At 57.1% G+C, this 56,607-nt stretch carries 53 protein-coding genes, 1 pseudogene and 1 riboswitch; of the genes and pseudogenes, 27 read left to right on the forward strand and 27 right to left on the reverse strand.

Annotated elements, in window-relative coordinates; translation table 11 throughout:
- Positions 1-46: 46 nt before the first annotated feature.
- The 3 genes from ACMWLG_RS21400 to ACMWLG_RS21410 are packed head-to-tail and all read right to left on the reverse strand — an operon-like array spanning position 47 to position 4,495.
- Complete coding sequence (locus ACMWLG_RS21400) at positions 47-1,507, reverse strand: hypothetical protein (RefSeq protein WP_414763028.1); 1,461 nt, start codon at positions 1,505-1,507, stop codon at positions 47-49.
- Positions 1,495-3,261 (reverse strand): hypothetical protein, encoded by a 1,767-nt coding sequence (locus tag ACMWLG_RS21405; protein ID WP_007897920.1) that lies wholly within the window; start codon positions 3,259-3,261, stop codon positions 1,495-1,497. The genes ACMWLG_RS21400 and ACMWLG_RS21405 overlap by 13 nt, the downstream gene beginning before the upstream one ends.
- Positions 3,248-4,495, reverse strand: a complete 1,248-nt coding sequence (locus tag ACMWLG_RS21410) for a tyrosine-type recombinase/integrase (protein WP_007897923.1) — start codon at positions 4,493-4,495, stop codon at positions 3,248-3,250. The genes ACMWLG_RS21405 and ACMWLG_RS21410 overlap by 14 nt, the downstream gene beginning before the upstream one ends.
- 613 nt (positions 4,496-5,108) lie before the next feature.
- Between ACMWLG_RS21410 and ACMWLG_RS21415 the strand changes: the two genes are divergently transcribed.
- Positions 5,109-5,744: a hypothetical protein gene (locus ACMWLG_RS21415; RefSeq protein WP_012477419.1), complete on the forward strand. Its 636-nt coding sequence runs from the start codon at positions 5,109-5,111 to the stop codon at positions 5,742-5,744.
- 135 nt (positions 5,745-5,879) lie between these two features.
- On the opposite strand, the pseudogene ACMWLG_RS21420 reads toward ACMWLG_RS21415, so the two are convergent.
- Positions 5,880-7,055: pseudogene (locus ACMWLG_RS21420) on the reverse strand (YgiQ family radical SAM protein); the annotation flags it as partial.
- Positions 7,056-7,254: 199 nt separating this feature from the next.
- On the opposite strand from ACMWLG_RS21420, the gene ACMWLG_RS21425 reads away from it, so the two are divergent.
- A complete protein-coding gene (locus ACMWLG_RS21425) occupies positions 7,255-8,730 on the forward strand; it encodes a TrkH family potassium uptake protein (RefSeq protein ID WP_045404002.1) in 1,476 nt (491 codons plus the stop codon).
- Positions 8,731-8,760: 30 nt separating this feature from the next.
- Here ACMWLG_RS21425 and ftsP read toward each other — a convergent pair whose 3' ends face one another.
- The 4 genes from ftsP to ACMWLG_RS21445 all read right to left on the reverse strand — a co-directional run bounded on the left by ftsP (position 8,761) and on the right by ACMWLG_RS21445 (position 13,911).
- Positions 8,761-10,173: a cell division protein FtsP gene (gene ftsP / locus ACMWLG_RS21430; RefSeq protein ID WP_045404004.1), complete on the reverse strand. Its 1,413-nt coding sequence runs from the start codon at positions 10,171-10,173 to the stop codon at positions 8,761-8,763.
- Between the two features lie 58 nt (positions 10,174-10,231).
- Positions 10,232-10,969, reverse strand: a complete 738-nt coding sequence (gene plsC, locus ACMWLG_RS21435; RefSeq protein ID WP_045404006.1) for a 1-acylglycerol-3-phosphate O-acyltransferase — start codon at positions 10,967-10,969, stop codon at positions 10,232-10,234.
- Positions 10,970-11,132: 163 nt separating this feature from the next.
- Positions 11,133-13,391, reverse strand: a complete 2,259-nt coding sequence (gene parC / locus ACMWLG_RS21440) for a DNA topoisomerase IV subunit A (protein ID WP_029740706.1) — start codon at positions 13,389-13,391, stop codon at positions 11,133-11,135.
- Positions 13,392-13,509: 118 nt separating this feature from the next.
- On the reverse strand, positions 13,510-13,911 hold the full coding sequence (locus tag ACMWLG_RS21445) for a YgiW/YdeI family stress tolerance OB fold protein (protein WP_023309189.1): 402 nt from the start codon (positions 13,909-13,911) through the stop codon (positions 13,510-13,512).
- Positions 13,912-14,050: 139 nt separating this feature from the next.
- On the opposite strand from ACMWLG_RS21445, the gene qseB reads away from it, so the two are divergent.
- The 5 genes from qseB (at position 14,051) to lysM (ending at position 17,670) form a co-directional block, all read left to right on the forward strand.
- Positions 14,051-14,710, forward strand: a complete 660-nt coding sequence (gene qseB, locus ACMWLG_RS21450) for a quorum sensing response regulator transcription factor QseB (protein ID WP_045356056.1) — start codon at positions 14,051-14,053, stop codon at positions 14,708-14,710.
- Entirely contained in the window at positions 14,707-16,056 is a 1,350-nt protein-coding gene (qseC, locus tag ACMWLG_RS21455) for a quorum sensing histidine kinase QseC (protein ID WP_045404009.1), read from the forward strand. The genes qseB and qseC overlap by 4 nt, the downstream gene beginning before the upstream one ends.
- A 104-nt stretch (positions 16,057-16,160) precedes the next feature.
- The gene (locus tag ACMWLG_RS21460) at positions 16,161-16,742 is read left to right on the forward strand and encodes an NAD(P)H-dependent oxidoreductase (RefSeq protein ID WP_045404011.1); all 582 of its coding nucleotides are present in this window, start codon (positions 16,161-16,163) and stop codon (positions 16,740-16,742) included.
- 31 nt (positions 16,743-16,773) lie between these two features.
- A complete protein-coding gene (locus tag ACMWLG_RS21465; RefSeq protein WP_023309193.1) occupies positions 16,774-17,088 on the forward strand; it encodes a putative quinol monooxygenase in 315 nt (104 codons plus the stop codon).
- Positions 17,089-17,229: 141 nt separating this feature from the next.
- Positions 17,230-17,670 carry a peptidoglycan-binding protein LysM gene (lysM, locus tag ACMWLG_RS21470; RefSeq protein ID WP_045404013.1) on the forward strand — a complete coding sequence of 147 codons (441 nt, stop codon included), beginning with the start codon at positions 17,230-17,232 and terminating at the stop codon, positions 17,668-17,670.
- Positions 17,671-17,687: 17 nt separating this feature from the next.
- Here the strand turns inward: lysM and ACMWLG_RS21475 are convergent, their stop codons facing one another.
- From ACMWLG_RS21475 to ACMWLG_RS21495, 5 genes are read right to left on the reverse strand one after another with little or no spacing between them, the layout of a single operon-like run.
- Positions 17,688-18,575 (reverse strand): MurR/RpiR family transcriptional regulator, encoded by an 888-nt coding sequence (locus ACMWLG_RS21475; protein WP_045404016.1) that lies wholly within the window; start codon positions 18,573-18,575, stop codon positions 17,688-17,690.
- A complete protein-coding gene (locus ACMWLG_RS21480; protein WP_045404018.1) occupies positions 18,572-19,522 on the reverse strand; it encodes an iron-siderophore ABC transporter substrate-binding protein in 951 nt (316 codons plus the stop codon). The genes ACMWLG_RS21475 and ACMWLG_RS21480 overlap by 4 nt, the downstream gene beginning before the upstream one ends.
- Positions 19,523-19,531: 9 nt before the next feature.
- Positions 19,532-20,572 (reverse strand): FecCD family ABC transporter permease, encoded by a 1,041-nt coding sequence (locus tag ACMWLG_RS21485; protein WP_045404020.1) that lies wholly within the window; start codon positions 20,570-20,572, stop codon positions 19,532-19,534.
- A complete protein-coding gene (locus ACMWLG_RS21490) occupies positions 20,569-21,552 on the reverse strand; it encodes a FecCD family ABC transporter permease (RefSeq protein WP_045404022.1) in 984 nt (327 codons plus the stop codon). Before ACMWLG_RS21490 ends, ACMWLG_RS21485 begins: the two co-directional genes overlap by 4 nt.
- On the reverse strand, positions 21,549-22,361 hold the full coding sequence (locus tag ACMWLG_RS21495; protein ID WP_045404024.1) for an ABC transporter ATP-binding protein: 813 nt from the start codon (positions 22,359-22,361) through the stop codon (positions 21,549-21,551). The genes ACMWLG_RS21490 and ACMWLG_RS21495 overlap by 4 nt, the downstream gene beginning before the upstream one ends.
- Before the next feature lie 386 nt (positions 22,362-22,747).
- Here ACMWLG_RS21495 and ACMWLG_RS21500 point away from each other — a divergent pair, with 386 nt between their 5' ends.
- The gene (locus ACMWLG_RS21500; protein WP_045404026.1) at positions 22,748-24,889 is read left to right on the forward strand and encodes a TonB-dependent siderophore receptor; all 2,142 of its coding nucleotides are present in this window, start codon (positions 22,748-22,750) and stop codon (positions 24,887-24,889) included.
- 83 nt (positions 24,890-24,972) lie between these two features.
- On the opposite strand, the gene parE is transcribed toward ACMWLG_RS21500, so the two are convergent.
- Genes parE through nudF form a run of 5 tightly spaced genes read right to left on the reverse strand, consistent with a single transcriptional unit; the run spans position 24,973 to position 29,381 of the window.
- On the reverse strand, positions 24,973-26,865 hold the full coding sequence (parE, locus tag ACMWLG_RS21505; RefSeq protein WP_029740698.1) for a DNA topoisomerase IV subunit B: 1,893 nt from the start codon (positions 26,863-26,865) through the stop codon (positions 24,973-24,975).
- Positions 26,866-26,893: 28 nt separating this feature from the next.
- Positions 26,894-27,475 (reverse strand): esterase YqiA, encoded by a 582-nt coding sequence (gene yqiA, locus ACMWLG_RS21510; RefSeq protein WP_008502976.1) that lies wholly within the window; start codon positions 27,473-27,475, stop codon positions 26,894-26,896.
- Complete coding sequence (cpdA, locus tag ACMWLG_RS21515; protein WP_023309202.1) at positions 27,475-28,302, reverse strand: 3',5'-cyclic-AMP phosphodiesterase; 828 nt, start codon at positions 28,300-28,302, stop codon at positions 27,475-27,477. Before cpdA ends, yqiA begins: the two co-directional genes overlap by 1 nt.
- A gap of 27 nt (positions 28,303-28,329) precedes the next feature.
- On the reverse strand, positions 28,330-28,752 hold the full coding sequence (locus ACMWLG_RS21520; protein WP_003862516.1) for a DUF1249 family protein: 423 nt from the start codon (positions 28,750-28,752) through the stop codon (positions 28,330-28,332).
- Complete coding sequence (gene nudF / locus ACMWLG_RS21525) at positions 28,749-29,381, reverse strand: ADP-ribose diphosphatase (protein WP_045404031.1); 633 nt, start codon at positions 29,379-29,381, stop codon at positions 28,749-28,751. Before nudF ends, ACMWLG_RS21520 begins: the two co-directional genes overlap by 4 nt.
- Positions 29,382-29,585: 204 nt before the next feature.
- Here nudF and tolC point away from each other — a divergent pair, with 204 nt between their 5' ends.
- The 3 genes from tolC (at position 29,586) to ACMWLG_RS21540 (ending at position 33,085) form a co-directional block, all read left to right on the forward strand.
- On the forward strand, positions 29,586-31,064 hold the full coding sequence (tolC, locus tag ACMWLG_RS21530) for an outer membrane channel protein TolC (RefSeq protein WP_045620525.1): 1,479 nt from the start codon (positions 29,586-29,588) through the stop codon (positions 31,062-31,064).
- A gap of 189 nt (positions 31,065-31,253) precedes the next feature.
- Positions 31,254-31,922 carry a DUF1190 family protein gene (locus ACMWLG_RS21535; RefSeq protein ID WP_023309204.1) on the forward strand — a complete coding sequence of 223 codons (669 nt, stop codon included), beginning with the start codon at positions 31,254-31,256 and terminating at the stop codon, positions 31,920-31,922.
- Between the two features lie 2 nt (positions 31,923-31,924).
- Positions 31,925-33,085, forward strand: a complete 1,161-nt coding sequence (locus ACMWLG_RS21540) for a glutathionylspermidine synthase family protein (protein WP_045404033.1) — start codon at positions 31,925-31,927, stop codon at positions 33,083-33,085.
- A gap of 92 nt (positions 33,086-33,177) precedes the next feature.
- Here the strand turns inward: ACMWLG_RS21540 and ygiD are convergent, their stop codons facing one another.
- Positions 33,178-33,966 (reverse strand): 4,5-DOPA dioxygenase extradiol, encoded by a 789-nt coding sequence (ygiD, locus tag ACMWLG_RS21545; protein ID WP_023309206.1) that lies wholly within the window; start codon positions 33,964-33,966, stop codon positions 33,178-33,180.
- Between the two features lie 196 nt (positions 33,967-34,162).
- On the opposite strand from ygiD, the gene zupT reads away from it, so the two are divergent.
- Entirely contained in the window at positions 34,163-34,936 is a 774-nt protein-coding gene (gene zupT / locus ACMWLG_RS21550; RefSeq protein WP_045404035.1) for a zinc transporter ZupT, read from the forward strand.
- 32 nt (positions 34,937-34,968) lie between these two features.
- Here the strand turns inward: zupT and ribB are convergent, their stop codons facing one another.
- Complete coding sequence (gene ribB / locus ACMWLG_RS21555; RefSeq protein ID WP_028017147.1) at positions 34,969-35,622, reverse strand: 3,4-dihydroxy-2-butanone-4-phosphate synthase; 654 nt, start codon at positions 35,620-35,622, stop codon at positions 34,969-34,971.
- Positions 35,623-35,728: 106 nt separating this feature from the next.
- Positions 35,729-35,879, reverse strand: a riboswitch (FMN riboswitch).
- 119 nt (positions 35,880-35,998) lie between these two features.
- On the opposite strand from ribB, the gene ubiK reads away from it, so the two are divergent.
- Positions 35,999-36,295, forward strand: coding sequence for a ubiquinone biosynthesis accessory factor UbiK (ubiK, locus tag ACMWLG_RS21560; RefSeq protein ID WP_014071796.1), 297 nt, complete (start codon positions 35,999-36,001; stop codon positions 36,293-36,295).
- A 114-nt stretch (positions 36,296-36,409) separates the two neighbouring features.
- Here the strand turns inward: ubiK and hldE are convergent, their stop codons facing one another.
- Genes hldE through ACMWLG_RS21575 form a run of 3 tightly spaced genes read right to left on the reverse strand, consistent with a single transcriptional unit; the run spans position 36,410 to position 42,059 of the window.
- Positions 36,410-37,840: a bifunctional D-glycero-beta-D-manno-heptose-7-phosphate kinase/D-glycero-beta-D-manno-heptose 1-phosphate adenylyltransferase HldE gene (gene hldE, locus ACMWLG_RS21565; RefSeq protein WP_045404039.1), complete on the reverse strand. Its 1,431-nt coding sequence runs from the start codon at positions 37,838-37,840 to the stop codon at positions 36,410-36,412.
- 40 nt (positions 37,841-37,880) lie between these two features.
- Complete coding sequence (glnE, locus tag ACMWLG_RS21570) at positions 37,881-40,736, reverse strand: bifunctional [glutamate--ammonia ligase]-adenylyl-L-tyrosine phosphorylase/[glutamate--ammonia-ligase] adenylyltransferase (RefSeq protein ID WP_045404041.1); 2,856 nt, start codon at positions 40,734-40,736, stop codon at positions 37,881-37,883.
- Positions 40,737-40,757: 21 nt separating this feature from the next.
- A complete protein-coding gene (locus ACMWLG_RS21575; RefSeq protein WP_045404043.1) occupies positions 40,758-42,059 on the reverse strand; it encodes an inorganic triphosphatase in 1,302 nt (433 codons plus the stop codon).
- Between the two features lie 229 nt (positions 42,060-42,288).
- Between ACMWLG_RS21575 and ACMWLG_RS21580 the strand changes: the two genes are divergently transcribed.
- Complete coding sequence (locus ACMWLG_RS21580; RefSeq protein ID WP_024906484.1) at positions 42,289-42,909, forward strand: TIGR04211 family SH3 domain-containing protein; 621 nt, start codon at positions 42,289-42,291, stop codon at positions 42,907-42,909.
- 60 nt (positions 42,910-42,969) lie between these two features.
- On the forward strand, positions 42,970-44,211 hold the full coding sequence (locus tag ACMWLG_RS21585) for a multifunctional CCA addition/repair protein (protein ID WP_045404089.1): 1,242 nt from the start codon (positions 42,970-42,972) through the stop codon (positions 44,209-44,211).
- Between the two features lie 10 nt (positions 44,212-44,221).
- On the opposite strand, the gene bacA is transcribed toward ACMWLG_RS21585, so the two are convergent.
- Entirely contained in the window at positions 44,222-45,043 is an 822-nt protein-coding gene (gene bacA, locus ACMWLG_RS21590; protein ID WP_023309214.1) for an undecaprenyl-diphosphate phosphatase, read from the reverse strand.
- 105 nt (positions 45,044-45,148) lie between these two features.
- A complete protein-coding gene (gene folB / locus ACMWLG_RS21595) occupies positions 45,149-45,517 on the reverse strand; it encodes a bifunctional dihydroneopterin aldolase/7,8-dihydroneopterin epimerase (protein ID WP_045404046.1) in 369 nt (122 codons plus the stop codon).
- A gap of 107 nt (positions 45,518-45,624) precedes the next feature.
- Here folB and plsY point away from each other — a divergent pair, with 107 nt between their 5' ends.
- Positions 45,625-46,245: a glycerol-3-phosphate 1-O-acyltransferase PlsY gene (plsY, locus tag ACMWLG_RS21600; protein WP_023309216.1), complete on the forward strand. Its 621-nt coding sequence runs from the start codon at positions 45,625-45,627 to the stop codon at positions 46,243-46,245.
- Between the two features lie 84 nt (positions 46,246-46,329).
- On the forward strand, positions 46,330-47,796 hold the full coding sequence (locus ACMWLG_RS21605) for an MFS transporter (RefSeq protein WP_045404048.1): 1,467 nt from the start codon (positions 46,330-46,332) through the stop codon (positions 47,794-47,796).
- Positions 47,797-47,837: 41 nt separating this feature from the next.
- Here ACMWLG_RS21605 and ACMWLG_RS21610 read toward each other — a convergent pair whose 3' ends face one another.
- Positions 47,838-48,260, reverse strand: a complete 423-nt coding sequence (locus ACMWLG_RS21610) for a MarR family winged helix-turn-helix transcriptional regulator (RefSeq protein ID WP_045404051.1) — start codon at positions 48,258-48,260, stop codon at positions 47,838-47,840.
- Between the two features lie 147 nt (positions 48,261-48,407).
- Between ACMWLG_RS21610 and ACMWLG_RS21615 the strand changes: the two genes are divergently transcribed.
- From ACMWLG_RS21615 to ureG, 9 genes are all read left to right on the forward strand, one after another.
- The gene (locus tag ACMWLG_RS21615; RefSeq protein WP_045404053.1) at positions 48,408-49,421 is read left to right on the forward strand and encodes an alpha/beta hydrolase; all 1,014 of its coding nucleotides are present in this window, start codon (positions 48,408-48,410) and stop codon (positions 49,419-49,421) included.
- Positions 49,422-49,571: 150 nt separating this feature from the next.
- Complete coding sequence (locus ACMWLG_RS21620) at positions 49,572-50,399, forward strand: urease accessory protein UreD (RefSeq protein WP_045404055.1); 828 nt, start codon at positions 49,572-49,574, stop codon at positions 50,397-50,399.
- A gap of 10 nt (positions 50,400-50,409) precedes the next feature.
- Complete coding sequence (locus ACMWLG_RS21625; protein WP_006811999.1) at positions 50,410-50,712, forward strand: urease subunit gamma; 303 nt, start codon at positions 50,410-50,412, stop codon at positions 50,710-50,712.
- A gap of 10 nt (positions 50,713-50,722) precedes the next feature.
- Positions 50,723-51,037: an urease subunit beta gene (locus ACMWLG_RS21630; RefSeq protein WP_045404057.1), complete on the forward strand. Its 315-nt coding sequence runs from the start codon at positions 50,723-50,725 to the stop codon at positions 51,035-51,037.
- Positions 51,030-52,733 carry an urease subunit alpha gene (ureC, locus tag ACMWLG_RS21635; RefSeq protein ID WP_045404059.1) on the forward strand — a complete coding sequence of 568 codons (1,704 nt, stop codon included), beginning with the start codon at positions 51,030-51,032 and terminating at the stop codon, positions 52,731-52,733. The genes ACMWLG_RS21630 and ureC overlap by 8 nt, the downstream gene beginning before the upstream one ends.
- A 9-nt stretch (positions 52,734-52,742) precedes the next feature.
- Positions 52,743-53,207 carry an urease accessory protein UreE gene (gene ureE, locus ACMWLG_RS21640; protein ID WP_045404062.1) on the forward strand — a complete coding sequence of 155 codons (465 nt, stop codon included), beginning with the start codon at positions 52,743-52,745 and terminating at the stop codon, positions 53,205-53,207.
- 9 nt (positions 53,208-53,216) lie between these two features.
- A complete protein-coding gene (locus ACMWLG_RS21645) occupies positions 53,217-53,756 on the forward strand; it encodes a HupE/UreJ family protein (RefSeq protein ID WP_023309225.1) in 540 nt (179 codons plus the stop codon).
- Positions 53,756-54,430 (forward strand): urease accessory protein UreF, encoded by a 675-nt coding sequence (locus tag ACMWLG_RS21650; protein ID WP_045404065.1) that lies wholly within the window; start codon positions 53,756-53,758, stop codon positions 54,428-54,430. Before ACMWLG_RS21645 ends, ACMWLG_RS21650 begins: the two co-directional genes overlap by 1 nt.
- 9 nt (positions 54,431-54,439) lie before the next feature.
- Positions 54,440-55,057, forward strand: a complete 618-nt coding sequence (gene ureG, locus ACMWLG_RS21655) for an urease accessory protein UreG (protein WP_014071813.1) — start codon at positions 54,440-54,442, stop codon at positions 55,055-55,057.
- Positions 55,058-55,102: 45 nt separating this feature from the next.
- Here ureG and tsaD read toward each other — a convergent pair whose 3' ends face one another.
- Complete coding sequence (tsaD, locus tag ACMWLG_RS21660; RefSeq protein WP_029741753.1) at positions 55,103-56,116, reverse strand: tRNA (adenosine(37)-N6)-threonylcarbamoyltransferase complex transferase subunit TsaD; 1,014 nt, start codon at positions 56,114-56,116, stop codon at positions 55,103-55,105.
- Between the two features lie 236 nt (positions 56,117-56,352).
- Here tsaD and rpsU point away from each other — a divergent pair, with 236 nt between their 5' ends.
- The gene (gene rpsU, locus ACMWLG_RS21665) at positions 56,353-56,568 is read left to right on the forward strand and encodes a 30S ribosomal protein S21 (RefSeq protein ID WP_001144069.1); all 216 of its coding nucleotides are present in this window, start codon (positions 56,353-56,355) and stop codon (positions 56,566-56,568) included.
- The last annotated feature ends 39 nt before the right edge of the window (positions 56,569-56,607 follow it).

A 56,607-nucleotide genomic window follows, 5' to 3' on the forward strand; every position in this document is an offset into this window, starting at 1 on the left:
TTTCTTTAGCGCGCATGAGGTGTCCACCTGCAAAATAAGTGGGTGCTTAAGTTACAGGATCCTGGATTCGGGACCAGACGGTACTCAGACGACGCTTACCAATATGGTCACGTCGGATGAACAGATGGTGTCTTTTCACAAATTTCTTTGCCCACTCAGTCTGGCGCTGCGTCCCCATAAAAGAGAGTTTTTGCTCCGAGAACCACGACCTGATATTTAAAGACAATGGAACATTGTCCAGCGTCTTCCCGTCCAGGCCTGTCATGATTTGATTAATTCTGCGTAAATGCTGAAAAGGCTTTTCCACATAGCGACAAACAACCCAGTCTTCGTGACTTCCACCTTCCGGGGCGAACTTATGCAACACCGAACGAAGTCCCAGGATATCACCATCATAAATCAGTGAACCGTGCATCACGCCAAGCACTTCGCTGTGTCTCATCCCCGACATGGCCTGTATCACATTCATGACTTTTAACGTCAGCTCAAAATGCCAGGTGTTCAGCTTTATGTGATCAACGCCAATAAAATCAGATCTCCAGCGCTTATTTTTATGTACCGAGAACCAGCCCTGCATCCCGGGGCCAAGTGTCGCGAAAAGCGCCCGAATTTCCCCGGCAACAATATTGTAGTAATACGCGGCCCGGTAATCCGGTATGCTTTTTGCTGTCCCTCTTTTACGGGCTTCCAGCATCGACGTATAGTAAGGCGAATCATAAAAACCGTTTATGATAGCGCACAGCCGGGAAAACCCGTCAAAATCGAAATCACTGATTTCAGCATCCAGTTCAGTAATCAGCCCTTCCCAGACAGACATCATAAGACTGAAAGGCATACAATATGTCTGGTTTGAATCATCCACACTGTTGTAACTGTCGAAGCTAATATCAGGAAAGTAACCGTATTTTCGAAGACGGGTATGACCTGTCAGCGAGATATCCGCCAGGTCCATAAAGTAATTACGTAATGTTCTTTCAGAACGCTTCCTGCCGTGCTCATCCTCCTCCTTCATCTTTACAATGAAAGCATTCCGGACAAGCGGAAAACGAAGCTGAAACAGACTGCGATACCCCATAGACTCAATAATACGGGCTCCCGCCACAATGTTTGCACATTTCCGGATCAGTGACTGCGTCTTCGCGGTCCTGCCGACAATCCAGAGCAGGCTGGCTGAGATGATTTTGGCTTCAAGACGCAGTTCAGGATCCCGTATGCCTGAAAAATTAACGGTTCTTAACGTTTCACCAATATGGGTTCTGACATAGCGATTGGTCCAGACATCATCCCTGAAATAAATATTCAGCGTCTCCTCATTGATAAAACGCATATCATGTTCATCTGAGCTGGCGATAACCAGGCAGTTATTCAGACGTTCAAAGCTTTTGTTTTCTAGTGCCTCACAGATGATATCCTCAGTCGGAAACTCATCCCCTGAACGAAGCGGCGTTCCGGCAGGAAACTCCGCCATTCGACTACGGCTTACCTCTTTTTTCTTCAAATCTGCCATACCGGAGCCACACCTTCTCGCTGAAGTTTAACGCGCGCTTTTTTCAGGGTCGCCTCATCTACCAGCCCAAGCCGTAAATCAATCTTCAGGAGTAACGTTTCATAACGCTCCACAGCATTGACCGAACCGATGTACAACGGTTTTCCATACTCGATAGCATGCCTGAATGACAGCAGGAGCCATACAGACTCCAGCGTTTCCACAACGCAACTTTTTGAACATTCGACACAATGAGAAAAATCCGCACAAGCCTTTGGTGTCCGGCCAAATCGTTTTTGCTTTTTTATAAAGCGCAATTCAATATCTGTAGGCGGCTCCTGCGATCGACATCCCAGGCCATTCAATAAAAGATCCACACCCTCATCGCTTCCACGCAGATCGATCCCCAGCTCATCAGCAACTTTTACCCGCTCGGATAACGCACGTGTCGCAATCCCCTGATTCATAAGCGTATCAAGTGCAGCACTGAAGTTTTCCTTCGCCCCCTGTGGGTTACCTGCAGCATAATTCCGCCTGTAAGTGCCCCAGTTATGCTGTGCTTTTTCCGCCGTAATCAGACCATTCTTTAATGTTCTGTCCGTATACTGCTCAGACGTTTTGCGCAAGCCAGAAACGGTAATTGATGGAAGCGAGGGATTAAGCTGCCGCATCGTGGCCCACGCCCCCTCAGAGTTAGAAAATTTAGTCAGATGACTGGGATTAAGAGAATAAAGCTTACGGAATTTCACCTGCGGCTCACTCAGAAACAGCGCCTGTACCGGAGGGAAGTTATCTGCGGAAACCAGATAGTTAACGATGTCGTCCCTGAGCCTGATAAAAGACAGAAACCAGTAATAGCCCGCACGTTTGGTCACATACTCCGATTTACCTATCGTCAGACGTATATACTTATTCGCTCTCCCCTTATAAACATAATCAGTGCTGATACCCTTTTCATCCAGATGTATATCATCCCGCGTCAGACCCAGAACCTGAGAGGTGTTTCCCCATGTGTGGTAACAGAACAGAAAAAAAGAAGTAAGAAAGTAATTTTCCAGAACGTCCCTGATGATGATCTCTGCCCTGCTGACCCCGTTCTCTCCCGGATACCGGAAATACGCTTCATAAACAGGTGCCAGCAAAGACGGTGAGAAATGCCGCACCCCTTTTTCCGATTTAGCGATATGCTCCCGGATACATCCCGCAAGGAACTCATTCATGGATGACAACTGCCTCAGGATCTCGGAAAGTTCATTCCTGGTATAGCTATCCCTTCCCTGCTGCTGATACGTTCCTTTCGGTAAGAATTCATATTCATACCGCCTCTGAATCTGCCCGCCCGTAAGCAAAAACCGGTTGACCACGGACAAGTAGTGTCTTGCCATCCTGACTGAAATTTTTCGCCGACGAATATCGTTCATGAGATGTTTAATATACATTTCAACGCCTTCAGCCGTGCCATAGTCATACTGATTGACTGACTGCCATATAAAAAACATATTGAGATAACGGAAAATGGTTAACCTTCCGGCGGGACGGTAAGACAGAAGAAATCGTTTCAGAGAGGCAATAAAATCGCGTTTTTCAGGGCGGGCAAGATGCGAATGTTCACTAAACCATCCGGGGAGCAACACATAATCTGAAAAATGAGCCTGAAGATAAACGTCAAGTAAATAATATCGGTTCAGATCCCGCTGAGTGATGTGTCCGCTGACCGTCTCCCATGACAGCACATTTTCGGCCATCCACGTTATCTGCGTTTCACTCCGGCTCATATATGGCTCCATCGCGACCTGCAGCACCGTCAATCAATGCGTCCATGACCCCGGCGACTGCATCAGAAATCTGGTTTTGCTGAAGAAAGACGATGTATTTCATCGTCGTATTTTCGCTTTTATGGCCCATCCAGTATTTTACTGTACCCAGCGCATTTGCGGCCTGATCGGGATAGCAACTCAGTGCCGAGCGTAAAAAATGGGTCGCAAACGTTGCCCGCAAATCATGGGGTTTATGTCTGAACACATTTCCCGGAGCAGACCGGGCCAGGCGATGGCGAAAACTGTACCAGCGGGAGTAAAAGGCTTTTTCAGACATCCGTTTCCCGTTTGCCATTAAAAATAAAGGCTCGTGCCGCCCTTCCCCACCCTGTCGTGCACGCCATTTTTGGATCTTCTTTTCATACTCCTCATCCGCCAGATAATCCAGAACCTGCTCGTACAATCGTCTGGTGATGAAGAGTTCTCGCGTCATCCCAAACTTCGTATGAACTCCGCATCTCGGACCAATATGAAGCCCCCTGATGGTCAACTCAGATACAGGGACACTGGCAAGGTACTCTTCAGTAAAGAGTGACGACGGCAGGGTCAGCATTTCATCCAGCCGTAGCCCACAATTTTTCATCAGCACAATCATTAAACTGAACAACCCGGACTCAGATTTCAGTGCCTCATCCAGGATATGAACCTCTGCATCATTCAGTGGGTTGATTGTCCTTTTTGTTGTGCTGGTTATCCTGATGGCAAGATCCGAACTTATCACCTTGCGTCGCCCGTCAACGACTTTTTCGACCAACGTAAAAAATGAGCTGGCAGCCAGCTCACCACACTTGCCCAGAAATACGTAAAACCGTCGGATAACGCTGATGTACACCGCCGCGGTGGATGAGGCGATGCGCCCCTGCCTTACGGCCCCCAGAAGATACTCCCTGAAGCCATATGTAGGGCTTTGGTATTTCAACGTTCCCGGGGTGAAAGGGTCAAGTCCGTTATCCTCCAGCCACCTTATCCAGCGTAAAAATGCCCGGGCTAAAGGCTTTAAATCCCTGGCCTGCAGGATAGCTTTATCCATAAGATAAAAGTGTACATATCGGCTCAGTTTTCGATTCTGGATGCCGCTAATATAAGGTATTTCAGCATACAGAAATCCGGGTTCAAATTTCAGTTTCGGCTCTGTTGCATCCAGTTTGCTGACACGCCCATAACGCGCATGAATGTTAGTGATTATCCTCACAGTCTGTCGCCCTGAAACGCCACCTCATGCCTACACTATAAATCCGGAAGAAGAAAAAACAAACAACCAGGTTGCCGGGAGTGAATATGCAAATCAGGAGGAAAGTAAAAGATGTAACGACACCATCACGATGCAATACATTGACCTCAACACGTTACCCGGACCATACGTGATAAACATCACAAATCCTTTGAGTGAAGAACTTAAGATGTGATTTTCATTTCCCGGCACAAACCGTGCCCTTAAAAAACAGGCAACGGATACATCTTAATGCCAGAAGTAAACCTTAATTGATTGAATACAGCCTGAGTCCATTGCAAAAATAACACACAGGGTAAATTCGCATATACAGAACCCAACGAAAAGCAAAAGAAACCTGTAACACATTTCGTTTACCTGTCACTTTCAATTGTAAAAGCCAGCAGAAAAAGCGCATATAACTATATTTATCCCTGCGGGGACTTTTGTTTGTGCTATATATTTTTTACAGAGAACCGCAACGCGTCCAAACACAAGAATATATTTACCTCTGGAAAATGGTCTGACTCCCTTTCACGTGGTTGTAGTGACCTGTTCTGTGATTCATGTAATGTCTTTTCTGGATGAGGAAAATATGTCATCACTGATATTTTATACAGACGAAGCACAAGCACTGATTGTAACAGATACCCTTGCCGTCACCGATAATGGGGAGCCGTTATCTTTTGTTTCCAAAGCAGGTTACATCCCCCAGCTAAGAACCATCATAGCAGGAACGGGGGCAGGTGGATTTTCTAACACCTGGTTGCTTGAAGCATCAACCAGAATGGTCGTATCAGGTATACAAAATCTCAATTATCATACATCGGCCTGTCTAAGGAGGCTGTGGAAACAATACAAGCATGACCATGCAATTCCCTCTTCTTCAACGGTGACAACCAGTGTTTATCAGTTCGCAATTTGCGAGGAAACAGGAAATATCGTTTCGTTCGCCTATCGCTCAGTCCATGATTTCGAATCAGAGCAATTACAATACGGAACAGGAGTAAAACCTGAGTGCCAAATCTTGGATGGGGATTTGTTGCAGACAATTCCTGTAATGATGAATGAACAAAGGGCTATACAGGCGACATACCCACACCCGGAACGGATCCATATTGGCGGTGAGATGATTGCGCATTATCTGACATCATCTATGTATCAATGCTTTAAGATTGGGGAATTTGAGGATTTCAGAACTCAGGGAGAGTATATATTGAGCAGGATTTAGGCAAAACGCGGTTCAGATAAAGTGCTTTTAACAGGCTTGCTGAACATTAAAAGGATATCTCTCAATTACGATGAATAGCTTGAATTCTAAAAATAGAAAAGTAGAGTTTAACTCTAAATACATAAAAACAAGAGTAAACGAACAGCCGCCGAAGCAGCCGCGCATGATGTTGATCGAAAAGCGGATCATCTCATACGCCGGGATACGGGCGTTGCCGTACGCCGGGTGCGGAACGCGCTTGTACGGCAGCGCAAAGACGCTGTCCATCTCTTCGGTGGAGAGCGGGATCGCCGGCGGGTTGATCCAGATAAAGCGCTCGCCGTGCTTCTGCATCAGCGCGCGGGCGCAGCCCGGGTTGGTTTCATGGTGCAGAATACGGGACGCGTGTGCGTAAAGCACCTTGTCGGCTTTCACCTTCTCGTAGGAAGGCAGCAGCACGTAGGTCTTTTCCCACGGTTTCGGGCGCGGCGGCTGCACAACGATAGCCTTCGCTTCCGCTTTTTTCGGCTCAACCGGCTTGTTATCGGCACACGGCAGATCTTCGCCGTACGGGTGCGGGATCGGGTCGATTTTGCCCGGCATATCAATGATGCGGGAATCCACCCCGCTCCAGCCCGGCAGCGCCTCTTTCACCATAATGGCGGTATTGCGCACGTCGCGGATGCTGCTCACCGGCTCACCCTGCGACAGACGGTGCGCCACTTCCACCAGCGGACGCTCGCCGTTACCGTAAATCAGCATATCGGCTTTGGAATCCACCAGCACCGAGCGGCGAACGGTATCTGACCAGTAGTCGTAATGGGCGGTGCGGCGCAGGCTCGCCTCGATGCCGCCCAGGATCACCGGCACGTCTTTCCAGGCTTCTTTACAGCGCTGGGTATAGACCAGGGTTGCGCGGTCAGGGCGTTTACCCGCCACGTTATCCGGCGTGTAGGCGTCGTCATGACGCAGCTTGCGGTCGGCGGTATAGCGGTTGATCATCGAGTCCATGTTGCCTGCGGTCACGCCGAAGAACAGGTTGGGTTTACCCAGACGCATAAAGTCGTCTTTGCTGTTCCAGTCAGGCTGGGAGATGATCCCCACGCGGAAGCCCTGCGCCTCAAGCATACGGCCACAGATGGCCATACCGAAGCTCGGATGGTCAACGTAGGCATCGCCCGTGACCAGAATGATGTCGCAGCTGTCCCAGCCCAGTTGGTCCATCTCTTCCCGGGACATCGGCAGGAATGGCGCCGGTCCAAAGCAGGCCGCCCAGTACTGGGGCCAGGAGAAGAGGTCACGATCCGGCTGGATCAGGGAAATTGCGCTCATAATGCTTCCGAAGAAAAAATAGACAAAAGGAGCGGGATTATACGCTGTTCATCCGCCAGATTTGAAGAAAAGGATGCATGAAGCAGGCAGATATTCGGGGAAGTCGTTAAAATACGGCGCCCTGATAATTTTGAATCATAATATTCACTATATTTTCCGGTGATTTGCCCCGGAACGTGTTATTGCGCGGAGCTCTGTCGTGAAGCCCAACGATTCGTTACATGTATCCCAGCTGCGGGTTGTCCTTCACCTCTGCGGTTTTCTGGTTCTGCTGTACAGCCTTTCCATGCTGCCGCCGATGGTTATCGCCCTGCTGAATAAAGAGCGGACCTACTTTGCCTTTCTGACCACCTTTTTAACCTTTTTTACTCTCGGAGGGTTAACCTGGCGGGCAACCCGTCACGCCGGCATACAGCTGCGCACCCGCGACGGGTTTGTGATTATCGTGCTGTTCTGGCTGCTGTTTTCATTCATTAGCGCCATGCCGCTCTGGATGGATGACGGGCTACGGCTCTCCTTTGCCGACGCGCTCTTTGAAGGGGTTTCCGGGATCACCACCACTGGGGCAACGGTGATCGGGGACGTCAGCGCCCTGCCTAAGTCGTACCTTTATTACCGCGCACAGCTGAATTTCATTGGCGGGTTAGGCGTCATCGTGCTGGCCGTCGCGGTCCTGCCGCTGCTGGGCATTGGTGGCATGAAGCTCTATCAGTCAGAGATGCCGGGGCCGTTCAAGGAGGAGCGTCTGACTCCCCGCCTTGCCGATACCGCGCGCACGCTGTGGGTGACCTACTTCGCGCTGGGCGTGGCCTGCACCCTGGCCTACTGGCTGGCGGGAATGTCATTTTTTGACGCCCTCTGTCACGGGCTGTCGACCGTGTCGCTGGGCGGGTTCTCCACCCGCAGCGAGAGCATTGGGTTTTATGACAGCCAAGCGATTGAGCTGGTCGCCGGGGCGTTTTCACTGCTCTCCGCGTTCAACTTCACCCTCTGGTACGTCGCCATTGTCAGACGCACCCTGAAACCGATTCGCCGCAGCCCGGAGGTTAAATTCTTTCTGAGCGCCGCCGCGGTGATTATTGTCATCACCGCCTGGCAGGTCTGGCATGCCGGGATGTACAACGCCACGGATAGCCTGGTGCACGCCTTCTTCCTTGCCAGTTCGATGATGACCGATAACGGCCTTTCGACCGCCGACTATGCCCAATGGCCCGCACACACCATTTTCCTGCTGTTGAGCGCCAGCTTTTTTGGCGGCTGCGTAGGCTCGACCTGCGGCGGGATCAAAGCCCTGCGTTTTCTCATTATGTTCAAGCAGAGTATTCAGGAGATGAATCAGCTGGCGCATCCGAGAGCGCTGCTGAGCATCAAGGTGGGCAAAAGCGTGGTGAATGAACGCGTCCTGCGCTCGGTATGGAGCTTCTTTTTTCTCTACGTCATGATCACGGGCTTTTTTGTCTGGTCGCTCAATCTGATGGACTACGACCTGTTCACCGCATTCGCAACGGTCGCCGCCTGCATCAACAACATGGGGCTGGGGTTTGGCGAGACGGCGTCGACGTTTGGCACGTTAACAGAGGGGGCAAAACTGCTGATGTGCGCGGCGATGATCTTAGGGCGTCTGGAAATTTACCCGGTGCTGATTCTGTTCTCGCGCTTTTTCTGGCGGGCATAAAACATTCCCGGCGAACCGGGAATGTCAGAATTATGGCGCAGGGTTGATCAGCATCTGCCCCACGGAGCCCCTGTCCATCATCTCCAGCGTCTGGCTGTGGAACAGGAACGGGAAGTGCGGCCACGAAGGCTGACCATAGTAGACAAGCAGTTCAACCTGACCGTCCACCCAGACGGTATCTTTCCAGCCGCGGTCTTCCGGGAACGGCATCGCACCGTTGACGTTGCGGATCAGGAATGCCACCCCTTCAATATGGAACGACTGCGGCAAATCTGAACGGACCGTCCAGCGCTCCCAGGTGCCCTGCTGAGCGGTAATGTCGATGCGGTTGACGTCCCACAGCGCGCCGTTGATGCCCGGGTCATCGCCCAGGCTGATATCACGGCTGCGCACCGGCGAGCCGCTCATGATCTCCTGCGGCAGCAGGCGCATTGGCAGGCTATCGGTCACCAGCGGCAGCAGACCGGTCGGGCGCAGGGTCAGCACCAGGGTCGAGACAAGAATGCTCGACGGTTCAAAGAAACCGCGAATGCGGTCCACAATGCTGGCCGCTTCACCGCAGGTGACCGACACTTCATCCCCATTGGTCATATCAATGAGAACTTCGCGACGTTCTCCCGGCGAGAGCGCCAGCTGTTTGACGGACACCGGGGCCGGTAAAAAGCCCTGGTCGCCGGAGATCACGTGCAGCGGACGGCCATCGCTCATTTGCAGCTGATAGCGGCGCGAGTTGGACGCGTTGAGCAGGCGCAGGCGCACCCAGCCGCGCGAGACCTCGACATACGGGCTTTGCGCGCCGTTGACCAACAGCGTATCGCCGACGAAGCCACCGCTGCCCGGCTCGCTGTATTCCGGCGTACCGAAATTATCCAGACGCTTGTCCTGGATGATAATCGGGAAGTCATCCACGCCGTAGTGGTTCGGGATCGGCAGGGATTTGCTGACCTCATCTTCCACCAGCCACATTCCTGCCAGGCCGTTATAAACCTGCTGCGCCGTACGGTTAGGCGTGTTGGCGTGATACCACAGGGTGGCCGCACTCTGGCGAATCGGCAGAACCGGCGCCCAGTCGGCGCTGGGTGACATCATTCGCGCCGCGCCGCCAATCAACGGGCCGGGCACCTGTAGGCCGCTGATGGTCATGGCGACATTTTCAGGGGTGCGGTTACTGTAGATGAGCTTTACGTCATCGCCATTCCACACGCGTATGGTCGGCCCAAGGTAACGTCCGTTAATGCCCCAGACCGGCGCGCGCGTCCCCTGGGTGAAGGACCAGTGGCTGCGCTGCAGCGTCAGGAAAAGCGGCTGACCGCGACGAGATTCAATTAATGGCGGAATAGGCAGCGGCTGTTGCTGCCCGGCGGCGCTGGCTGTCAGCGGCATCGCACCCGCACAAAGGGCGATCCCGGAAGCCTGAATAAACTGACGCCGACTGAGTGACATATAAGCTCCATCTGAAACGACTAACAACGCGGGAATTCGTTTTCCCTTCAACGCCGGATTAAATCTTCCCGGCGGCTTCTCTCTCTGCGACTTCTTTGTCGAGCTGCGCAATATGCTGAGCCATCAGCTCACGGCAGTGCGCTGCCAGCTCGCGCACCTGGTCTTTACCGTATTTGCTGGTATCGACGGGTGGCAGCATTTCGACAATCACCAGCCCGTTATTCAGGCGGTTAAGATTAATCTTATTCGAAGTATTGGAAACGCACACAGGAATAATTGGAACACCTGCCGCAATTGCGGCATGAAACGCCCCGGTTTTAAACGGCAGCAGGCCGCGGCCGCGGCTACGCGTCCCTTCCGGGAACATCCAGATTGAAATTTTGCGCTTTTTAAAATGATTCACCACTTCCGCAATGGTGCTGTGCGCTTTTGCACGGTTATTACGGTCGATCAGCAGGTTACCGGTAAGCCAGTAAAGCTGACCAAAAAACGGGATCCATAGCAGGCTTTTTTTGCCCACCGTCACGGTCGGTGGAAGCACGATATTAGAGGCCGTCACCATATCGTAGTTGTTCTGATGGTTGGCGATATAGATGGCGTTACCGAAATTCTCCGCCCCTTCCGGCAGACGTTTTTCAACTTTCAGACCAAACAGCGGCGCAAGACGCCCGAACATATGGCCAAAGGTGGCGACATGCTTCGGATTACGCGGGCTGAACAGGCAATAAATAGAGCCGAAAATACAGACCAGAATGCAGTAGATAACGGTAAGAATAAGACGAACAATATATAGCATAGCGACCTCTGAAGCCCCAACAGCTGACAATTATACTTCACCTGTGGCCAGGTAAGGACTTTATTACGAGCGCGTATTGTTAATCGCAACGCACGAATTAACAACGATTTTACGGGAAATTTTATTGAAATTCCCCCTCCGGACAGAGGGGGATATCACGACATTACTCTTCGCTGTCACCCGCGGTGCTGCGTGCAGGAGAGTCAATCTCCACGCGGTCGATGCGCTGCAGGCCGCGCATCAGCGAGCCGCGGCGACCGCGCTCACCCACTACTTTCTGCAGCTCTTCCGGACGCAGCTTGATCTTACGCTTGCCGACGTGAATGGTCAGCGTGCTCTGCGGCGGCAGGAGGAAGAGGTGCGCCAGGCCATCTTCGCCTTTTGCGGCTTCCGCCGACGGGATGTTGATGATCTTATTGCCCTTGCCTTTAGACAGCTCCGGCAGATCGCTGACCGGGAACATCAGCATACGTCCGGCGGTGGTGATCGCCAGCAGCATGTCGCTTTCGTTCTCGATCACCAGCGGCGCCATCACGTGGGCGTTGTCCGGCAGGCTAATCAGCGCCTTACCGGCACGGTTACGGGAGACCAGATCGTTGAAGGTACAGATAAAGCCGTAGCCCGCATCGGACGCCAGGAGCAGCTTCTGGTCATCGGCTTCCATTAGCATATGGTCAACCGTCGCACCCGGCGGCAGCGTCAGCTTGCCGGTGAGCGGCTCGCCCTGCCCGCGCGCGGAAGGCAGCGTAATCGGGTCGATGGCGTAGCTGCGGCCGGTGGAGTCGATAAACGCCACCGGCTGGTTGCTCTTGCCTTTCACCGCCGCTTTGAAGCTGTCGCCCGCTTTGTAGCTCAGCCCAGGCGCGTCGATATCGTGGCCTTTGGCGCTACGCACCCAGCCGCTCTGCGACAGAACAATGGTGACCGGCTCGGACGGCTGCATGTCATGCTCGTTCATCGCCTTCGCTTCTTCGCGCTCGTGCAGCGGAGAACGACGGTCGTCGCCGAAGGCGTCTGCATCGGCCTGCAGCTCTTTCTTCAGCAGGGTGTTCATCTTGCGCTCGGACGCGAGGATCGCCTGCAGCTGATCGCGCTCTTTTTCCAGCTCGTTCTGCTCGCCGCGGATCTTCATCTCTTCCAGTTTGGCGAGATGGCGCAGCTTCAGTTCGAGGATCGCTTCGGCCTGGGTTTCGCTGATGCCAAAGCGCGACATCAGCGCCGGCTTCGGCTCGTCCTCGGTACGGATGATCTCAATCACTTCATCGATATTGAGGAACGCCACCAGCAAACCTTCGAGGATATGCAGGCGCTTAAGCACTTTCTCCAGACGATGGTTCAGACGACGACGGACAGTATCGCGGCGGAAGGTCAGCCATTCGGTGAGGATCTCCAGCAGGTTTTTCACCGCCGGGCGTCCGTCGAGGCCAATCATGTTCAGGTTGATGCGGTAGCTTTTTTCCAGATCGGTGGTGGCGAACAGGTGGTTCATCACCTGCTCCATGTCCACGCGGTTGGAGCGCGGCACGATCACCAGACGGGTCGGGTTCTCATGATCCGATTCGTCGCGCAGGTCGTCCACCATCGGCAGCTTTTTATTGCGCATCTGGGAGGCGATCTGCTCCAGCACTTTGGCACCGGAAACCTGATGCGGCAGCGCGGTGATCACCACGGCGCCGTCCTCTTTATTCCACACCGCGCGCATGCGCACGGAGCCGCGACCGTTCTGGTAGATTTTGCGGATTTCCGCGCGCGAGGTGATGATCTCAGCTTCGGTCGGGAAATCTGGCCCCTGCACGATATCCAGCAGCTCGTCGAGCGTCGCTTTCGGCTGCTCGATGAGGGTAATAGCGGCTTTCGCCACTTCACGCAGGTTGTGCGGCGGAATGTCCGTCGCCATACCGACCGCGATACCGGTGGTACCGTTCAGCAGGATGTTCGGCAGACGCGCGGGCAGCATCTTCGGCTCCTGCATCGTACCGTCGAAGTTTGGCACCCAGTCAACGGTTCCCTGACCCAGCTCGCCCAGCAGCACTTCGGCATATTTAGAGAGACGGGATTCGGTATAACGCATCGCCGCGAAGGATTTCGGATCGTCCGGCGCACCCCAGTTCCCCTGCCCGTCCACCAGCGGGTAGCGGTAAGAGAACGGCTGCGCCATCAGCACCATCGCTTCATAACAGGCGCTGTCGCCGTGCGGATGGTATTTACCCAGTACGTCACCGACGGTACGGGCGGATTTCTTGAACTTGGCGGTGGCGTTCAGCCCCAGTTCGGACATCGCATAGACGATGCGGCGCTGAACGGGCTTCAGGCCATCCCCGATAAACGGCAACGCCCTGTCCATGATGACGTACATGGAGTAGTTCAGGTAGGCGTTTTCCGTGAATTCATGTAGCGCGAGGCGCTCTGCCATATCGCTCATTACGTGTGATTCCTCAACTCAGAAACCGAAGGGTTTCAGGCAATATTGCCGCAGATACTACCTCATCTGATGAATTGAGTCACAAAGAAAAAGGGCCGCACAGGCGGCCCTTTTCGGGTTATTTGTTCAGCTTAATAACCTGCTTCACGTCGATTTCAAACTCGTTCCAGTCTTTATCGACTTTACCCTGCAGTTCAACTTTATCCTGCGGAGTGACGGTCACGCCGTTCCAGCGCTTGTGGTCAATCTCAACTACGACCGTGCCGGACTCATCGCGGAAGGTGTAGCGGTCATCGGACAGGCGCTCGGTAATGTTCCCGCGCAGCTTCACCCAGGCATCGTCCTTCAGGTCTTTCACTTTTGCCGCGGTGGTGAGGTTGGCGTTGTTATCGACAAAACCGCCCTGCTGAGTTTGCGTCTGGGTCTGTGTGGCCGATGGGCCAGTAAAACCGCCCTGAGCAGCAAAGACCGGCGCGGTGGTCATCATCATGATGGCAGCAATTGCAGCGAATTTTTTCATCTTCATCTCTCCCTTTAATGTCGTTTCGCAATCCATTTAACAGGGTAATCCTTAACAACTTCTTAAGGGAAAAATTTATTTATTATTGCTGTACAGCAGGCGCTTACAGAGGGTTTACTGACGACATCAAGGAGGGAACATGCGCATTTTACTGGTAGAAGACGACAGGTTAATCGGCGACGGTATCAAGGCGGGGTTAAGCAAAATGGGCTTTAGCGTGGACTGGTTTACCGACGGTAAAACCGGCCAGGCCGCGCTCTCCTCTGCACCCTATGATGCCGTGGTGCTGGATCTGACGCTGCCGGAAATTGACGGTCTGGACATTCTGCGCGCGTGGCGCGAAAGCGGGCGCAGCGAGCCGGTATTAATTCTGACGGCGCGGGATGCGCTTAACCAGCGCGTCGAAGGGCTGCGTCTTGGGGCGGATGATTATCTCTGTAAGCCGTTCGCGCTGATCGAAGTGGGTGCCCGCCTCGAAGCGCTGGTCCGCCGCAGCCACGGACAGGCGCGTAGCGAACTGCGTCACGGGAAGGTCACGCTCGATCCGACCCGTCTCATCGCCACGCTGGACGGTGAGCCGCTGACGCTCAAGCCGAAAGAGTTCGCGCTGCTGGAGCTGTTAATGCGTAACGCCGGTCGGGTGCTGCCGCGAAAGCTGATCGAGGAAAAACTCTATACCTGGGACGACGACGTCTCCAGCAACGCCATCGAGGTTCACGTCCATCATTTGCGCCGCAAGCTTGGGAGCGAGTTTATCCGCACCGTGCACGGCATCGGCTACACCCTGGGTAACGCATGAAACTGACGCAACGCCTGAGCCTGAAGCTGCGCCTGACGCTTCTCTTCCTGCTGCTCTCTCTGACGGCCTGGTTTGCCGCCAGCCTGGTCGCCTGGCAGCAGACGACCCACAAGCTCGACAAGCTGTTCGATACCCAGCAGATGCTGTTTGCTAAACGGCTGCTGACGATGGATCTGGACGAGATCCGCGCCCCCGAACGCATACGCGAGATCCCGAAAAAAGTGAAGCACGGTCGTCTGGACGACGACGCGCTGGCTTTCGCCATTTACGCCGTCGACGGCAAAATGCTCCTCAACGACGGTGAAAACGGACGCGATATTCCGTACCACTATCGCCGCGACGGGTTCGATAACGGGCAGCTACAGGGCGACAACGACGAGTGGCGTTTTTTATGGCTGACCTCACCTGACGGAAAATACCGCGTGGTGGTCGGCCAGGAGTGGGAGTACCGCGAGGAGATGGCGCTGGACGTGGTCAGCTCGCAGCTGACCCCCTGGCTGGTGGCGCTGCCCGTGATGTTGCTGCTGCTGATCGTCCTCCTGAGTCGGGAGCTGAAGCCGCTGAAAAAGCTGGCGCAGACCCTGCGCTCCCGCTCGCCGGATGCCACCGATAAACTGACGACGGAGGGCCTTCCTACGGAAGTGCGCCCCCTGCTCGACGCGCTGAATCATCTCTTCGCGCGCACCCAGGAGATGATGACCCGCGAGCGCCGCTTTACGTCCGATGCCGCCCACGAGCTACGCAGCCCGCTGGCGGCCCTGAAGGTGCAAACTGACGTGGCGCAGCTGTATCAGGACGATCCCGAGGCGCAGTCCAAAGCCCTTTCGCAGCTACATGCAGGTATCGACCGCGCCTCCCGGCTGGTGGATCAACTCCTCACGCTGTCGCGCCTGGACTCGCTGGATAACCTTGACGATGTCGAACCGATTCCCCTGGCCGACTTGCTGCAGTCAGCCGTGCTGGATATCTGGCATCCGGCGCAGCAGGCGGGCATTGATCTTCGCCTGAACATCCATGCACCAGAGGTTACACGCACGGGCCAGCAGATCCTCATGAGCCTGCTGGTGCGCAACCTGCTGGATAACGCGATTCGCTACAGTCCGCGCGGCAGCGTGGTGGACGTGACGCTGGACGCGCGTGGCTTTACCGTGCGCGACAACGGCCCAGGCATTTCACCTGACGCGCTGGCGCGCGTCGGCGAGCGCTTTTATCGTCCGCCGGGTCAGGATGCCACGGGCAGCGGGCTGGGGTTATCCATTGTAAAACGCATCGCCACCCTGCACGGGATGCGCGTTTCGCTGAGCAATGCGCCTGAAGGCGGTTTTGAAGTGAAGGTCAGCTGGTAGGGATTATTGCGTTTAACGCAAAAGACTTTGCACATTTTGCTCATTTTACCGCACCGTCCTCGCGCGTAGAATACTGACCAAACTCTCATCATCGAGGACAAATAATGAGCAACATCCTGATTATCAACGGTGCAAAAGAATTTGCGCATTCTAAAGGCCAGCTGAATGACACCCTGACCGAGGTCGCGGACGGTTTCCTGCGCGACGCCGGGCATGATGTTAAGGTCGTGCGCGCGGACAGCAATTATGACGTGAAGGCCGAAGTGCAGAACTTCCTGTGGGCTGACGTGGTGATCTGGCAGATGCCAGGCTGGTGGATGGGCGCGCCGTGGACCGTAAAAAAATACATGGACGACGTGTTCACCGAAGGTCACGGTTCACTGTATGCCAGCGATGGCCGCACCCGCTCTGACGCCTCCAAAAAATACGGCTCGGGCGGCCTGATTCAGGGCAAAAAATATATGCTCTCGCTGACCTGGAACGCCCCGCTGGAAGCCTTCACCGATAAAGATCAGTTCTTCGAAGGCGTGGGCGTCGACGGCGCGTACCTGCCGTTCCACAAGGCTAACCAGTTCCTGGGCATGGATCCGCTGCCGACCTTTATCGTCAACGACGTGATTAAAATGTCTGACGTCCCGAGCTATATCGCAGAATATCGCAAGCATCTCGCGAAAATTTTTGCTTAACTGGTAGCCTGGAATTAAAGGAGTAGTAAACATGCTTACCGTAATCGCAGAAATCCGTACTCGTCCAGGTCAACATCACCGTCAGGCGGTGCTGGATCAGTTCGTGAAAATTATCCCGACCGTACTGAAAGAAGAAGGCTGCCACGGCTACGCGCCGATGGTGGATGCCGCCACTGACGCCAGCTTCCAGGCGACCGCGCCAGACTCAATCATCATGGTTGAGCAGTGGGAAACCGTCGCGCACCTTGAAGCGCACCTGCAGACCCCTCACATGAAAGCGTGGAGTGACGCGGTGAAGGGTGACGTGCTGGAAACCCACATCCGCATTCTGGAGCAAGGGGTTTAAGTTTCCCCTCACCCCGCCCTCTCCCACAGGGAGAGGGCGAACAGATCCAGGCCCGGTGAGCGTCAGCGCTACCGGGTTTTTTATCAGCTTAAAACTCAACTGCTATGCTTATTCTGACTTCATGATTAACAGGAGGATGGAATGGGTCTTTTTAACTTCGTGAAAGAAGCAGGCGAAAAGCTATGGGATAACCTGACCGATCATAAAGGCCAGAGTGACAAAATCATCGAGCATCTCAAAAAACTCAATATTCCCGGTTCAGATAAGGTTCAGGTTAACGTTACCGACGGCAAAGCCAGCGTGACGGGTGACGGGCTGACCCAGGAGCAGAAAGAAAAAATCCAGGTCGCCGTCGGGAACATCGCGGGCGTCAGCGAGGTGGAGAACAACATCACCGCGACCGATGCCAAAGATGAAGCCACCTACTATACGGTGAAATCCGGCGATACCCTGAGCGCTATCTCCAAAACCGTCTACGGCGATGCCAACAAGTACAATAAGATTTTTGAGGCTAACCGCCCGATGCTCTCCAGCCCGGATAAAATCTATCCTGGCCAGACGCTGCGTATTCCTAAGGCGTGATCCGCGAGCCGGGGAAATCAGCTGCTTTTCTTCCCCGGTTTTAACCCACGATGTAACTCGTTGATGCGCTTCATCGACTTGATGGTGCGCTGCGGCTCGGTGGAGGCCACGGATAAAATAATCATCTCCAGACACAGCAGCACCGTGCCGTGGAGCGGAATTTTGCCTTTTTCGCCGCCGCGCGGAACGTGAATCACCACGCTGGCCTCCTTGCTGAAGCGTGAGTCGAGGGCGTTGGTCAGCAGGATGGTTGGAATGCCCAGACGCTTCGCTTCACGCAGCGTGGTTTGCCCCTCCCGGTGCGCGGATTTCTGCGCCATCATCACCAGCACGTCGCCGCGCTGAAGCGCAATCAGCTGCTCGGCAAGCCCTATTCCGGTACGGTTAAGCGGCGTGGCGGGTAACCCCATTCGGCTGAACAGCCTGGTGGTGTACTCGGCCAGAATGCCGGAGGCGCCAATGCCAAATATGGCGACCTGCCTCGCCTGCGCCAGCAGAGAGACGGCCTGGGCCATCGCGTAGCGGTTGTGGGGCTCGGATAACACTTCGCAGGTGTGCTGATGCCCCTCCAGCACGAAATCAATGCTCGCGTTGACGTCGCTGGCGAGCGTATTCACCGTGGTGGACATCTTTTCGCTGGAGGTGACCACCGGACCAAACCACTGCTCCAGCGTTTGCTTGAGATCGCGCAGCCCGGCGAAACCCAGCGCCTGAATGGCGCGGACCACCGTGGCGTCTGAGGTTTTCAACAGCGTCGCGATCTCCATCGCGGTCTGTTCCATCACCGCTTCTCGGTTGTCATGAATATAGCGTGCAACCTGCAGCAGACGCGGCGTCAGCTGATGCGCGCGCGCGCGAAAGCGGTCGCCATAGACATCCACGCGCCCTTTCTCTTTGCGGATCACCGTGTCGCCTCCGGCTGCGGACGTCCGGCAATCTGCGACTGCACCTGCGCGGCCATCAGCCCTAACGAGGCGTACGAATTCGAGATGGCCTCTTCACGCGAGATCAGTACGTAATGCCCGGTTCGGCAGGCATTCAGGAACTGACACCAGCCCGGCATGACCGCATCCATCGCCGCCAGCTCGTCCTGCGGTTTTCCGCCCGTATCCCCGCGCCAGGTGGCGAAGACGAAATCGGCATCCAGCTCCGGCAGGCGCTCGGCGCTGACGTCGATGCGCCCTCCTTCCGGGATGCTCTCAATCAGCGGCGGGAAGGTGAACCCGGCGTCGCGCAGCACGCGGCCCAGCGAGTGGTAGCTGTGCATGGCGTTAATCTTTCCCTGATTCGCCTGAATCACGGACACGGTCACCTTGCGGGTATCAATAATCGCCTTCAGCGCCTTAATCTGCTCCTGATAGCGCCGCTCCAGAACCTTAAGCCGCGCCTGCGTTCCCGTCAGTTGAGCCAGCTTGCGGTAGATCTCCGGCGCGCCGCCGTCGAGATGATCGATGCTCACCGTCGGGGCAATTTTCGCCAGCTGTTCCACCGGGGTGTTGCGGGTCGGCTCGGTAACGATCAGGTCAGGCTTTGCGGCGGCGATGGCTTCAATGTCGATATCGGCCGTGCCGATAAATTTAATGTCGGAATTATCGAAGTCGACGCCGGTCAACATGCCGCTGGAGCGCAGAAAGTGGCTGCCGTCCGGCCGCGTGCGGCCATGGCTTGCCACCGGCGGCACGCCAAGCTCAATCAGCGGAATGGTGATATCCAGATCGTGTAAAGAGACAATCCGTTTCGGATGAACCGGCACCACCACTTTTCGGTTCAGATCGTCAGTAAACGTCTGCGTCGGCTCCGCCGCACCCACCGCGAACCCCACCAGCAACAGCATCGAAAACAGTACGCGCATCCTAGTCCCCTAAAATCTGTCCCGACGCTGCCAGAGCAGCAGCAGGAAAAACGGTCCGCCAATCAATGAAATCACAATTCCCGCCGGCAGCTGCAGCGGGAGGAATGCCAGACGTCCGACGTTATCCGCCAGCAGCACCAGCAGCGCGCCCAGCACGGCGCTTCCAGTCAGGAGCGCGGTTTGCCCACCGCGCAGCAGCAGGCGCGCCATATGCGGGGCAATAAGCCCCACGAAGCCTATACTGCCAACGCACGAGACGCAGGCCGCCGTCAGCACCACCGGGGCGAGAACCCGCAGCAGCGCCAGCCGGGTTATGCGAACGCCAAGGCCCGCTGCGGCCTGATTGCCGAGCAACGCCACGTCCGCAGCCCGTGCGGTAAAAAGCAGCAGCGCAAACGCGGGGGCAGCCCAGAGCGCGGCTAACCCCACCAGCGTCCAGTTTGCCGCATGCAGGCTTCCCGCCAGCCACAGCATCGCCGTCTGCACGTCCCGCACGTCGGCGGTGGTGATAAAGACGCCCATTGCGGCGGCAAACGCCCACGACACGCCGATGCCGATCAGGATGAACCGCGGGCGCGAGATATCGCGCGCCAGGGCGATAACCAGCAGCGCGGTAAGCAGTCCACCGGCCATGCCGACCAGAGGACGCCAGGCCAGGCCCAGCGCCGGGAACTGAAAAATCAGCAGCAGTACCGCCGCGCTACAGCCCTCCTTCACGCCGATAAGCCCGGGATCGGCCAGACCATTGCGGGTGATGGACTGCATTGCCGCCCCCGCCATGCCGAGCATCGCGCCGCACAGCACCGCCATCAGCAGGCGCGGCAGGCGGATATCCATCACGATGTAGCGCGTCTCCGCCGTCAGACTCTCAGGAGAAAACAGCGCGCGCCCGATGGCGGAGGTGGGAACAGGAAGAGATCCGTGCGTCAGGCCAAAGCCCAGCAGGCTTAACGCCACCAGCGCCAAAAGCGTCAGGCACGCCAGCGCCCGCGGGCGAACCAGCGCCGATACACGGCCAATACGGATCGCGCGGAATCCGGCCCGGTTCATTTGAACATCCTCGACGCCATAAAGATGAATACGGGTGCGCCGACCAGGGCCGTCATGATGCCGGTTGCCAGCTCCCAGGGCGTAAACAGCGAGCGGGCGGCGATATCCGCCAGCAGCAGAACCAGCGCGCCGCACAGGGCTGACAGCGGCACCATCACGCGTAAATCGACCGACACCAGACGGCGAATGAGCTGCGGCACGACCAGGCCGATAAAGCCAATCGGCCCGGCAATTGAGACGGCCGCGCCGCAGAGCAGCGCGATGGCCAGCAGGGCGAGCAGGCGGGTTTTCAGCAGCGACACGCCAAGCCCCTGCGCCATTCGGTCTCCCAGCGCAAGCATGTTGAGCGAGGGCGACAGACCGATGGCGAGAACAAAACCGGCTGCTGCGGCCCAAAGGGCGCTCCGGAGCGTCTGCACGTTGATCCCGGCCAGGTCCCCTGCCAGCCAGGTGCGCATGGCGAGCAGCGTCTGTTCATCGAGAATTAACACCGCGGCGGTAATCGACGAGGCAAACGCCGACATCGCCACGCCGCACAGCGTGACCTTCATCGGCGTAAGCCCGGTGCGACCGGACGAGGAGAACATCAGCACCAGTAAAAACAGCGCGGCGGCACCGGCGGCGGCAACGAGCGGGCGACCAAACGGCAGCGACAGCCCAAGCGCGCTGGTAATCACTACCGCCAGCGCGGCCCCGGCGTTGAGCCCCAGAATATGCGGCTCGCCGAGCGGGTTGCGGATCACGGACTGCAGCAGCACGCCCGCCACGCCGAGCGCGGCGCCCGTCACCATCGCGGCGCAGAGGCGCAGCAGTCTTAATTTGATAATGACGTTATGGTCGAAATTGCGCGGATCGAAATGGAAGAATGCCTCCACCACCGTCTGCGGGGCGATGAAGCGTGCGCCGATGCCCAGGTGCATAATCGCGCCCAGCACTAGCAGCAGTGCGAAGATCGGAAAGGCCAGAGAGGAGCGCATCATGGCTGAACGGTGCTCTGGCGAAACGGCATAAAGAACGGCTTGCCGGTCAACGGATTTATGGACATATGCACGTCGACATCAAACACCGCTTTGATCAGCTCCGGCGTGCAGGCATCGCCCTCATGCAATACGCCTTCAACTTTCCCCTGGCGTAAAAAGACCAGCGAATCGCCGTAGTTCACGGCGAAGTTGAGATCGTGCAGCACCACCACGACGGTACGTCCGTGCTGGCGGGTCAGGGTGTGCAGCAGTTCCAGGATCTCCACCTGATAGCGAAGATCGAGAAACGTCGTGGGCTCGTCAAGCAGGATATACGGCGTTTGCTGCGCCAGCGCCATGGCGATCCAGCAGCGCTGACGCTGGCCGCCGGATAAGCTTTCCACCGGCATATGGGCAAACTCCGCCGTTCCGGTCAGACGCAGGGCCTCTTCCACCGCCAGCTCGTCCTCGTCGCTCCACTGGCGCATAAAGTTTTGCCAGGGAAAACGCCCGCGCGAGACCAGCTCAAAGACGGTTAACCCTTCCGGCAGCAGCGGAGACTGCGGCAGGATACCCAGCTCGCGGGCGACGGCTTTGGTCGGCTGCTCGTGGATCGCCTTGCCGTCGAGAACTGCCGCGCCGCCAAGCGGCTGAAGCAAACGCGCAATGGTGCTCAGCAGCGTGGATTTTCCGCAGCCGTTCGCCCCTACCAGCACCGTCATTTTCTGCTGTGGGATCGAAAGGGAGATATCATCAACGATGATTTTTTTCTGATAGCCCGCAGAGAGGTTCTCCAGAACCAGTCCCGGTTTTTTTGTGTTGTGAGCCACGTGAATGCCAACGTAATAAAAAAGCGCAACAAATATAAATAAAAATCATTCTCTTTTGAAAGTTTGACGCTGCGCCATGTAGTAGTCAAGAGAAGAAACACCCTAATAAAACCAGGGGTAAGTCTAAGGGTGAATGAACAAGAAAGGACTTTCAAAAGCATTTAATTCAATAAGTTAATAATTATCCCGCTGCGCTTATACGCCCGGATAAACGTTGTAGCCGATTTTTGCTTTTTTCCATTTACTACTACATTCGCGCATGATTGAATGATTCTCAATTACATGTCCGATGCCCGCCGTGGCTAACGGACAGACCGTAAAGGGCAATGACTCACACATTTTTCCGCGAAACGTCATTCGCGGGATATTTCGGGATAACAGATGTAATGGCTACGTTCACACCTTCACTCTCTGGGGTAAAAGGGCGCGCGCTCTTTTCACTGCTGTTCATGGCGCCGCTGGTGCAGGCAGCAGATAACACCGCGACTAAAGACGGCGAAACGCTTACCGTCACCGCCGATCCAAATACGACGGCGGAGGCCACGAATGGCTATCAGCCGTTGAATACCTCCACCGCGACGTTAACCAACATGCCGATGCTGGACATCCCGCAGGTGGTCAATACCGTCAGCGACAAAGTGCTGGAGGATCAGCATGCCACCACGCTGGATGAAGCGCTCTATAACGTCAGCAACGTGGTGCAGACCAACACCCTGGGCGGTACGCAGGATGCCTTCGTGCGCCGCGGATTTGGCGCGAACCGCGACGGCTCGATCATGACCAACGGCCTGCGCACCGTGCTGCCGCGCAGCTTTAATGCCGCAACCGAGCGCGTGGAGGTGCTGAAAGGCCCGGCCTCGACCCTATACGGTATTCTCGACCCCGGCGGCCTGATCAACGTCGTCACCAAACGCCCGGAGAAGACCTTCGGCGGCTCACTTTCCGCTACCTCGTCCAGCTTTGGCGGCGGCACCGGACAGGTTGATGTTACCGGCCCGATTGACGGCACGCGTCTGGCGTATCGCCTGACGGGCGAATATCAGGACGAGGATTACTGGCGTAATTTCGGCAACGAACGCAGCACCTTTATCGCCCCGTCGCTGACCTGGTTCGGCGACGATGCCACTGTGACCGTGCTCTATTCGCATCGCGACTATAAAACGCCGTTCGATCGCGGAACGATCTTCGATCTCAACACTAAAAAAGCCGTCGACGTCGATCGTAAAACCCGCTTCGACGAACCGTTTAACGTGACCGACGGCCAGTCCGATCTCGCTCAGCTCAACGCGGAGTATCGCCTCAACAGCCAGTGGACCGCGAAGTTCGACTACAGCTACAGCCAGGATAAATACAGCGATAACCAGGCCCGCGTGATGGCCTACGATTCAAAAACCGGCAACCTGACCCGCCGCGTGGATGCGACCCAGGGCTCGACCCAGCGTATGCACACGACGCGCGCGGATCTACAGGGAAACGTGGACATCGCGGGCTTTTACAATGAGATCCTGACCGGCGTGTCGTATGAGAATTACGATCTGCTGCGTACGGACATGATCCGCTGTAAGAACGTTAAGGATTTCAATATTTACAACCCGAGCTACGGCAGCCTCGGCAAGTGCACCACCGTCTCGGCATCCGACAGCGATCAAACCATCAAGCAGGAGAGCTACTCCGCCTACGCGCAGGACGCGCTGTACCTGACCGATAAGTGGATCGTCGTCGCCGGAATGCGCTATCAGTATTACACCCAGTATGCGGGGAAAGGCCGTCCGTTTAACGTGAACACCGACAGCCGCGACGACCAGTGGACGCCGAAGCTGGGTCTTGTTTATAAGCTCACCCCAGCGGTCTCGCTGTTTGCCAACTATTCCCAGACGTTTATGCCGCAGTCGTCCATTGCGAGCTACATCGGCGACCTGCCGCCGGAAACGTCTAACGCGTATGAAATCGGCGCTAAGTTTGACCTGTTCGACGGCATTACTGCCAATATCGCGCTGTTTGATATCCACAAGCGCAACGTGCTTTACACCGAAAGCATTGGTGATGAAACCGTCGCCAAAACCGCGGGCCGCGTGCGCTCCCAGGGCGTGGAGGTGGATCTTGCCGGCTCGCTGACCGAGAACACCAACATTATCGCCAGCTACGGCTATACCGACGCGAAGGTGCTGGAAGACCCGGACTATGCGGGCAAACCGCTGCCAAACGTGCCGCGCCATACCGGCTCCCTGTTCCTGACCTACGATATTCACAATGCGTTTGCCGGGAATACCCTGACGCTGGGCGGCGGCGGGCACGGCGTAAGCCGTCGTTCCGCAACCAACGGCGCGGATTATTATCTGCCGGGCTATTTCGTGGCGGATGCGTTTGCGGCGTACAAAATGAAGCTACAGTATCCGGTGACGCTGCAGGTGAACGTGAAAAATCTGTTTGATAAGACCTACTACACGTCGTCCATTGCGACCAACAACCTGGGCAACCAGATTGGCGATCCACGCGAAGTGCAGTTTACGGTGAAGATGGAGTTTTGACGTAAAAAAGCCCGGTGGCGCTAACGCTTACCAGGCCTACGATCCATTCCCTCTCCCTGTGGGAGAGGGTTAGGGTGAGGGCATCAGGCCTCAATATCCGCCATATCGCCTTTCTCCTGCAGCCAGTTGCGTCGGTCTTCCGAACGTTTCTTGGCAAGGAGCATATCCATCATGGCGTTGGTTTGCTGTTCGTCTTCGTCGCTGATCGTCAGCTGCACCAGACGGCGCGTGTTCGGATCCAGCGTCGTTTCGCGTAGCTGCATCGGGTTCATCTCGCCCAGCCCTTTAAATCGCTGCACGTTCGGTTTGCCCTTCTTGCGCTTCAGCTGTTCCAGCACGCCCGCTTTCTCTTCTTCCGTCAGCGCGTAGTAAACCTCTTTGCCAAGGTCGATACGGTACAGCGGCGGCAGCGCCACGTGGACGTGACCGTTTTTCACCAGCGTTTTGAAATGCTTCACGAAGAGCGCGCACAGCAGCGTGGCGATGTGCAGACCATCGGAGTCCGCATCCGCGAGGATACAGATCTTGCCGTAGCGCAGCTGGCTCAGATCGTCGCTGTCCGGATCGATACCGATCGCTACCGAGATATCGTGCACTTCCTGCGAGGCCAGCACTTCATCAGAAGAGACCTCCCATGTATTCAGGATCTTACCCTTGAGCGGCATGATCGCCTGATATTCACGATCGCGCGCCTGCTTGGCCGATCCGCCCGCCGAGTCCCCTTCCACGAGGAAAAGCTCGGTACGGTTGAGATCCTGCGCGGTACAGTCCGCAAGCTTGCCCGGCAGCGCAGGGCCGCTGGTCAGCTTTTTACGCACCACTTTCTTCGCGGCACGCAGACGACGCTGGGCGCTGGAAATCGCCATTTCGGCCAGCATCTCTGCCGCCTGCACGTTCTGGTTCAGCCACAGGGTAAACGCATCTTTCACCACGCCGGAGACGAATGCCGCGCACTGACGTGACGACAGGCGCTCTTTGGTCTGGCCGGCAAACTGCGGATCCTGCATCTTCACGGAGAGCACGTAGGCGCAGCGATCCCAGATATCTTCCGCCGACAGCTTCACGCCGCGTGGCAGAATATTGCGGTATTCGCAGAACTCACGCATCGCGTCCAGCAGCCCCTGACGCAGGCCGTTGACGTGCGTACCGCCGAGCATGGTCGGGATCAGGTTAACGTAGCTTTCCGTCAGCAGCTCGCCGCCTTCCGGCAGCCACAGCAGCGCCCAGTCCACGGCTTCGGTATCGCCGCTAAAGTTACCGACAAACGGTTTTTCCGGCAGCGTTGGCAGGCCGTTTACCGCTTCGCACAGGTAGTCGTTTAGACCGTCGGCGTAGCACCAGGTTTGTGCGGTATTGTTAACATGATCGGTAAAGGTGATTTCCACGCCCGGACACAGCACCGCTTTGGCTTTCAGCAGGTGCGTCAGGCGAGAAACGGAAAAGCGCGGGCTGTCGAAGAAGCTTTCGTCAGGCCAGAAGTGGACGCTGGTGCCGGTATTGCGTTTGCCGCACGTGCCGACAACCTGCAGATCCTGCACCTTATCGCCATTTTCAAACGCGATGTTATAGACCTGACCGTCGCGACGAACGTTCACTTCCACGCGTTTGGACAAGGCGTTCACGACGGAAATGCCCACGCCGTGCAAACCACCGGAGAACTGGTAGTTCTTGTTGGAGAACTTACCGCCCGCGTGCAGACGACAGAGGATCAGCTCAACGGCAGGCACGCCCTCTTCCGGGTGGATATCCACCGGCATGCCGCGCCCGTCGTCGATGACTTCCAGCGACTGATCGGCGTGCAGGATAACGTCGACGCGTTTGGCATGGCCCGCCAGCGCTTCGTCCACACTGTTATCAATAACTTCCTGGCCCAGATGGTTTGGGCGCGTCGTATCGGTGTACATCCCCGGGCGGCGGCGAACCGGCTCAAGCCCGGTGAGGACCTCAATGGCATCAGCGTTATAGGTTTGCGTCATGATTTAAACTAGCAATTCGCATTGATTGTCAGTGGCTGTGCAGTCCAAGAAAATCGACAATCTGGGTGAAATGATTCTCAAAGCCCGTGAAAGCATGGTTTCCGCCCTCTTCTATAGTCTGGCGGCAGGAGGCGTAATACGCCACTGCCTGGCGGTAATCCAGCACTTCATCACCCGTCTGTTGCAGCAGCCAGATGAGATCCGGCGCCTCAAGCGGGTCGACCTGCATAACTTTGAGATCGTAAATATGGCGTGACTCTAGCACATATTGCTGGCCGGTGTAGGGGTTCTCGTTTTCGCCAAGAAAGTCCCTCAGCAGCTCAAATGGCCGAACCGCCGGATTAACCACAACGGCGGGCAGCATGAAGCATTGTGAGAGCCAGGTAGCGTAGTACCCGCCCAGGGATGAACCGACCACACCGAAGGTTTCGCCGCCGTGCGCAAGCACAATAGATTCCAGCATCTCAGCGGCCTCTGCCGGGTAAGGCGGCAGCTGCGGGATAATCATCTCAACGTCGGGGTGATGCTCGCTCAGCCACTGGCGAAACTGTGTCGCTTTTGCGGAGCGCGGCGAGCTGTTGAATCCGTGCAGATAAAGGAGCGTAGACATCAATAGCCTTCTGAAGCGGTATCCGGGCGGAATTTTGCACCGGTCAAACGGCAGACTTCCGTGGTCAGCGAGCCGTCGGCATGCAGTTCCAGCCAGCGCCAGCCTGGCGCGATGGTATCCAGCGTAAAGTTGGCGCAGTGCGGCTTAAACTGAACGCAGGTCGATGGCGTCGCCAGCATGCGGCGTCCGTTCCAGTCGAGATCCTGTTCCTGGTGAATATGCCCACACAGCAGATTTTTCACCCGCGGGAACTTGGCCAGCACGCGATCCAGCGCTGCGGAGTTGCGCAGGCTGTGCTGATCGAGCCAGCTGCAGCCCGCCGGCAGAGGATGATGATGCAGCAACAGCAGCGTGTGGCGTTCAGGTTCAGCAGCCAGTTTGGTCTCAAGCCAGTCGAGCTGAAACTCGCTTAACTCACCGTGCGGGACGCCAAACACCTGGCTGTCCAGCAGCAGGATCTGCCACTGTTCACCCGCAAAAACACATTTCGCCGGCGAAATGCCCGCATCCTGAAGAGAACTGTACATAGCGGGCTGGAAGTCATGGTTTCCTGGCAGCCAGACGCAAGGCACGCTAAAGCTCGCGATGCCTTCAGCAAAATGCTGGTAGGCCGCGGAGGACTGATCCTGCGCCAGATCGCCCGTTGCGACAATCAGATCGCATGCACGGTTTTCAGCGTGAATGGCGCTAAGCACCGCCTGATAACTCTCCCAGGTGTTAACCCCCAGTAGCGTCTCATGCTTTTCGGCAAAAAGGTGGGTATCGGTGATTTGTAATATCCTGACTGGCGCCCCACCAGCAACAGTCAGGTTCAACAGGCTTTCCAAATGGTGTCCTTAGGTAGGTTTATGACGCTAACAAACCGGAATCGCCATTGCTCCATGTGCTAAACAATATCTTAGCCAGTCGGCTAAAAACTGGTTAATTTGATGCTTTTCGTCGCGTTGATGCAACTTTTTATTCGGGTAATCATACCGCGCCTTGAAGCGAAAGATCTGCTGGCTTGAACACACTTCAGCGACCATCGCGTCGTGATAGAGGCGCACCGTCATCGACGGCAGGCTCCAGTAGCTAATGCTGGGTGCCGTTTGCTCAATCTCCACCAGCGTAGTGTAGCGCGTTGATTCTGTTATCGTTAACCGATACTGCGCGTTGCTCACCTGATAGCTTACCGTTTCGCCGGGTGCGTCGTTTCGCGGCAGCAGGCGGCGCAGCTGTGCGAAATTGGTTTCGCACAGGCGCATCATTTCTGGGAAGTCAGGCGTATAGCGCTTCATTTTTTCCACTCGTTTCGTAATGTCTGATAATGCAGCTGTAGCCATTGCAGGGCGATGACAGACGCTGCGTTGTCGATTTTCCCCTCTTCTACCCACTGATAAGCCTGTTCCCGGCTCACCACATGAACCCGAATATCTTCGTTTTCATCTGCCAGACCGTGGATCCCTTCCGCCGTCGTGGCGTCCACTTCGCCCACCATAATGGACAAGCGCTCGCTGGTACCGCCCGGGCTCGCCAGATAGCTCAGCACCGGCCTGGTGCGACCCACCACCAGTCCGGCCTCTTCCAGCGCCTCGCGCCGGGCGACGTCTTCAACCGTTTCGCCTTCTTCGATCATCCCGGCCACCATCTCCAGCAGCCACGGGCTCTCACTGACGTCATAAGCGGCGATGCGGATCTGCTCCACCAGCACAACTTCGTCACGCACTGGGTCAAAGGGTAGCAAGACTGCTGCATGCCCGCGCTCAAAAATTTCGCGTCTGATTTCGCCGCTCATTTCCCCGTTAAACAGGCGATGCCTGAAACGGTAAAGATCCATTGAAAAAAAACCGCTATAAAGCGTTTCTCGTGCAATAATTTCTACATCGTTTTTGGCGAATGTCACGGGCAACTTTTCTGGTTTTTGCATGAGTCGAGTCCTGGTAGCAATGGTGATGAAATTGTGAATTTCAAGGCTGTTTGGCTGCCGTTTGTAAGGCTATATGGTAGATTGGTGCAAATTACCGCCAGATGGCACGTTACGCCAACCTTTTGGTATGGAAGATTCTGTTAGAATCGGCAATTATTTTTTAATTAGATCAGCGCTAATACTGCTTCACAACAAGGAATGCAAATGAAGAAATTGCTCCCCATCCTTATCGGCCTGAGCCTGACGGGCTTCAGTGCAATGAGCCAGGCGGAAAACCTGTTACAGGTCTACCAGCAGGCACGTCTGGGCAACCCTGATTTACGTAAATCAGCGGCCGATCGTGATGCTGCGTTTGAAAAGATTAACGAAGCGCGTAGCCCCTTGCTGCCACAGTTAGGTTTAGGTGCAGATTATACCTACAGCAACGGTTTCCGCGACGCTAACGGCGTAAACTCCAATGCTACCAGCGCCTCACTGCAATTGACACAGACGCTGTTTGATATGTCCAAATGGCGCGCCCTGACCCTGCAGGAAAAGAGTGCGGGTATTCAGGATGTGACCTATCAGACCGACCAGCAGACGCTGATCCTGAACACTGCCACGGCGTACTTCAACGTGCTGAGCGCGATTGACGCACTCTCCTACACCGAAGCGCAGAAACAGGCGATTTACCGCCAGTTAGATCAAACCACCCAGCGTTTCAACGTGGGCCTGGTGGCGATCACCGACGTGCAGAACGCCCGTTCACAGTACGATACCGTGCTGGCTAACGAAGTGACCGCGCGTAACAACCTCGACAACGCGCTGGAATCCCTGCGTCAGGTCACCGGGAATTACTATCCTGAGCTGGCGTCGCTGAACGTGGACAGCTTCAAAACGGATAAACCGCAGGCCGTTAACGCCCTGCTGAAAGAGGCGGAAAACCGCAACCTGAGTTTGCTGCAGGCGCGTCTGAGCCAGGACCTGGCCCGCGAGCAAATTCGTCAGGCGCAGGACGGCCATCTGCCAACCCTGAGCCTGAGCGCGTCTACCGGTGTCTCTGATACGACCTACAGTGGCTCTAAAACCAATACGTCCCAGTATGACGACAGCAATATGGGTCAGAACAAAGTAGGTCTGAGCTTCTCCCTGCCGCTGTACCAGGGCGGCCAGGTCAACTCTCAGGTGAAACAGGCGCAGTACAACTTTGTTGGCGCGAGCGAGCAGCTGGAAAGCGCCCACCGCAACGTGGTGCAGACCGTACGTTCCTCCTTTAACAACGTGAACGCCTCGATCAGCAGCATCAACGCCTATGAACAGGCCGTTGTGTCTGCACAGAGCTCCCTGGATGCGATGGAAGCGGGCTACTCGGTCGGTACACGTACTATCGTGGACGTGCTCGACGCGACCACCACGCTGTACAACGCGAAACAGCAGCTCTCAAGCGCGCGTTACCAGTACCTGATTAACCAGCTGAACATCAAACAGGCTTTGGGTACGCTGAACGAGCAAGATCTGCAGATGCTGAACAGCGCGCTGGGCAAACCGGTCTCCACCTCTCCGGACAGCGTTGCACCGGAGAATCCGGAGCAGGTTGCCGCGGTTGATAACTTCAACGCTAACAGCAACACCCCTGCGGCACAGCCGGCCGCTGCGCGTACCACTACATCCGCCAGCAAAGGCAATAATCCGTTCCGTAACTAAGAGTGTCATCAGGTCCACTGCGGCCTGATGCCCTCTCCCCGCCCTCTCCCACAGGGAGAGGGCGCATCTGAATCACATCCGAACGTAAGCCAACGTAAAGATCCCCCTGATTCCGCCCCTCTTCGCTTCATTTTCAACCACTCATCCTCTATCCTGAGCGTTATTACCACTGGGTCCTGGAAGACAAAGATGAAACGGACAAAATCTATAAATCACGCTTCGTTCCGTAAGAGCTGGAACGCGCGTCACCTCACCCCTGTTGCGCTGGCGGTCACGGCTGTCTTTATGCTGGCAGGCTGTGAGAAAAATGACGAAACGGTTTCGCTGTATCAAAACGCGGACGACTGCTCTGCCGCCACTGGTAAAGCGGCCGAATGTAAAACGGCCTACACCAGCGCGCTGAAAGAAGCGGAACGTACCGCGCCGAAATATGCCTCACGCGAAGACTGCGTGGCGGAGTTTGGTGAAGGTCAGTGCCAGCAGGCACCGGCTCAGGCCGGCACCGCACCTGAAAATCAGGCTCAGGCGCAGTCCAGCGGCAGCTTCTGGATGCCGCTGATGGCAGGCTACATGATGGGTCGCCTGATGGGTGGCGGTGCGGGCTACCAGCAGCAGCCGCTGTTTAGCTCGAAAAACCCGGCCAGCCCGGCTTACGGTCAATATACCGATGCCAGCGGCAAAGGCTACGGCGCAGCGACCCCTGGCCGCACCGTGACCGTACCGAAAACGGCGATGGCGCCGAAGCCTGCGACGACCAGCACCATCACCCGCGGCGGGTTTGGTGAATCTGTGGCGAAGCAGACCAGCATGCAGCGCAGTGCGACAGGCACCTCCTCTACTCGCTCAATGGGCGGCTAATCATGGAACGAGTCAGTATCACCGAGCGCCCGGACTGGCGCGAAAAAGCCACCGAGTACGGTTTTAACTTCCACACCATGTACGGCGAGCCGTACTGGTGTGAAGACGCCTATTACAAGCTCACGCTGGCTCAGGTGGAAAAACTGGAAGAGGTGACGGCCGAGCTGCACCAGATGTGCCTGAAGGTCGTGGAAAAGGTCATCGACAGCGACGAGCTGATGGCAAAGTTCCGCATTCCGAAGCACACCTGGGGCTTTGTGCGCCAGTCGTGGAAAACGAATCAACCTTCGCTTTACTCTCGCCTGGATCTGGCGTGGGACGGCAAAGGCGAGCCTAAGCTGCTGGAAAACAACGCCGATACGCCAACCTCTCTGTATGAAGCGGCGTTCTTCCAGTGGATCTGGCTGGAAGACCAGGCCAATGCCGGAAACCTGCCGGAAGGCAGCGACCAGTTTAACAGCCTGCAGGAAAAGCTGATTGAGCGTTTTGCCGAGCTGCGCGAACAGCATGGCTTTAACCTGCTCCATCTCGCCTGCTGCCGCGACACGGAAGAAGACCGTGGCACGGTTCAGTATCTGCAGGACTGCGCCGCCGAAGCGGAAGTGGCGACCGAGTTTCTCTATATCGAGGATATCGGCCTGGGTGAAAAGGGTCAGTTTACGGATATGCAGGACCAGGTGATCAGCAACCTGTTCAAGCTATACCCGTGGGAATACATGCTGCGCGAGATGTTTTCCACCAAGCTGGAAGATGCTGGCGTGCGCTGGCTAGAGCCGGCCTGGAAGAGCATCATCTCTAACAAAGCCCTGCTGCCGATGCTCTGGGAGATGTTCCCGAACCACCCGAACCTGCTGCCAGCCTATTTTGCGGAAGATAATTACCCGCAAATGGAGAAATACGTCGTTAAGCCGATCTTCTCCCGCGAAGGCGCAAACGTCTCGATTATCGAAAACGGCAAGACGCTGGAAGCGGTTGAAGGGCCATACGGCGAAGAAGGGATGATCGTCCAGGAGTTCTGGCAACTGCCGAAATTTGGCGACAGCTATACCCTGATTGGCAGCTGGCTCATCAACGATCAACCGGCCGGGATTGGCATTCGCGAAGATCGCGCGCTGATCACGCAGGATCTGTCACGCTTTTATCCGCACATTTTTGTCGAATAGGCCGCAGCCTGATGCCCTCACCCCGCCCCTCTCCCACAGGGAGAGGGTGCAAACACTAAAAACGGCAACCTGAGGTTGCCGTTTTGCTTTTATTATCCCACCTGCACCGACAGCATACTCAAACTCCCCATCTCGATACCGTCGACCGGGATCGTCACCGGTTCCTGACCATCCCACGCGCCAAGAACGTACAGCAGCGGCAGGAAGTGTTCCGGCGTCGGGTTAGAGAGCGAACCGCCTTCGTGATCCAGATAGTTCACCAGCGGATGCTCCTCAGCCGGGCCTTGCCAGGTCAGGTTCGCTTTGACGTAGTCGTTAAAAGAGGTTGCCCACGGGTACGGCGTGTTCTCACCGTGCCAGCGTGCGGTACGCAGGTTATGCACCACGTTGCCGCTCGCCACCAGCATGATGCCTTCATCACGCAGGGTTGCCAGCTTACGCCCCATCTCCAGATGCCAGGCCGCCGGTTTAGTACTGTCGATGCTCAACTGCACCATCGGGATATCCGCGTCAGGATACATTTTAATCAGCACGCCCCAGGAGCCATGGTCAAAGCCCCAGGCTTCTTTATCCAGCGTCACAGGGACAGGCGCCAGCAACTCTACCAGCTTTTGCGCCAGCGCAGGCGAGCCGGGGGCCGGATAATGCGTGTCGTACAGCGCCTGTGGGAAGCCGCCAAAATCATGAATGGTTTTTGGCGCTTCCATGGCGGTCACGCCTGTCCCACGGGTAAACCAGTGCGCAGACACCACCACGATCGCTTTCGGACGCGGCAACGTCTCGCCCAGATGACGCCAGGCGCGGGTATAGACGTTGTCTTCCAGAACGTTCATTGGGCTACCGTGGCCTAAAAACAGGGCTGGCATACGGGAAGAAGTCATGGTGATATCCTTACAGAAGGTGTCAATTTAATGGTGCTACATTACGCGCAATCCGGCAAAGATGAACGCAGATAAGCGTGAAGATCATCATCAGGAAATTTGAATGTAAGGAATGTGTAAAGCCGGGTTTTCACCCTCGCTTTGCCAGAAATGAATCATTTATATTAATGAGAATGATTATCATAAGGAGCAATGCATGTCAGTCCCCTTGATCCTGACCATACTGGCGGGCGCCGCGACCTTCATCGGTGCGATCCTCGGCGTGCTCGGCCAAAAGCCCTCTAACCGCGTACTGGCCTTTTCACTGGGCTTTGCTGCCGGGATCATGCTGCTCATCTCCCTGATGGAGATGCTGCCTGCCGCGCTGGGCACAGAAGGCATGTCTCCGCTGCTGGGCTACGGCATGTTTGTCTTTGGCCTGCTGGGATACTTTGCCCTCGATCGGATGCTACCACACGCGCATCCGCAGGATTTAATGCAGAAAAACGTGACGCCCATGCCGCGCAATATCAAGCGTACCGCCGTGCTGTTAACGCTTGGCATCAGCCTGCACAACTTCCCGGAAGGGGTCGCTACCTACGTGACGGCCAGCAGTAATCTGGAGATGGGCTTTGGCATCGCGCTGGCGGTCGCCTTACACAATATTCCTGAAGGACTGGCCGTCGCCGGACCCGTGTATGCCGCAACGGGATCGAAACGCACTGCGGTGTTCTGGGCGGGCATTTCCGGGATGGCCGAAATCCTCGGTGGCGTACTGGCCTGGCTGATCCTTGGTAGCCTGGTCTCTCCGGTAGTAATGGCGGCGATTATGGCCGCAGTAGCCGGGATCATGGTTGCGCTTTCGGTGGATGAACTGATGCCGCTGGCGAAGGAGATCGATCCTAACAACAACCCCAGCTATGGCGTGCTGTGCGGAATGTCGGTGATGGGGTTAAGTCTGGTTCTGCTGCAGAGCGCAGGAATCGGGTAAAAAAACGCCGGGACTTCCCGGCGTTTTTATTATCAGCTGGCTTTGCGCTCGTGCGCCTGGCGATACTCAACCAGATCTTCAATCGTGACCACCGGCATGTTGTGCAGGCGGGCAAAGGTGATGCACTCCGGCGCGCGCGCCATGGTGCCGTCATCGTTGGTCAGTTCGCACAGCACGCCAGCAGGTTTGAAGCCAGCCAGCGTCACCAGGTCGATCGTCGCTTCGGTGTGACCACCGCGGGTCAACACGCCGCCCGCCTGCGCGCGCAGCGGGAAGACGTGGCCTGGACGATGCAGATCGGATGGCTTCGCATCATCAGCAATGGCGGCACGTACGGTGGTCAGACGGTCAGCCGCAGACACACCGGTGGTCACGCCATGCGCCGCTTCAATGGTCACGGTAAAACCGGTACCAAAGGCGCTGGTGTTGTTTTCGACCATCATCGGCAGCTCGAGCTGCTTACGACGATCTTCAGTAATACACAGGCATACGATGCCGCTGCCGTGACGGATGGTCAGCGCCATCTGTTCAACGGTCATGTTTTCGGCGGCGAAAATCATGTCGCCTTCGTTTTCACGGTTTTCATCGTCAAGCACCATCACACCGCGGCCTTCGCGCAGTGCATCCAGTGCATGTTCAACACGTTGAGTTGAAGTGCCAAAAGAGGAAAGTAGCGTCTGATTCATGGTAAAAAAACCTCATTAACATTATGGTTACCAGAATCAGGGCAGTCTTAGGAGCGCCGTATAAGCGGCAAAAAGATAACGTGAGCGGGCCCATGCCCGACTTGATCGTTACTCTCTCCCATCCGGACTCTAACCGTCGGCCCCGGAATTACACCGGATCTGCTGACCTTTGAGTTTTCACCCAAAGCGCTCGCGGGCTTTCAGCGTCACGCTGATTTACCGCCGGTGGGGAATTTCGCCCCGCCCTGAGAATAAGCGAGATAACTATAACGCTATTGATTATCCTGGGCAATGCATAAGCATCAAACAATTTTGTTTACCCCGGGCATGACGCGCTACAATGGACACTAACACTTTTCCATCAAGGGAAACGCCAATGATTGACCCGAAAAAAATTGAGCAGATCGCGCGTCAGGTTCATGAATCTATGCCAAAAGGCATTCGTGAATTTGGTGATGACGTAGAAAAGAAAATCCGCCAGACGCTGCAGGCGCAGTTGGTTCGCCTTGATTTAGTCAGCCGCGAAGAGTTTGACGTGCAGACCCAGGTTCTGCTGCGCACCCGCGAGAAGCTGGCGCTGCTGGAACAGCGTCTGACCGAGCTGGAAAACCGCAATGCGCCGGAAGAAGTGAAGCCGGCACCGGCTATTCCACCGGTGGACGACCAGGAGTAAGTGCTGGTTGTATCGCCCGGTGGCGCTTCGCTTACCGGGCATACATATACGCGTAGGTCGGGTAAGGCGCAGCCGCCACCCGGCATAAAAAAACGGGCCAGCTGGCCCGTTTTTTTACTGACTGTCCTTCTGGATCTTCTTGATGATGTTGGTGGTTGAGCACCCGTCCTCAAAGTTGAGCACCATCACCTCGCCGCCGTTCGCCCAGACCTCTTCGCTACCCGCGATTTGCTCCGGCTTGTAATCCCCACCTTTTACCAGCAGGTCCGGCAGAATGCCGGCAATCAGGCGCTGCGGGGTATCTTCTTCAAACGACACCACCCAGTCCACGGCTTCCAGCGCGCCGAGTACAATCATGCGCTGCTCGAGCGGGTTCACCGGACGCGTTTCGCCCTTCAGGCGTTTCGTCGATGCATCGCTGTTAACCGCCACAATCAGGCGATCGCCCAGCTTGCGCGCGTTCGCCAGATACGAAACGTGACCCGCGTGCAGAATGTCGAACACGCCGTTGGTCATCACCACTTTTTCACCACGCTTGCGCGCGGCGGCGACGGCCACCTTCAGCTCGTCTTCGGTCATGACGCCAAAACCGGTATCCGCACGACCGCGCACCGCGTTTTCCAGCTCGATTGGCGAAACGGTTGAGGTACCGAGTTTACCGACAACAACGCCCGCCGCGGCGTTAGCGAAGTAGCACGCCTCTTCCAGCGAGTTTCCTGCTGCCAGCGTCGCCGCCAGCACGCCGATCACCGTATCACCGGCACCGGTCACGTCGTACACCTCCTGCGCCTGGGTTGGCATATGCAGCGGCGCTTTGCCCGGCTGCAGCAGCGTCATCCCCTGCTCGGAGCGGGTGACCAGCAGCGCGGACAGCTCAAAGTCAGCAATGATCTTCATGCCGCGCTCAACCAGCTCTTCCTCGGTTTTGCACTTGCCCGCCACAGCTTCAAACTCGGAGAGGTTTGGCGTCAGCAGCGTCGCGCCGCGATAGCGCTCAAAGTCGGTCCCTTTCGGGTCGATCAGCACCGGCACGCTGGCTTTACGCGCCAGCTGAATCATCGTTTGCACGCTCGCCAGCGCGCCTTTAGCGTAGTCGGACAGCACCAGCGCGCCGATATTGCCCAGCGCCTGGTTGATACGCTCGTGCAGCGGCTCGGGATCAACGCCTTCGAATCCTTCTTCAAAGTCGAGGCGGATCAGCTGCTGGTTGCGCGACAGCACGCGCAGCTTGGTGATGGTCGGGTGGGTCGGAACAGAGACGAAGTCGCACTTCACGTTCACGTCCGCCAGCGACTTGCTCAGCGCGCGCGCCGCATCGTCGATGCCGGTCAGGCCCACCAGACGCGACTGCGCGCCCAGAGAGGCAATGTTCATCGCCACGTTTGCCGCGCCGCCGGGACGCTCTTCAATGGTGTCGACCTTAACCACCGGTACCGGTGCTTCCGGAGAGATGCGGCTGGTAGGCCCATACCAGTAGCGATCCAGCATCACATCCCCAACAACCATTACCCCAGCACGTTCAAACTCTGGCAGTGTTACTTTCATTCCTGACTCCAGAAAGATTCACAATTTGCGCGCGATAATATCACACTTGATTTGTTACGCACGGTTCCACCAGCCACTTCTGCCAGCTGGCCGTTACCTGAGCACGTTCATGAGCAAAACAGTCCAGCGCCACGTGCCCCGGCTGCTCCTGCAGCGCCAGGTGATGAAGCTCATCGCGAAGCGTCGTGTAGGCGCGGGTTAAAGCCTGCGCCTCCTGCTCGTCCATGATGTCATTTTGCGCCAGCAGCTCCAGAATGCGCACGTTATCGGACCAGCGCGTCAGCTTCGGCTTGTCGTGGGCGTGCAGCAGCACCAGATATTGGGTGATGAACTCAATATCGGTAATCCCGCCCTCGTCGGCTTTAATATCAAAGCGATCGCGGTGTTTATTGCCGAGATGCGCGCGCATTTTCTCACGCATTTCCCGCACTTCTGTTTGTAATGTGGCGCCCTCTCGCACCGTCGTCATAACGTCCTTACGGATGACGTCAAACTGCGTTTTGAGCTGCGGATCGCCATACACCACGCGAGCGCGCACCAGCGCCTGATGCTCCCACGTCCAGGCTTCATTCTTCTGGTAATCGGCGAAGGATTCCGTTGAGGTCACCAGCATGCCCGCCGCGCCGGACGGACGCAGACGGGCATCCACTTCATACAAAGTGCCCGACGAGGTGCGGGTGCTGAACAGGTGCATGATGCGCTGCGCCAGGCGCAGGTAGAACTGACGCCCGTCAATTTCACGCTCGCCGTCGGTCATTACGTCAACCGGGCAGTCGTGCAGGAAGATTAAATCCAGATCGGAGCTATAGCCCAGCTCCCAGCCGCCAAGCTTGCCGTACCCCACGACCGCGAATCCGCGTCCTTCACGTTCGGCCAGGTGTTTCGGCTGGCCGTAGCGCGCCACCATCTGCACCCACGCCTGATGGACCACCGCGTCGATGATCGCCTCTGCCAGCCAGGTTAAGTGATCGCTCACTTTCATCACCGGCAGCGTTCCGGCAATGTCCGCCGCCGCCACGCGCAGCATCTGCGCCTGCTTAAACTGGCGCAGCGCCTCCAGCTGTTGCTCTTCGTCCTCTTCCGGCACGCGCAGCAGATACTGACGCAGCTCGTCCCGGTAGGCATCCGTCGCCGTTGGCTGATACAGCGTGTTCGGATCGAGCAGCTCATCCAGCAGCAGCGGGTAACGCGCCAGCTTGTTGGCCACCATCGGCGACGCGGCGCACAGCGTAATCAGGTGCTTCAGCGCCCCCGGAAACTCGCTCAGGAGCTCCAGATAGGTGGTACGCGTGATAATCCCGCTCAGCAGCGGCATCATGCGCGACAGCGGCACCGGCGCGTCCGCCCGCGAGCAGACCTCGCTCAGGAGGTGCGGCATCAGGTGATCCAGCACCTGACGGCCGCGCGGGCCGATGGCGCGTTTGTTCAGCTCAAGACGGAAATCAGCGATCAGCGCCACCACGCGATGGCGCGCGTCGTCGGTTAAGTGCGTCAGCACCGGCGTGGTGTCATCTTCCTGGAGCGCGTCCTGCCACAGCTCGCGCCAGTGCTCGGAAAGCGCATCGTCCGGTGATTCACTTTCGTCATCACCGATCAGCTCGTTGAAGATGCGGCGCACGCCTGCCATATGGGCATCCAGCCGTTCGGTTAACGCGGCCCAGTCGTCCACGCGCATGCCCCAGGCCAGGCGCGCCCGGTTAAGGTCATCGCCCGGCAGGGTCTGGGTCTGTTCGTCATTGATGCTTTGCAGCAGGTTTTCCAGACGGCGCAGAAACAGATAGGCCTCGCGCAGGGTTTGCGCATCGCCGTCCGGCAGCAGGTGCAGCTGCTCGATGGCGCTCAGCGTCGGCAGCAGCGAGCGGGACTGCAGGGACGGCTCACGCCCGCCGCGAATCAGCTGGAAAACCTGAACGATAAATTCGATTTCGCGAATGCCGCCCGCGCCGAGCTTGATGTTGTCCTTCAGCCCACGACGGCGCACCTCACGGGCGATCATCCCTTTCATGTTACGCAGGGACTGGATCACGCTGAAGTCGATATAGCGACGGAATACGAACGGGCGCAGCATGGCGCGCAGCTCGTTGGCGTAAGCGTCGTCGCTGTCGCCCATGATCCGCGCTTTAACCATCGCATAACGCTCCCAGTCGCGCCCCTGCTCCTGGTAGTAATCCTCCAGCGCGGCAAAGCTCAGCACCAGCGGTCCGCTGTCGCCAAACGGGCGCAGTCGCATATCCACGCGGTAAACAAAACCGTCCTGCGTCGGCTGATCCAGCGCCTTAATCAGACGCTGGCCGAGGCGGGTAAAGAACTGGGCGTTGTCGAGCTCGCGACGGCCGCCGCGCGTGGAGCCGTTCTCGGGCCAGGCAAAAATCAGGTCGATGTCGGAGGAAAAGTTCAGCTCGCAGCCGCCCAGCTTGCCCATCCCCAGAATCAACAGCGGCTGAGGGACCCCTTCCTCGCTGCACGGCGTGCCCCACTCTTTACAGCAGGCGGCGTAGAGCCAGTCGCGCGCGGCGACAATCAGCGTTTGCGCCAGCTCGCTTAACTGCAGCAGCGTGCTCTCTTCGCTCACCAGCTCCAGCGCCTGAGCCCAGGCAATGCGCACCATCACCCGACGGCGGAACTGGCGCAGGACGCGCATCAGCGTCGCTTCATCCGCAACGTCTTCGAGCGCGGTTTGCAGCCAGCCGGCGTAATGCCGCCACTCGTCCGCCTGCGGCGGCGCGTTCTCAAGCTCTGCCAGCCAGTCCGGGTTGGCGGTGATACTTTCCTGCACAAAATCACTGAAGGCGAGCACGCTCTTCGCCTGCTCGCTTAACAATGACGCCGGTAATGACTCAGACAGACGTTCGCAAACGGTCTGCCACTGCTGCTGTAACGGTGAAGAAAGCGGCATTATAGGGGTTCCTTGCCAGAGTTAACGTTTTCCGCTGTGCAGCCAGAACGGCTCCTGCGAAATGGCCTCGTTACGGAAATGCTCAATCTCAATATGCTGGCGGGTTTCAATGGCATGCTTCAGCCCCTGCCAGTTTTCCAGCCAGGCCTGGGTTTTAACGCCGTCATAAGCGCCGGAAAGCAGCAGCATGCTGTCGATGTTGCGCGACAGACGAGGAAGCTGATCGCCATACCGATCGCCGAGCGGATACGCAAAGGTGCTCTTCAGCTCGGCGGCATGACGGGAAAGATGAATATCCGCGAAACGCTTAAAGTTTTCCGCGATTTTGGTCTCCGCTTTCGCATCCAGGAAGGCGCGCCAGCCGCGCGTCACCAGAAACTCCGTCAGCGCCAGTTTTGCTGAAGCGGCTTGCGGGCTGTAGATCGCCGTTTGTGCCGATACGTCGGAGAGCATCAGCGTTTCGGTCTGCGTCAGCAGGTCACGTAAGTGAGCGCTCGCTTTGCGAGGAACAATACCGCCGAACAGCGCAAGGGTATGGCGCACCAGGGCAATCGCCGCCAGCACGTGGGATTTCGCGTTTTTCACATTTCGCACCCACAGCTCTTCATGGTACTGCCACTGAGAAAGCGCCAGCTCCAGCGCGGCTTCCAGGCCCTGTTCAACGCTGGCTTTCGGCGCAACGTGCAGGATGGTCGTCTCTTTCAGCACGCGCGGCGCATTCCCGGCGGCCAGATGGTAACCCCGCGCGGCTTTACTCAGGCTTCCCTGACGCAGTCCGGACTGGTTCACCAGCCTGCGCGCCAGCTTCAGCACGTCATTTGCGTCCCCTTCCAGCAGCTCAAGCTCGAGTTCGCAAATCGGCTCCTGGAACTCACCCGCCTTCACGTCCCCCAGATCGAGGGCGATTTCGATGCGGCTTTTGCCTTCCGTCACCAGCCATTTCTCGCGCCAGAAATCGGTGCTGAACAGCGGCTGCACCTGTTCCGCCAGCGTGGAAGGCAGCTCGCCATCCGGCCAGACTTCCGCCGGGAAACGTTCCAGCTCAAGTTCCGGCTTGCTGATGTCGATATTGTATTCCGGGCGCTGATGCAAACCGCCGACCACGCGGCCGGCAATTTTCATCGTCATCTCGTAGCGCCCGCTCGCGCCGCGGATGCGCAGCCCCATATCATGGCGGCGCAGCCAGCTGTCTGGCGTTTCATAATAGATATTAAGCAGTTGTACCGGTGCATGGTGTTCGCCGGAAAGCGTATGCAGATGCTGGCGGAGTGCGTCAACGCTGTCTTTTTCGACGATAAACTTTAATTCGATTTCTTGTGCCATAGCCTTGTACTTTTGCGGGCGTCACAGACGCGTCAATGAGGGCGAACTTCCTCGCCATTTGTTTGTCAGTACATAGTATTTTGCGCCAAATTGCCATGCAATGAGCAATTTGTCGGGCGTAAATGTATAGAGTCGTGACACAGATGATTCTGATTGCTGACGAATGCTTTGCGTAGAGACACTGTTGCCACTACTATCGTTCCACTATTTATGAAAATAACGACTAATGATGCTTAAATTACGCCTGATTGGACTTACTTTACTCGCTTTTAGCGCCGCAACCGCAGTGCACGCTGAAGAGAAGCGTTACGTTTCTGACGAACTGAACACCTGGGTACGCAGTGGCCCTGGAGATAATTATCGCCTCGTGGGCACGGTGAATGCCGGCGAGGAAGTCACCCTGTTACAGACCAACGCGGACACCAATTACGGTCAGGTTCGCGACAGTACCGGCCGTACGTCCTGGATCCCGCTGAAAGAGCTGAGCACCGTGCCAAGCCTGCGCACCCGCGTGCCGGATCTGGAAAACCAGGTGAAGACCCTGACCGATAAGCTGAACAACATCGACGGCACCTGGAACCAGCGCACCGCTGAAATGCAGCAGAAAGTGGCGCAAAGCGACGGTGTGATTAACGGTCTGAAAGAAGAGAACCAGAAACTGAAAAACGAGCTGATTGTCGCGCAGAAGAAGGTGAATGCCGCTAATCTGCAGCTCGACGACAAACAGCGCACCATCATCATGCAGTGGTTTATGTATGGCGGCGGCGTGCTGGGCGTGGGTCTGGTGCTGGGTCTGGTGCTGCCGCATCTGATCCCAAGCCGCAAGCGTAAAGACCGCTGGATGAACTAATTCGTCTTCTCTGCCAGACTTACGTATCATTCTGGAAAAGAGAAAACGGGAGAGTTGGGCGTGAAGAGTTATCTTGTCGGTGGTGCGGTACGTGATGCGTTGTTAGGTCTGCCGGTCAAAGATAAAGACTGGGTGGTGGTTGGCGCCACCCCTGAAGAGATGCTCGACGCGGGCTACCAGCAGGTAGGCCGCGATTTTCCCGTGTTCCTGCACCCGAAAAGCCGTGAAGAGTATGCCCTGGCGCGTACCGAGCGGAAATCGGGCTCGGGCTATACGGGCTTCACCTGCTATGCCGCGCCGGACGTCACGCTGGAGCAAGATCTCCTGCGCCGCGATCTCACCATCAACGCGCTGGCGCAGGACGAAGACGGGCAGATCGTAGACGCCTATGGCGGTCAGGACGATCTGCGCAACCGCCTTTTGCGTCACGTCTCCCCGGCGTTTTCAGAAGATCCGCTCCGCGTGCTCCGCGTGGCGCGCTTTGCCGCGCGTTACGCCCATCTCAGTTTCCGTATTGCCGATGAAACAATGGCGCTGATGACCGCCATGACCGAGGCGGGCGAGCTTGAACACCTGACGCCAGAGCGCGTCTGGAAAGAGACGGAAAATGCCCTCACCACGCGCAACCCGCAGGTCTTTTTCCAGGTCCTGCGCGACTGCGGCGCGCTGAAGGTGCTGTTCCCGGAAATAGACGCGCTGTTCGGCGTGCCTGCTCCGGCGAAATGGCACCCGGAAATTGATACCGGCGTACACACGCTGATGACGTTGAGCATGGCCGCCATGCTCAGCCCTGACGTGGACGTGCGCTTTTCCACCCTGTGCCACGATCTCGGCAAAGGCCTAACGCCAAAAGAATTCTGGCCTCGCCACCACGGGCACGGCCCGGCAGGGGTGAAGCTGGTCGAGGGGCTGTGCCAGCGTCTGCGCGTGCCGAACGAGATCCGCGATCTGGCGAAACTGGTGGCCGAGTTCCACGATCTGATCCACACCTTCCCGATCCTGAAACCGGCCACCATCGTTAAGCTTTTCGATAACATCGACGCCTGGCGCAAACCCCAGCGCGTAGAGCAAATTGCGCTCACCAGCGAAGCTGACGTGCGCGGTCGTACCGGTTTTGAAGCGTGCGATTATCCGCAGGGACGTTTACTTCGTAAAGTCTGGGACGTAGCGAAAGCGGTGCCCACGAAGGACGTTGTCGAAGCAGGATTCAAAGGACCGGAAATTCGCGAAGAGCTCACGAAACGGCGAATTCAGGCGGTGTCGGACTGGAAGGAAAAGCATTGCCCTCAGCCGAAAGACTGAGGGCCATCGGTCAGAAGAAGACCACGTACACCGCAGCCGCCACGATAAAGCGATAGATCGCGAATGGAATAAACGAGATACGCTTAATCAGCTGCAGGAAGGTTTTAATGGCAATCAGCGCCACGATAAAGGCGGTGATGAAGCCAACGGCGAACATCGGAATGTCGCCAGCCGTCAGGAAGTGATAGCTCTTATAGACGTCGAGTACGGTGGCGCCCATCATCATCGGCACCGCCAGCAGGAACGAGAACTCTGACGCGGCGTAACGGCTTACGCCCATCAGCATCCCGCCGGAGATGGTAGCGCCTGAACGCGAGAAGCCCGGCCACAGCGCCAGACACTGGAAGCAGCCAATGATAAACGCCTGACGATACGTCATGTCGTCCAGGCCTTCCGCGCGCGGCGTTTTTGGCTTCAGCACTTCCGCGGCGATCAGCAGTAAGCCCCCCACCACCAGCGCGTACATTACGTTAATCGGGTTGAACAGAGATTTGATGACGTCGTGGAACACCAGGCCCAGCACCACCGCAGGGATCATCCCGAGCAGAATATGGATCAGTGACAGACGACCTTTACCGGCCCCCTCGTGCTGAGGCGGACGACCAAAATGGATGCCGATCAGGCCAAACAGGCGACGCCAGAACATCACGACCACCGCCAGAATAGACCCCAGCTGGATCACCACTTCAAACGTTTTTGCGGTATCGCCTTCAAAGCCCAGCAGATGGCCAACGATAATCATATGGCCCGTACTGGAGACCGGCAAAAACTCCGTCAATCCTTCGACCACACCCAGTATTGCCGCCACCAGCAGCGAGTGCATATCGCTCATCTATAAACCCCTAAAAAGATATAAAAAAACGGTGCCCCATACGGACAACCGATAAGATACAGTCTTGAGACCGGTATAACCTAAAATGGTTTAGCTATTATGACGTTAAATCTTTCCTTTCAGATTTGTGCCACGCTCAATAATGACGCCAACATTGGCGGCTCGCGCCACCGCTCCCGGCTTGCTCAGCTTGATGCGCACCCACGGTGAGTTGAATTTTTTCAACAGCAATTCCGCGACTTCTTCCGCCACCCGTTCGACCAGCGCAAAACGTTGCGCTTCAACGTGGGCGATGACCGTTTCACTGATATCGGCATAGCTCAGACAGTCGTTCACGTCATCGCTTTTTGCCGATTTGCGATTATCCCATCCCATTTCGATATCGAACACCAGTTTCTGCTCGATGGTCTGTTCCCAGTCATAAACACCAATTGTGGTGATTACCGAAAGTTGCTCTATAAATACAATATCCATCACGACCTGCCTGCTTTTTGGCTAAACCGGATACCACTTCCGGCGAATTATGCGTATTATCCACAGATGCTGAGAATACAGATACATTTTCAAAACGGAACAGCGTTATGAGTGCAATCGCGCCTGGAATGATCCTCCTCGCCTATCTTTGCGGCTCAATCTCCAGCGCCATTCTGGTCTGCCGCATTGCCGGGTTACCTGACCCGCGTGAAAATGGTTCCGGGAATCCGGGGGCGACCAACGTACTACGAATTGGCGGCAAGGGAGCAGCCGTAGCGGTTTTGATTTTTGATGTTCTGAAAGGGATGCTGCCCGTCTGGGGCGCCTATGCGCTGGGCGTTACGCCTTTCTGGCTCGGGCTCATTGCGATTGCGGCCTGCGTTGGCCACATCTGGCCCGTATTCTTCGGCTTTAAAGGCGGTAAAGGCGTTGCGACCGCCTTTGGTGCCATTGCACCTATCGGCTGGGATCTCACCGGCGTAATGGCCGGGACGTGGCTGCTCACCATTCTTCTGAGCGGCTATTCGTCGCTGGGCGCAATCGTCAGCGCGCTGATCGCCCCGTTCTACGTCTGGTGGTTCAAACCCCAGTTCACCTTCCCGGTGTCGATGCTCTCCTGTCTTATCCTGCTGCGCCATCACGACAATATTCAGCGCCTGTGGCGTCGTCAGGAGACCAAAATCTGGACGAAGCTCAAGAGAAAGAAAAAAGACGCTCCAAAGGGTTAGTTATGCCTTATAGCCAAATGTGATTTTGGTCACCTTCTGCCTGTGGTAACTGTTAGGGACACAACACAACCACATAAGAAGAAAATGGCTGAAATCACAGAATCAACTCCCCTTTCAACGGCAGGTATTCCCCCTGATGGCGACATCCAGTGGGTGCGCAGCGCTTCGGATGTATCACGCCTCGTTAATGACGGTTCTCAGGGCCGGACAAACGCCCGTATCGTGGTCGGTATCGCTTTGGGCGGCATTTTCCTCGATGCCTACGATCTGGGCGCGCTGGCGTTAGGCATTAAAGACATCACCCGCGAATTTAGCCTGACGCCCGCCGGTACCGGTATGGTGGCCTCGGCGATTACCTTTGGTGCCATTGTCGGGGCGCTGCTAGGCGGCTATCTCACGGATAAAATCGGGCGCTACCGCGTTTTTATGGCTGATATGGTGTTCTTCGTGGTGGCAGCGATAGCCTGTGCGCTGGCCCCGAACGAATATGTGCTCGCGGGTGCCCGCTTTGTGATGGGGCTGGGGGTCGGGATCGACCTTCCCGTGGCGATGGCGTTTTTAAGCGAGTTCGCCAGGCTAAAAGGGCCCGGAAATAAGGCTTCCAGCGTCGCGATGTGGTGCCCCACCTGGTATGCCGCCATCAGCATCTCCTACCTGCTGGTGCTTTTCTTCTACGCCGTGCTTCCGGAGAGCCACAGCGACTGGCTGTGGCGTTTGATTCTCGGCTTTGGCGCGGTGCCCGCGCTGGTGATTATCGCCATCCGCAGCCGCTATATGAGCGAATCTCCGGTCTGGGCGGCGAATCAGGGCAACCTGAAAGAGGCAGCGTCCATTTTGCGGCAGTCGTACAACATCAACGCCCACGTACCGCAGGACGCGCTCGGCCAGCCAGCCCCTGTCGTGAATAAAGCGAAATGGTCAAATTATCTGAACCTGTTCCGCGGCATCTACTTGCGTCGCACGACGCTCGCCACGCTGCTTTCCGTGGTCTCGTCGTTTGCCTATAACGCCGTGGCGTTTGGCCTGCCGGTGATCATCTCCAGCTTCTTCGTCCAGTCGATGCTCACCACCATTCTCATTTCTCTGGCGCTTAACCTGCTGTTTGCCTTCGTCGGCGGACTGCTGGCGGTACGCTACGTGCCGCGCTTCGGCGCCTGGCGGATGTCGCTGGCGGGTTATGCCTGCCAGCTTGTGGCGCTACTGGGTCTGGCGCTGATTGGCAGACCAGACGGTGCCTCTGAAGGGGTGCTCGCCGTGGCGATGCTGGCGCTATTCCTGTTCGGTCAGGGCTTCGGCCCGGGCGCGCATACCATGACGTTTGCCTCGCTGAGCTACCCAACCTCGCTGCGCGGCGTGGGCGCGGGCCTCAACCAGACGCTGATGCGCAGCAGCTCGACGCTGTCGCTGTTTCTGTTCCCGCTGCTGGTCGCCTCGCTGGATACCGCCGTGTTCTGGGTGATTGCGCTGGCGCCGTTTATCGGCCTGGCGTCGCTGCTGGCAATCCGCTGGGAGCCGTCGGGGTATGATGTGGATGCAGAGGACTACCGGTAACGACACATTACTTCGGTGGGTTCAACCCACCGAAGGGGTTATTACAAATCGTCGAGCAGCGTTCGGGAGAGTTTTTTTAGCGTCTCAAGCTCATCGTCATTCATCCGCATGCTGCAGCGAATCTGATCCGGCAATGCCATCACCCGTTTCTTCAGGTCTTTGGCCTTGTCGGCCAGTACAACATTTTTCATCCTTTCATCACCCACAACCGCGATACGGTTGAGAAATCCTTTTGCCTCAAGCTTTTGTACAAGCGGGGTCAATGTGCCCGAATCAAAAAACGTCTTATCGCTGAGATCGCGAAGTGGGATGTTGTCTTTCTCATAAAGCGCCATCAAAACAACGAATTGCGGATAGGTCAGATCCATCTCTTGCAGTAAGGGGCGATACTGGCGAACAAACGCGTTGGTGACCGAGTACAGCGAGAAGCAAAGTAAATCGTCTAGCGTTTTGTTTTCTTTCATTTTTCTATCAACTCCAAATCGGTTGCCTAAAAAAATTATAAATAATGTTTGACTAAAAGTATCTTGCGCGCAAGTATTACACCAACAACTAAGTAGCGCACTATTTAGTTATCTCATCCAATCAAATACGCTTAAAGAGGCACTACCATGAAAACACTAACCGCCATCCTGGTTTCTTCCGTCTTCGCGTCAGCCGCGGCATCCGCTCAAACCACCAATACCCCAACCCCGACCGCAGGCGTACAGGCATTTCTTAATGTTTTGAATTCCGGCAAGGGTAAGCCAATGGAACAGATGACCCCGCAGGAGGCCCGCCAGGTACTGATTGGCGCGCAGCAAGGCGCAAAACTGCCGCCCGCTCAGGTTTCTGAAAAAACGATCCAGGTAAATGGCCAGGCGATCAAACTGAAAATAGTGAAACCTGAAAACGCCAGCGGTACGCTCCCCGCCTTTATGTTCTTTCACGGCGGCGGTTGGGTGCTGGGTGACTTCCCTACCCACGAACGCTTAATCCGCGATCTTGTTCGCGCTTCGGGTGCCGCTGCGGTTTACGTCGATTACACCCCGTCACCTGAGGCCCATTTCCCGGTAGCAATTAATCAGGCCTATGAAGCGACAAAATGGGTAGCCGAGCACGGTCAGGAAATTGGCGTGGACGGTAGCCGTCTGGGTCTGGTGGGTAACAGCGTCGGCGGCAACATGGTGGCTTCGGTGGCGCTGCAGGCCAAACAGTTCAATGGGCCAAAGATTCGCTACAACGTCATGCTCTGGCCGGTTACCGATGCGAACTTTGATACTGCCTCGTATAACCAGTTCGAAAATGGATATTTCCTGTCGAAAAACATGATGAAATGGTTCTGGGATAACTACACCACCAGCGCTGCCGATCGCAACAATATCCTTGCCTCTCCGCTTCGCGCCAGCACCGCGCAGCTGAAAGGCTTCCCCGAGACGCTGATCCAGACGGCTGAGCTGGACGTTCTGCGGGATGAAGGTGAAGCATTCGGGCGTAAACTGGATGCGGCTGGCGTCCCGGTGACCGTCACGCGCTATAACGGCATGATCCACGACTACGGCCTGCTTAACCCGCTGAGCCAGGAGCCAACGGTTAAAGTTGCCCTTGAGCAGGCAGGTGCAGCGTTGCATGAACACCTGAAGTAGGATCGTCATTCTTAATACAGAGCACGGCCCCGGCCGTGCTTTTTTATTTCTCCTGCCTTGCCTGGCCATCCATAAGCGACTCATATGACAGGCTTCATTTCCGCCAGGGCATACTGAAACGTATCCCGATGGTGTGGAAATGGATGCAGCATGTTAGCAGCTCAGGTCACTGATAATACGTATAAAGGCTGGCAGGCGTCGCTTGCCCTGCAGTTTTGTCACACCCCTGAGAAAACCCTCCTGTACTCCGCCCACCACGTCGGGCCGCTCACCGTTCAACGTCCGTTTTACCCCGAAGGCGAAACCTGCCACCTTTACCTGCTGCACCCGCCAGGCGGGATTGTGGGCGGCGATACGCTGGACATTTCCGTTCGGCTGGACGCCAAAAGCCACTCGCTCATCACCATGCCCGGGGCCAGCAAGTTCTATCGCAGCAGCGGCCCGCAGGCCCGTCTGAACCAGCATTTTTACCTCGATGAAAATTCCACGCTGGAGTGGCTGCCGCAGGACACCATTATCTTCCCCGGCGCGAATGCCGCGCTGCGTTCCGTCTTCCACCTGAAGGCCTCCAGCACGCTGCTGGCGTGGGAGCTGTACTGCCTGGGCCGCCCGGTGATCGGTGAGACATTCAGCCACGGCACGCTGGAGAGCCGCCTGGAGGTGTGGGTAGATGACGAGCCGCGCCTGATTGAGCGTCAGCATCTTAGCGACGGCGATCTCACGCCCGTCGCCGGACGTCCGTGGCTCGGCACGCTGCTGTTCTATCCGGCCAAAGAAGAACATCTCGACGCGGTGCGCGAACGGCTCGCACCGCTGGAGAATTACGCAGGTGCAACGCTCACTGACGATCTGCTGTCGGTGCGTTTTCTCTCCGACGACAACCTGATTTGCCAGCGGGTGATGCGCGACATCTGGCAGTCGCTTCGCCCGCTTCTCACCACCAAAAATGCCTGTTCGCCGCGTATCTGGCAGACATAAGAGAAACGTTATGGAACTGACCCCCAGAGAAAAAGACAAGCTGTTGCTGTTCACCGCCGCGCTGGTTGCCGAACGCCGCCTTGCGCGCGGGGTAAAGCTCAATTACCCGGAATCGGTCGCGCTGATCAGCGCCTTCATTATGGAGGGCGCGCGCGATGGCGAAACCGTCGCCTCGCTGATGGAGGCGGGCCGCCACGTCCTGAGGCGCGACCAGGTAATGGAGGGCGTCCCGGAGATGATCCCGGATATTCAGGTCGAAGCCACCTTCCCGGACGGATCGAAGCTCGTCACCGTCCACAACCCGATCGTCTAAGGAGCGCGTGATGATCCCAGGTGAATACCAGATCCAGCCCGGAACGATTGCCCTCAACGTCGGGCGTGAAACCCAACGCGTGGTTGTCGAAAATCACGGCGACAGGCCGATTCAGGTTGGATCGCACTATCACTTTTACGAGGTCAACCCGGCGCTGAAGTTCGATCGGGAAGCCACCAAAGGCTTCCGACTGAACATCCCGGCGGGCACCGCCGTGCGCTTCGAGCCCGGCCAGAAGCGGGAAGTGACGCTGGTTCAGGTCACGGGGGCGCAGCGCATTTTCGGCTTTCGCGGCGAGGTAATGGGCGAGGTGAAACATGGCTGACATTTCGCGCCGGGCGTATGCCGATATGTTCGGCCCCACCACCGGAGATAAAGTGCGGCTGGCCGACAGCGAGCTGTGGATCGAAGTGGAAGACGATCTCACGGTCTACGGCGAAGAGGTCAAGTTCGGCGGCGGAAAGGTGATCCGCGACGGTATGGGTCAGGGGCAGATGACCGCAGACGGCTGCGTGGATCTGGTTCTTACCAACGCGCTGATCGTCGATCACTGGGGGATCGTAAAAGCCGATATCGGCGTCAAGAACGGACGGATCTTCGCCGTCGGCAAAGCCGGGAACCCGGACATTCAGCCCGGCGTGACGATCCCGATTGGCGCGGCAACGGAAGTGATTGCCGCCGAGGGGAAGATCGTCACCGCCGGCGGGATCGACACCCACATCCACTGGATCTGCCCGCAGCAGGCGGAAGAGGCGCTGGTCTCCGGCGTCACCACCATGATCGGCGGCGGCACCGGACCGGCGGCGGGCACCAACGCCACCACCTGTACGCCGGGGCCGTGGTATATCGCCCGCATGCTGCAGGCTGCCGATACGCTGCCGGTGAATATTGGCCTGCTCGGCAAAGGTAACGGCTCCAGCCCGGACGCCTTGCGCGAACAAATCGCCGCGGGCGCCATCGGGCTGAAGATCCACGAAGACTGGGGTGCAACGCCCGCCGCCATCAATTGCTCGCTGGAGGTGGCTGACGAGATGGATATTCAGGTGGCGCTGCACAGCGACACGCTGAACGAGTCCGGGTTTGTCGAAGACACGCTGGCCGCCATTGCCGGGCGCACCATCCACACCTTCCACACCGAAGGCGCGGGCGGCGGCCACGCGCCGGATATTATCACCGCCTGCGCGCACCCGAATATTCTGCCCTCCTCCACCAACCCGACGCTGCCCTATACGGTGAACACCATCGATGAGCATCTCGACATGCTGATGGTCTGCCATCACCTCGATCCGGATATCGCCGAGGACGTGGCGTTTGCCGAATCCCGCATTCGTCGTGAAACCATCGCCGCGGAAGACGTGCTGCACGACATCGGCGCGTTCTCGCTTACGTCGTCAGATTCACAGGCCATGGGCCGCGTCGGAGAAGTGATTATCCGCACCTGGCAGGTGGCGCACCGCATGAAGGTCCAGCGCGGCGCGCTGCCGGAAGAGACCGGCGAGAACGACAACTTCCGCGTGAAGCGCTACGTCGCCAAATACACCATTAACCCGGCGCTCACCCACGGCATCGCCCATGAAGTCGGTTCGATTGAGACGGGCAAGCTGGCGGATCTGGTGGTCTGGTCCCCGGCGTTCTTCGGCGTCAAACCCGCCACCATCGTCAAGGGCGGGATGATCGCCTGCGCGCCAATGGGCGATATCAACGCCTCGATCCCTACGCCGCAGCCGGTGCATTACCGCCCGATGTTTGGCGCGCTGGGCGCCGCGCGCCACGCTACCCGACTGACGTTTATCTCGCAGGCCGCCAGTGCGAACGGCATCCCGCAGCAGCTCAACCTGCAAAGCGCCACCGCGGTGGTGAAAGGCTGCCGGACGGTGAAAAAGGCGGACATGATCCACAACGGCCTGCAGCCGAATATCACCGTCGACTCGCAAACCTACGAGGTGCGCGTCGACGGTGAACTGATAACCAGCGAACCGGCTGACGTTCTGCCGATGGCGCAACGCTATTTCCTGTTTTGAGGAGTGATGATGATCTATTTAACCCAACGCCTGGACCATGCGCATCCGATTACCGCCAGCGTCACGCTGCCGATTGACGTGCGGGTGAAAAGCCGCGCCCGCGTAGCGCTGAACGACGGCCGCGAAGCCGGGCTGATGCTGCCGCGCGGCCTGCTGCTGCGCGGGGGCGACCTGCTGACTACCGACGACGGCAGCGAGGTCATCGAAGTGATCGCCGCCCCGGAGTCGGTTTCCGTGGTGCGCTGCGCCGATCCGTTCCTGCTCGCCCGCGCCTGCTACCACCTGGGCAACCGCCACGTGCCGCTACAGGTCATGCCCGGCGAGCTGCGCTATCACCACGACCACGTTCTCGACAACATGCTGCGCCAGTTCGGTCTGGACGTGACCTACGCCAGCCTGCCGTTTGAACCGGAAGCAGGCGCGTACGCCAGCGATGCCCACAGCCACAGCCATTCTCACGCTCATTCACATTAAGGATTCATCATGCGCAAGTATTTACCGCTGTTACTGCTGGCTTTTTCCGTTCCCGCGCTCGCGCATCCCGGCCACGGCACCGACAGCTTCCAGGCCGGATTTCTCCACCCGCTGACAGGGCTCGATCACCTGCTGATGCTGGCGGGCGCAGGCGTGCTCTCGGCCCTGAGCGGTCGCAAACTCCTGCTGCCGTTTGCCACCCTCGGGATGATGCTTGTCGGCGCCATTGCGGGCAGCCTGCTCGGCGGCTTCAGCGGCATGGAGATGCTGATTATCGCCTCGCTGGCGGTATCCGGCGTGATGATGTTTAAAACCGAAAAACGTCTGCTGCTGGCGGTACCTGCCCTGGCGATGTTCCACGGCTGGGCGCACGGCGTGGAGATGTCCGGCCACAGCTTCTGGCTCTTCACCAGCGGCTTTATGCTCGCCAGCGCCACGGTGCTGTGCGCCAGCTTTGCCGCGGGGCTGCTGCTGCGCCGTCACGACGGCCTGCGTAAAACCTTCGGCGGCGGGCTGATCGTCTCTGCCCTGCTGGCGCTGATGAGCTGATGGAGCACGCCCGCCAGAGGCTGCGCCTGATGCAGCTCTCCAGCAGCAGCCTGCCGGTCGGGTCGTTTACCTGGTCGCAGGGGCTGGAGTGGGCCGTTGAGGCAGGCTGGGTCACCGACGCCGACGCGTTCAAACGCTGGCAAATCCAGCAGATGGAGCAGAGCTTTTACTGCGTCGACCTGCCGCTGTTTATCCGACTTTATCAGGCCTGTAAGAAAAGCGATCTTACCAATGCCAAACGCTGGACGTCCTGGCTGCTCGCCTGCCGGGAAACGCGCGAGCTGCGCGAAGAGGAGCGCAACCGTGGAGCGGCGTTTACGCGGCTGATTAAGAGCTGGGAACCTGACTGTCCGCCCGAATGGCTGCCGCTGTTTATGCAAAGCCAGCTCTGCGGCATGGCCTGGCTCGGCGTGCGCTGGGGCATTAGCGCGCGCGAGCTGGCGCTGAGCCTCGGCTACAGCTGGATGGAGAGCGCGGTCATGGCGGGCGTCAAGCTGGTGCCGTTTGGGCAACAGGCCGCGCAGCAGCTGATTATCGAACTGGGCGACCATTACGCCGCCGGGCTTGAACAGGCATTTTTGCGTAGCGACGACGCGCTGGGGGCAGCAACGCCGCTGTCCGCCATCGCCTCCGCGCGCCACGAAACCCAATATTCACGACTATTCCGTTCCTGAGGAGTCAACATGGCTGATTACAAACATCCCCTGCGCGTGGGCGTGGGCGGCCCGGTAGGGTCGGGCAAAACCGCGCTGCTGGAAGCGCTCTGCAAGGCGATGCGCGACACGTATCATCTTGCGGTGGTGACCAACGATATCTACACCAAAGAGGATCAGCGCATCCTGACCGAGGCAGGCGCGCTGGAGCCGGAGCGCATCGTGGGCGTAGAGACGGGCGGCTGTCCGCATACCGCCATCCGGGAAGATGCCTCGATGAACCTGGCGGCGGTGGAAGCGTTAAGCGAGAAGTTCGGCAATCTGGATCTGATCTTCGTTGAAAGCGGCGGAGACAATCTGAGCGCGACGTTCAGCCCGGAGCTGGCGGATCTGACCATCTACGTGATCGACGTGGCCGAAGGGGAAAAAATCCCGCGTAAAGGCGGGCCGGGGATCACCAAATCCGATTTTCTGGTGATCAATAAAACCGACCTCGCGCCGTACGTCGGCGCGTCGCTGGAGGTGATGGAGCGCGACACTAACCGCATGCGCGGCGAGCGTCCATGGACCTTTACCAACCTGAAGGCGGGTGACGGGTTAGCGACGATTATTGCGTTCCTGGAAGAGAAAGGGATGCTGCGGGTGTAGTCAAACGATCCCCTCTCCCTGTGGGGAGAGGGTTAGGGTGAGGGATTACGCCTCCGGCAGTTCCGCCAGCGGCCAGCGCGGACGCACGGACACGCTCAGGTCGGACGTTGCGCCCGCGTTCAGGCGCACCATTCCCGCGTAAGCGATCATCGCGCCGTTGTCGGTGCAGAATTCCGGACGGGCATAGAACACTTCCCCGCGACGCTTTTGCATCATCTCGGCGAGCTTCGCGCGCAGCGTGCGGTTAGCGCTGACGCCACCCGCCATCACCAGACGCTTAAAGCCGGTCTGATCCAGCGCGCGCTTGCACTTGATCATCAGCGTGTCCACCACAGCATCTTCGAACGCGCGAGCGATATCGGCGCGGGTCTGCTCGCTGTCATCGTTATTGCGAATCGTATTCGCGGCGAAGGTTTTCAGCCCGGAGAAGCTGAAATCCAGCCCCGGACGATCGGTCATCGGACGCGGGAAGACAAAGCGCCCTTCCGTTCCCTGCGACGCCATTTTTGACAGCATCGGGCCGCCAGGATAATCCAGACCCAGCAGCTTGGCGGTTTTGTCGAACGCTTCACCGGCGGCATCGTCGATCGATTCGCCCAGCAGCTCATACTTGCCAATGCCCGTTACGCTAATCAGCTGCGTATGGCCGCCGGAGACCAGCAGCGCCACAAACGGGAATTCAGGCGGATTCTCTTCCAGCATCGGCGCCAGAAGGTGCCCTTCCATATGGTGAACCGGGATCGCCGGCACATCCCATGCAAACGCCAGTGAACGGCCAACCGTTGCGCCGACCAGCAGCGCGCCGACCAGGCCCGGGCCTGCGGTATAGGCCACAGCGTCGATATCATTTGAACTCAACCCGGCCTCTTTCAGCGCCGCCTGGATCAGGGGAACCGTTTTACGCACGTGGTCACGAGAGGCCAGTTCAGGTACGACGCCGCCGTAGTCAGCGTGCAATTTCACCTGACTATACAGCTGGTTGGCCAGAAGCCCTTTTTCGTCGTCGTAAATGGCGATGCCGGTTTCATCGCAGGATGTTTCAATACCCAGTACACGCATGACTTGTTTTACCTCGTTTCAATACCGCGCAGTGTAGAGCCTGGGCGGGTTGATGTAAAACTTTGTTCGCCCCAGGAAGAAGGCTCGTGTATACTCCTCACCCTTATTAAAGTCCCTTTCAAAATCGCATCGGTGCTTTACAAAGCAGCAGCATTTGCAGTAAAATTCCGCACCATTTTGAAATAAGCTGGCGTTGATGCCAGCGGCAAACCGAATTTATTAAAGGTGAGAGTTACATGCCGGTAATTAAAGTACGTGAAAACGAGCCGTTCGACGTAGCACTGCGTCGCTTCAAACGTTCATGCGAGAAAGCAGGTGTTCTGGCTGAAGTTCGTCGTCGTGAGTTTTATGAAAAACCAACGACCGAACGTAAGCGCGCTAAAGCTTCCGCTGTGAAACGTCACGCGAAGAAACTGGCTCGCGAAAACGCACGCCGTACTCGTCTGTACTAATTGGTTGAGGGCCTCAGCCCTCAATTGACAGACAGAGTA

This window comes from Enterobacter sp. 01-M-02-SI-ECC (genome assembly GCF_047530595.1).
Lineage (GTDB): Bacteria > Pseudomonadota > Gammaproteobacteria > Enterobacterales > Enterobacteriaceae > Enterobacter > Enterobacter cloacae_M.

What these genes read in the sequence shown, in the direction of transcription:
- ACMWLG_RS21400 (WP_414763028.1), bottom strand. Translation starts at nt 1,507, where the DNA reads ATGGCAGATTTGAAGAAAAAAGAGGTAAGCCGTAGTCGAATGGCGGAG.
- ACMWLG_RS21405 (WP_007897920.1), bottom strand. Translation starts at nt 3,261, where the DNA reads ATGAGCCGGAGTGAAACGCAGATAACGTGGATGGCCGAAAATGTGCTG.
- ACMWLG_RS21415 (WP_012477419.1), top strand. Translation starts at nt 5,109, where the DNA reads ATGTCATCACTGATATTTTATACAGACGAAGCACAAGCACTGATTGTA.
- ftsP (WP_045404004.1), bottom strand. Translation starts at nt 10,173, where the DNA reads ATGTCACTCAGTCGGCGTCAGTTTATTCAGGCTTCCGGGATCGCCCTT.
- plsC (WP_045404006.1), bottom strand. Translation starts at nt 10,969, where the DNA reads ATGCTATATATTGTTCGTCTTATTCTTACCGTTATCTACTGCATTCTG.
- parC (WP_029740706.1), bottom strand. Translation starts at nt 13,391, where the DNA reads ATGAGCGATATGGCAGAGCGCCTCGCGCTACATGAATTCACGGAAAAC.
- ACMWLG_RS21445 (WP_023309189.1), bottom strand. Translation starts at nt 13,911, where the DNA reads ATGAAAAAATTCGCTGCAATTGCTGCCATCATGATGATGACCACCGCG.
- qseB (WP_045356056.1), top strand. Translation starts at nt 14,051, where the DNA reads ATGCGCATTTTACTGGTAGAAGACGACAGGTTAATCGGCGACGGTATC.
- qseC (WP_045404009.1), top strand. Translation starts at nt 14,707, where the DNA reads ATGAAACTGACGCAACGCCTGAGCCTGAAGCTGCGCCTGACGCTTCTC.
- ACMWLG_RS21460 (WP_045404011.1), top strand. Translation starts at nt 16,161, where the DNA reads ATGAGCAACATCCTGATTATCAACGGTGCAAAAGAATTTGCGCATTCT.
- ACMWLG_RS21465 (WP_023309193.1), top strand. Translation starts at nt 16,774, where the DNA reads ATGCTTACCGTAATCGCAGAAATCCGTACTCGTCCAGGTCAACATCAC.
- lysM (WP_045404013.1), top strand. Translation starts at nt 17,230, where the DNA reads ATGGGTCTTTTTAACTTCGTGAAAGAAGCAGGCGAAAAGCTATGGGAT.
- ACMWLG_RS21480 (WP_045404018.1), bottom strand. Translation starts at nt 19,522, where the DNA reads ATGCGCGTACTGTTTTCGATGCTGTTGCTGGTGGGGTTCGCGGTGGGT.
- ACMWLG_RS21485 (WP_045404020.1), bottom strand. Translation starts at nt 20,572, where the DNA reads ATGAACCGGGCCGGATTCCGCGCGATCCGTATTGGCCGTGTATCGGCG.
- ACMWLG_RS21490 (WP_045404022.1), bottom strand. Translation starts at nt 21,552, where the DNA reads ATGATGCGCTCCTCTCTGGCCTTTCCGATCTTCGCACTGCTGCTAGTG.
- ACMWLG_RS21500 (WP_045404026.1), top strand. Translation starts at nt 22,748, where the DNA reads ATGGCTACGTTCACACCTTCACTCTCTGGGGTAAAAGGGCGCGCGCTC.
- parE (WP_029740698.1), bottom strand. Translation starts at nt 26,865, where the DNA reads ATGACGCAAACCTATAACGCTGATGCCATTGAGGTCCTCACCGGGCTT.
- yqiA (WP_008502976.1), bottom strand. Translation starts at nt 27,475, where the DNA reads ATGTCTACGCTCCTTTATCTGCACGGATTCAACAGCTCGCCGCGCTCC.
- ACMWLG_RS21520 (WP_003862516.1), bottom strand. Translation starts at nt 28,752, where the DNA reads ATGAAGCGCTATACGCCTGACTTCCCAGAAATGATGCGCCTGTGCGAA.
- nudF (WP_045404031.1), bottom strand. Translation starts at nt 29,381, where the DNA reads ATGCAAAAACCAGAAAAGTTGCCCGTGACATTCGCCAAAAACGATGTA.
- tolC (WP_045620525.1), top strand. Translation starts at nt 29,586, where the DNA reads ATGAAGAAATTGCTCCCCATCCTTATCGGCCTGAGCCTGACGGGCTTC.
- ACMWLG_RS21535 (WP_023309204.1), top strand. Translation starts at nt 31,254, where the DNA reads ATGAAACGGACAAAATCTATAAATCACGCTTCGTTCCGTAAGAGCTGG.
- ACMWLG_RS21540 (WP_045404033.1), top strand. Translation starts at nt 31,925, where the DNA reads ATGGAACGAGTCAGTATCACCGAGCGCCCGGACTGGCGCGAAAAAGCC.
- ygiD (WP_023309206.1), bottom strand. Translation starts at nt 33,966, where the DNA reads ATGACTTCTTCCCGTATGCCAGCCCTGTTTTTAGGCCACGGTAGCCCA.
- zupT (WP_045404035.1), top strand. Translation starts at nt 34,163, where the DNA reads ATGTCAGTCCCCTTGATCCTGACCATACTGGCGGGCGCCGCGACCTTC.
- ribB (WP_028017147.1), bottom strand. Translation starts at nt 35,622, where the DNA reads ATGAATCAGACGCTACTTTCCTCTTTTGGCACTTCAACTCAACGTGTT.
- ubiK (WP_014071796.1), top strand. Translation starts at nt 35,999, where the DNA reads ATGATTGACCCGAAAAAAATTGAGCAGATCGCGCGTCAGGTTCATGAA.
- hldE (WP_045404039.1), bottom strand. Translation starts at nt 37,840, where the DNA reads ATGAAAGTAACACTGCCAGAGTTTGAACGTGCTGGGGTAATGGTTGTT.
- glnE (WP_045404041.1), bottom strand. Translation starts at nt 40,736, where the DNA reads ATGCCGCTTTCTTCACCGTTACAGCAGCAGTGGCAGACCGTTTGCGAA.
- ACMWLG_RS21575 (WP_045404043.1), bottom strand. Translation starts at nt 42,059, where the DNA reads ATGGCACAAGAAATCGAATTAAAGTTTATCGTCGAAAAAGACAGCGTT.
- ACMWLG_RS21580 (WP_024906484.1), top strand. Translation starts at nt 42,289, where the DNA reads ATGCTTAAATTACGCCTGATTGGACTTACTTTACTCGCTTTTAGCGCC.
- bacA (WP_023309214.1), bottom strand. Translation starts at nt 45,043, where the DNA reads ATGAGCGATATGCACTCGCTGCTGGTGGCGGCAATACTGGGTGTGGTC.
- folB (WP_045404046.1), bottom strand. Translation starts at nt 45,517, where the DNA reads ATGGATATTGTATTTATAGAGCAACTTTCGGTAATCACCACAATTGGT.
- plsY (WP_023309216.1), top strand. Translation starts at nt 45,625, where the DNA reads ATGAGTGCAATCGCGCCTGGAATGATCCTCCTCGCCTATCTTTGCGGC.
- ACMWLG_RS21605 (WP_045404048.1), top strand. Translation starts at nt 46,330, where the DNA reads ATGGCTGAAATCACAGAATCAACTCCCCTTTCAACGGCAGGTATTCCC.
- ACMWLG_RS21610 (WP_045404051.1), bottom strand. Translation starts at nt 48,260, where the DNA reads ATGAAAGAAAACAAAACGCTAGACGATTTACTTTGCTTCTCGCTGTAC.
- ACMWLG_RS21615 (WP_045404053.1), top strand. Translation starts at nt 48,408, where the DNA reads ATGAAAACACTAACCGCCATCCTGGTTTCTTCCGTCTTCGCGTCAGCC.
- ACMWLG_RS21620 (WP_045404055.1), top strand. Translation starts at nt 49,572, where the DNA reads ATGTTAGCAGCTCAGGTCACTGATAATACGTATAAAGGCTGGCAGGCG.
- ACMWLG_RS21625 (WP_006811999.1), top strand. Translation starts at nt 50,410, where the DNA reads ATGGAACTGACCCCCAGAGAAAAAGACAAGCTGTTGCTGTTCACCGCC.
- ACMWLG_RS21630 (WP_045404057.1), top strand. Translation starts at nt 50,723, where the DNA reads ATGATCCCAGGTGAATACCAGATCCAGCCCGGAACGATTGCCCTCAAC.
- ureC (WP_045404059.1), top strand. Translation starts at nt 51,030, where the DNA reads ATGGCTGACATTTCGCGCCGGGCGTATGCCGATATGTTCGGCCCCACC.
- ureE (WP_045404062.1), top strand. Translation starts at nt 52,743, where the DNA reads ATGATCTATTTAACCCAACGCCTGGACCATGCGCATCCGATTACCGCC.
- ACMWLG_RS21645 (WP_023309225.1), top strand. Translation starts at nt 53,217, where the DNA reads ATGCGCAAGTATTTACCGCTGTTACTGCTGGCTTTTTCCGTTCCCGCG.
- ACMWLG_RS21650 (WP_045404065.1), top strand. Translation starts at nt 53,756, where the DNA reads ATGGAGCACGCCCGCCAGAGGCTGCGCCTGATGCAGCTCTCCAGCAGC.
- ureG (WP_014071813.1), top strand. Translation starts at nt 54,440, where the DNA reads ATGGCTGATTACAAACATCCCCTGCGCGTGGGCGTGGGCGGCCCGGTA.
- tsaD (WP_029741753.1), bottom strand. Translation starts at nt 56,116, where the DNA reads ATGCGTGTACTGGGTATTGAAACATCCTGCGATGAAACCGGCATCGCC.
- rpsU (WP_001144069.1), top strand. Translation starts at nt 56,353, where the DNA reads ATGCCGGTAATTAAAGTACGTGAAAACGAGCCGTTCGACGTAGCACTG.